This is a genomic window from Kribbella steppae, from assembly GCF_004342025.1.
GTDB lineage: Bacteria > Actinomycetota > Actinomycetes > Propionibacteriales > Kribbellaceae > Kribbella > Kribbella steppae.
Genome location: NZ_SLWN01000019.1, coordinates 111298 through 168352 on the forward strand (window position 1 = coordinate 111298; position 57055 = coordinate 168352).

Genomic DNA, 57055 nt, shown 5'->3' on the forward strand with positions numbered 1-57055 from the left:
GTCGCCGGTATCGGCCTGCTGCACGTCCTGCTCGGCGAGATGGCCCCGAAGTCCTGGGCGATCAGCAACCCCGAGCGGTCCGCCCAGCTGCTCGCCCTACCGTTCCGCGGTTTCACCTTCGTCTTCCGCCCGCTGCTCCTCGTCCTCAACTGGCTCGCCAACCTCTGCGTCCGCGCGCTGAAGGTCACCCCGCAGAACGAGCTGGCCAGCGCCCACGGTCCCGACGAACTCCGTCTGCTGATCGAGTCGTCCCGCCGGCACGGCACCCTCGAAGCGGCCGAACACGATCTGCTCACCGCGATGCTCGCCCTGCAGAACACCACCGTCGTCCAGGTGATGACGCCGATCTCGCAACTCAGCACGGTCCCGGCCACAGCCTCGGCCCGCGAGGTCGAGCTCACCAGCCGCCGCGAAGGCCGCTCCCGCCTGGCAGTCGTCAGCACCGGTACGACGATCTGCGGCATCGTCCACGTCCGTGACGCGGCCCGCGCGACCACGGGCGGCGGTACGACGCTCCGCGCCTCCGACCTGATGACCGCTCCGCTGCAGCTGCCCGCCGACACCCCGGTCGCGACGGCGATCCGGACGATGCGCGATCACCGTTCCCAGTTGGCCGTCGTACAGGCGGATGATCAACCGCTCGGGGTGGTCGCGCTGGAGGATCTGCTGGAGGAGGTGATCGGGGAGTTCGACGACGAGACGGACCCGATCATCAGCGCCGCGCGGGGAGAATCACCGGAGCAGTAGTCTCCGGACGCGACCGGTTGCCGAGGGCAATCAAGTGGACGTGCAGATGCCGTGATCGGAACAGATCACCGAGCGGCCACAGGTGAGTGTCAGTCCTTCGGGCGGTTGGCTACCTTTGAGGCAGTAATCGTCCGGAGGAGGACTGTCGTGCCTGTACGCCGGCTTGGGCTAGTTGTTCACGAGGGGCGTCCGCTGGCCGTGCAGACGGCCGGGACCGTGCGGGAGTGGGCGGACCGGCACGGGATCGGGTGCACCGATATCGACGTCTGGAAGGCGCACGAGGACCGCCGCGGCGGCAGGGACGAGTTGCACCACGCCGGCGACCCGGATCTGGTCGTGACACTGGGCGGTGACGGGACGTTCCTGCGCGGTGCCCGGATCGCGGCCAAGAACAACGCCGCCGTACTCGGGGTGGACCTCGGCAAGGTCGGCTTCCTGACCGAGGTGGCGTGCCGGGACGTGGAGGCTGCGCTCGAGGCGGTGCACCACGGCGGGGCCAGCTTCGAGGAGCGGATGACGCTGACCATGCGCGCGTCCCGTCCGCTGGAGATTCCGGCCGGGATCGAGTCGCTGCTGCGGTACGGGCACGGGCCCGCGCTGCCGCCGCCGGCGGTCCGCCCGGAGAGCACCGAGGGCGACGGCTGGGGTGTCGCGCTGGACGTGACGGCGTTGAACGACGTCGTACTGGAGAAGCTGGCCCGGGATCACCAGGTGGCGCTTGGTGTGTACCTGTCCGGGCGGCTATTGGCGTCGTACTCGGCTGACGCTGTGATCGTGGCGACGCCGACCGGCTCGACGGCGTACAGCTTCGCGGCCGGCGGCCCGATCCTGTCGCCGAACGCCGAGGCGATCGTGTTCACCCCGGTCGCACCGCATATGACCTTCAACCGCTCCGTCGTCGCGGCGCCGGACGAGTCGATCGGGCTGCGCGTGCTACCGCACTCGGGACAGGCCGCGGTCAGCATCGACGGGCAGTTGCGCGGCGTCCTCGACCCCGGCGACTGGATCGGCGTCTACGGAGCGCCCCGCCGGCTGCGCCTGGTTCGATTGCGGCCCGCCGATTTCTACGGCCGGGTGCGCGATCGCTTCCGCCTGACCGACGCGCCCGCAACCGCCCAGGACGGCGAATCCGACGCCTTCTGGCGGCCCACCACCCCGGTCCCGCCGGACCTGGCCCACCTCCGCCTACCTCCACCACCCGACGCCCCGCTTCCGCGGCTACCTGACGACGTCCAGCCTTCCACACCGCCTGACGAGGCACCGCTTCCCCGGCTACCTGACGACGTCCGGCCTGCCCCACCGCCTGACGAGGCCCGGTAAGGTCTCTCCTCATGCGAAACGTGGTGATCCTGGCCGGAGGTTCGGGGACGCGGCTGTGGCCGATGTCGAGGGACGACAGGCCGAAGCAGGTGCTACCGCTGGCAGCCGGGCAGTCGCTGCTGCGGGTGGCGTACAACCGGCTGCGCGGCCTGGTCGAGCCCGAGAACATCTACGTGTGCACGGTCGGTGCGTACACCGAGGTGGTCCGCAAGGAGCTGCCGGAGCTCGGCGAGCACAACATCATCGGTGAGCCCGCCCGCCGCGACACCGCGAATGCGGTCGGCCTGGCCTCCGCAGTGGTGGCCCGCAACGACCCCGACGCCGTGGTGGCCTTTGTCGGGTCGGATCACCTGATCAGCCCGGAGGACGAGTTCCGGGCCGCGATCGAGAGCGGTTTCGACGTGGTCGAGCAGCGGGCCCGGTCGCTGGTGACGTTCGGGATCGAGCCGACGCATCCGCACACCGGCCTCGGGTACATCGAACGCGGCGAGGCCATCGAAGGGACCAGGGCGTTCGTCGTCGACCGCTTCCGCGAGAAGCCGGACCGCGCCACCGCCGAGGAGTACCTGGCCACCGGGCGGTTCTGGTGGAACTCCGGGATGTTCGTCTGGCGCGCCGAAACCGTGCTCAGCGTCCTCGACGAACTGCTGCCCGAGTCCGCCTCACAACTGCGCCAGGTCGCGTCCGTCTGGGACACCCCTTCGCGTGATGCGACGCTGGCGGAGATCTATCCGAACCTGCGCAAGATCAGCGTCGACTACGCGGTCATGGAGCCGGCCTCACAGGGCAAGGTCGACGCCGACGTGGTCGTCGTACCCATGCCGGTGCACTGGCTCGACGTCGGATCCTGGGCCGCCCTGGCCGGCACGTACCACGTCGATGCCCGCGGCAACCGTACCGACGGCACCACCCTGAGCTGCCTGCTCGACTCCCACGACAACATCATCGTCACCGACGACCCCGACCACCTGATCGCCACCGTAGGACTCCGCAGCCACATCATCGTCCACACCCAAGACGTCACCATGGTCTGCCCCCTATCCGACGGCGAACGAGTGAAGGACCTAGTAGCCCAAGTCCAGGAAGACCACGCCGAGCGCTACATCTAACGCCCCCCACCCGAGGCGGCATCCGCCTAACGACACCGCCCGAGGCGGCGTCCGCCAAACGAGACCGCCCGAGGCGGCGTCCGCCTAACGAGACCGCCCGAGGCGGCGTCCGCCTAACGAGACCGCCCGAGGCGGCGTCCGCCTAACGACACCGCCCGAGGCGGCGTCCGCCTAACGACACCGCCCGAGGCGGCGTCCGCCTAACGACACCGCCCGAGGCGGCCTCCGCCTAACGACACCGCCCGAGGCGGCCTCCGCCTAACGACACCGCCCGAGGCGGCGTCCGCCTAACGACACCGCCCGAGGCGGCGTCCGCCAAACGACACCGCGTCTGCCGAACGACACCGTCGCCGGCGGCGACTGCTCCATCGCCGCCTTCGGCGGGTCGCCCAGCCGGCGACCGCGTGCGGGTGATCGGCGAGCGAGCTGTGGATGTTGTGCGTCTGTCGCGCTCCTGGAGGGCCAGTGCAGGGTCGCGTGCTCGAGTAGGACGACTGTGGTGGCGCGCGTTGGGCGGGGACTGTCGTGGCGTGCGGCCCGGGAAGGCGACTGTGGTGGCGCGCGTTGGGCGGGGACTGTCGTGGCGTGCGGCCCGGGAAGGCGACTGTGGTGGCGCGGCTCCGGGCTGCGTGAGTGTGCTGGTCGTGGTGGTGTGCGTCAAGTGCGCCTTCGGCGTCCGCTTCGCGGATCTTCGACACTTGACCCACACCACCACGACCAGGAAGGGCGCAGCTATCCCGGAGCAGCTCACCCAAGTGGTCGCGTGCCCAGAGTGGACGCGGTTGCCCGGTGTAGTCCGCCCGGCCAACGCAAGCCAAACGCGCAGCGCCGAACGGCCAGCCCACGACCTTCGCCCGGAACCCGCGATCCACACCCACGGCCGACCATTTCAGGGGTTAACCCCTCAGGTTGGGGGTTGCCCACCGAGATTCTGAGTGGGCAACCCACAACCTCGGTGGTTAACCCCCGAAATCTCGGCGGGAGCGGCGGGCCAGAGCGGGCGGCGGAGCGGGAGCGGGGGCGGCTCGGCGATCGGCCGGTTGCTCAGCGCGGCTGCGGCGGCTTGGCGGTCGGTTGGTTGTTCGGGGCGGGCTCGTCGATCGCGCGTTCGTCGAGCGGCGTGCGTCGTCGGCGCTCGAGCTCGCGACCCTGGACGGACATCACTCGCGGGTGCGGCTTGTTCCCCGCCGCGGCGGCGGTCCCGCCTGGTGCTCAACGCAAGCAGTCGCGGCCGACCATTTGAGGGGTTAACCCCTCGGGTTGTGGGTTGCCTACTGAGAATCTCGGGGGGCAACCCACAACCTCGGGGGTTAACCACCGAAATTTCGGCGGGGCCGGGCGGGCCGGGGCAGGGCGGAGGCGGGTGAGCCGGGCGGGGCGGGGGCGGGTGAGGCGGGGGCGGGTGAGCCGGGCAGGGCGGGGGCGGGTGGGGGCGCGGTGACTGGCGGCTTGCTCGGGGTGGGGGCGCGGTCGACCCCCGACCACCGGTCGGTCGTGCAAGCGGATGTGGCGGCGTCGCGTGAGACCGAGCGGGGCCGCCGGGTGTGGTGTTCGGCTGTCGCGGTGGTGGTTCGGTGGTGATTGGGTTGGGGGATATGTAGGCGAGGGAGAACGCGGAGGGTTGAACAGGTTGTGGGGGGATGGCACAGGGAATTGCCTGTGCGAGTGCCCCGGTTGTTGTTCAAGCCCGGGCGATTGATCGGCCGGCTCGAGGGTGCAGTTTGTTCGACCGTCACAGGAGGTTGTGTCATGGGCGGGCGGACCGTCGGCGGGGGGCGGTGTGCCCCAGCAGAGTCATGGAATGGCGAACGCCCCCGGCGCCTGGGGCGCTGGGGGCGAACTGGGTGGATGGTGGGCCGGGGGGTTAGCCGCCGTTGGGTTCTTGGGCGTCGGCGGCGGGGTATTTGTCCATGAACTGCTGGAGGGCTTCGCCGCTGACGGAGCCGCAGAACTGGCGGTGGCCGAAGGCGGTGGTGGCGCCGGCGGCGTTGCCGCTCCAGTGGGAGAAGGCGACGTTCTTGCCGTCCGGCCAGGGCTTGCCCTCGGACTCCTTGAAGGGTGCCGCGATGAACTTGCCGGTCGAGCTGTCCGGGAGTTTCGCCTTGGAGATCTTCTCGATCAGGTCGATCTGGTCCTTGGCCAGGGTGTCGCGGTACCACAGGATCGTGTAGCCGTGCTCGAGGTTGTGCACCAGGTTCGGCACCGCGGGCCGGTCGTCGACGGTGTAGAACTTCTTCCCGAACGGCGCCCAGACGGGGTAGTGCGGGCCGGACGACGGCGGCGAGACCGGGTAGGCGATGACCTCACCCTCGGGCTTGTGGTCCTGGGTGCCGGAGGCGGGGTCGTCGATGACCTTGTCGCAGGAGGCGGATCCGACGGCCACGCCGAGTTCGGTGATCGCCTGGTTCCTCGTCCGGGAGTCCTGGATCAGCCGGATCGCCGGGTAGGCGATGATGGCCAACCCGACCACGATCGACGCGACCACGATGAGCAGCGTCCGGTTGCGGTCGGCCTTCGCCTGGTCCCGCTGCATCTTCTCGATCATCTGGCGGCGCGACTGCTTCTGCGACGACGCTTTACCCACAGTGTTGGTCTTCCCGGATCGGGGCGGCCAAGGCGCCGCCGTGCGGATGCAGTGTACGCATCGAGCCTGAGAGGTTGCCTAGAAAACTACTTCGACCGTGAGCCGAACGTGACCGTGGCCTCACTGCCAGGTCCGCTCCGGACATCGACGCCGTACCCCTCCGCATGGAGCAGTACGGCGAGCCGCTCGGCGATCACGCCTACCGCGACGGGTTCGTCCCCGAAGACCGTGACAGCGTTGTCAAGCAGCTCGACGTGAATGTCCTCTACCTCGTCCAGCAGTCCGTCCCACAGCGACGGATCCACCTCGCGCGGCCCGTCCGGAGCCTTGCGCTCCAGTACGGCGGCCCGCGCGGCCTCACGCGTCCCGAGGCTGAACATGTCGAACTCGGCGTCCCGTACCAGCGCCCGCGCGCCCGGACCGTGTTCCCCGACGGGGAGTACGACGTCCTGCAGCCCCCGCAGTACGGCGACCGGCACGCCATCCGCCTTGCCCTTGACCAACTCGCTCGCGCTCGCGATCTCGTCGGCCAGTGCGGGCTCGGTCACTGCGAGGACGTTGCCGTGGCTGTCCGTCGTACCGCGGAGGTCGTCCACCACGCGGACCCCGGCGGCGCCGATGGCCAGGTCGGTCTGGCCGTTTCGCCACGGGCGGCCGAGGGTGTCGGTGATGACGACGCCGACGTTGACGTCGTAACGCTCCTTCAACGCGGTCCGCAAACCTCGTGCGGAGAGATCGGGATCGACCGGGAGCAGCAGGACCGTGCCGGGCGCGGTGTTGGACGTGTCGGTGCCGGCGGCTGCCATCACCAGGCCGTGCCGGGTCTGCACGATGCGGGTCTCGCCGCGCTGGGCGACGACCCGGACGAGCTCGGCGTCGATGGCCTCGTCGCGGGTCCCGGTGGTCAGCCGGCCCTCGGCCTTGCTGACGATCTTCGACGTGACCGAGACGACGTCGCCGTCGCGCAGGTCGGCCTCGTCGCCGATCAGAGCCGCCAGGTCGGCGCCGGCCGCGACCTCGGGCAGGCCCGTGACCGGGTAGATCTCCAGGTGCTTCCTCATCGCCGGACTGCCTCCGCGAGGTTCAGCGCCGCATCGGCCATGGCGGCGGTCTTGGTCTCGTCCGTCATCCACAACGGCACGGCCTGGACGTGAATTCCGGCTCCGGCGATCGAATCCTGCTGGGCGTAGTCCGAGGTGTCGATCAGCCAGCCGTCCAGTACGCCGCCGGACGCGCGCGAGCCGTAGTACCGGGCCACGGCCGAGGCGGTGGAGGCGACACCGACGGTGGCCAGCACCTTGTCGGCCATCCCGCGGACCGGAGCGGAGCCGATGATCGGCGACAGCCCGATGACCGGCGCGGACGTCTCCCGGACCGCCTCGCGGATCCCGGGTACGCCGAGGATGGTGTTGATCGAGACCACCGGGTTCGACGGCGGCAGGATCAGCGCGTCACAGTCCGCGATCGCTTCCAGTACGCCGGGCGCGGGCTTGGCCTTGTCCTGGCCGACCGCGACGATCTGGTGCGCCTGAATCTCGGCGTGCCAGCGGACCCAGTACTCCTGGAAGTGGATCGCCTTGCGCCGGCCGGGCTTGTCCGGGTCGTCGACCACCACGTGCGTCTCGACCCGGTCGTCGCTCATCGGGAGCAGCCGCACCGGCAGCTTCCAGCGCGCGCACAGCGCCTCGGTGACCGCGGTCAGCCCGTAGCCGGCGTCGAGCATCTGGGTACGGACCAGGTGGGTAGCCACGTCCCGGTCGCCGAGACCGAACCAGGTCGGCTCCACGCCGTACGCGGCGAGCTCCTCCTTGATCACCCAGGTCTCGTCCTCCCGGCCCCAGCCGCGCTCGGCCGAGATGCCGCCGCCCAGGGTGTACATCACCGTGTCGAGATCCGGACACACCCGCAGTCCGAACAGGGTGATGTCGTCCGCGGTGTTCCCCACCACGGTGATCTCGGCGTCCGGCTTGGCCTTGAGCAGCCCGCGGAGGAAGGTGGAACCGCCGATGCCACCGGCGAGCACTGTCAATCGCATGGGAAGAGTCTGCACGAGTCGTCAATGCGTCGGACCACCGCACGACTATGCTGCGGTGGGTCATAACCAACCGCACAGCTGTTTGTACGGCCCCCAACATCCCGAGGAGCCCTCGTGGTCACCGACGCAACCAAGAAGCTCAGAGAGCCGGTCGCGTATATCCTGCTCGCTTACGCCGGCCTGATCGCGCTGGCGTCGCTGATTCGCCTGTTCGTCGGCGGTGCCGGTTTCACCGCGGCCGCCGGAGGCGTGCAGGGCACGCTCACTCCGCCCGGACTCACCGCGCTGGTGATCCTTGTCTCGCTGACCGGCTCGGTCTGGCTCGTGAACGAACTCGGCGAACGCACGCCCAACGCGCGGATCGTCACCCTCGCCTCGCTGGTCATCACCGGCGTGGTCCTGCTGCTCGGCCTGATCACGGCGTTCGCCGGGTTCGCCGAGACCAGCACCGCCGGTCTCAAGATCGTCAGCTTCATCTATTCCCTCGGCGGCCTCGCGCTGTACGGCGCTGCCGGGCTCTACATCTTCAAGACCTTCCAGGCCCTGCCTGCGCCGGTTCGCGCGCCGAAGCAGGGTCAGTTCGCCCCGCAGGGTCAGTACGGCGGCCAGCAGCAGTACGGCCAGCAGGCGCCGTACGGGCAGCAGCAGGGCGGCTATGGCCAGCAGCAGGGCCAGTACGGGCAGTACGGCCAGGAGCAGGGCCAGGGCCAGTACGGCGCTTATGGCGCAGCTGCAGCTGGTGGAGCCGCCGCTGGCGCTGCCGGTGGTTACGTCGCGGGGCAGGGCGAGCAGCAGTGGCCGCAGGAGCAGGGCTGGAACCAGGGCGAGCAGCAGAACTGGTCGGCCGGTGAGGCCGAGGCCCAGCAGCAGCCGGCCGGCGGTGAGCAGGCGTGGTCCCCTGAGGGCCAGCACGCAGAGCCGACCCAGGCGTGGAGCGCCGAAGGCCAGCAGCAGTGGTCCGGTCAGGAGCAGGCCCAGCAGTGGCCGCAGGAGCAGCAGCAGTGGGGCGGCGGCGACGCCGGCCAGCAGCAGTGGACCGGTCAGGACTACCCGCAGCAGGAATGGCCGGTGCAGCAGCCGGAGCAGGCCCAGCCGGAGCAGCAGCCAGAGGCCCCGCAGGCCTGGTCCGCCCAGCCGGAGCAGGCGCAGCCGGAAGCCCAGCCGGCCTGGCAGCAGAGCGAGCAGGCCTGGCCGGCCGCCGAGGAGACCCCGGCCGCCGAGCCGGAGGCGCAGCCCCAGGCATCCGAGGCGGCCGACGAAACCCGCGTGGATCCGCGAGTTTCCGAGTCCGACAAGGACGAGGAGGAGCAGCAGCAGGGCCAGGGTCAGCAGGGCTGGTGGTCGCAGCCGTCCTGATCCGGCACCTGCCTGATCACGCCGCCCGGCGCGGCGGACGGTCCGATTCGCCTGCCTGACAAGGCAGCAAGCCCTTACCGAACCTGCGTGGTGAACATTTTTCCACCGGTTCGCGGGGCACCACATGGAAGCGAGAGGCCTGTGTACGCAGGCCTCTCGTTCTTTTGCAGCCGTGTTGCGGATGATGCCAATAGCAGACCACGGCTTGACTTTCGTGGATTGCAGGAATGTAATTTCAACCGTGTCGTTCGTTGGACACTCGGTATCGGGGACCGTTGCAGAGCGCAGGACGGACGAGGTCAGGCATGTGGACCGCAAACCCACATGTACAGGGGAACGAACAGGGTCGAGGAGGTCGTACCGTGACAGAGCTGATGGCGATTGTCGACGGTGAGGCGATCGAGGAGGAGCCGAACTGGCAGGAAAGGGCGCTGTGCGCCCAGACCGACCCAGAGGCTTTCTTCCCGGAGAAGGGCGGATCCACCCGCGAGGCGAAGAAGGTCTGCCTCGGCTGTGACGTGCGGGGCGAGTGCCTCGAGTACGCGCTGCAAAACGACGAGCGCTTCGGGATCTGGGGCGGTCTGTCGGAGCGGGAGCGCCGCAAGCTGAAGAAAAAGGCCGTCTGAGGCCCGGCTGATCGTTCGGTGTGGTGCCCTGCCACCCCGCCGCGATCGGCAAGTAGAGGGACAACTTGAGAAGAATCACCCGCGGAGGCCCCGGCTCGACATTCGTCGCCGGGGCCCGCGGCTGTCCGGGGCCGGAGCTGAGCGGGGTATGGCGGGGAGGGGCTACCGGGGTGAGCGAGGCGTAGCTCAGGGTCGCGGCTGTATGGTGAGTCCTCGCCGCGACCTTGGTCGTGGTTGAAGGCCGTCCCTTCCCCCTCAAAGGTGTCACTGCTCCGCATGGAACAAGAAGCTCCGGCCGGCTGGGAGTTCTTCGACTCCGTCGACTTCCCGACCGACCACACCGACGACCCGATGGGTCGGCCGCGGGTCCGGCACGTCGTCACTGCGGTGGTGGTCGGGCACGAGGGCGCCGCCTGGCTGCCCCGGCTGTCCGAGGCGCTGTGGGCGCTGAACCCACGCCCCGACCGGCTGATCGCGATCGACACCGGCTCCACCGACGAGACGGCCGAGTTGCTCGGCGCGATGCCCGGGGTCGAGCCCGTGGTCAGCGTGTCCGCCCGCACCGGTTTCGGTACGGCGGTCGCCCGCGGGATCGAGGCGGTCGGCTTCGCACCGATCCCGTCGTCCGTCGGCCCGTACGGCGATGACGGTCACATGCCGGTGGTCGAGTGGCTGTGGCTGCTGCACGACGACTGCGCGCCCGCTCCGAAGGCCCTGGAGAAGTTGTTGCTCCAGGCCACTATGTCGCCGGACACCGGGGTCTGGGGCCCGAAGCTGCGGCTGTGGCCGCGGGACCGTGAGCTGCTCGAGGTCGGCGTCACCACCTCACTCGGCGGTCGTCGCGACACCGGGATCGAGAACGGCGAGCTCGACCAGGGCCAGCACGACCAACTGCGGAACGTGCTCTCGGTCAGCTCGGCCGGCATGCTGGTCCGCCGCGACGTCTGGGAGGCGCTGCACGGTTTCGACCCGCGGCTGCCGATGTTCCGCGACGACCTCGACTTCGGCTGGCGCGCCAGCCGCGCGGGCTACAAGGTCGGCGTCGCACCCGACGCGGTCGTCTACCACGCGCAGGCCGCCGCGACCGGTGAGCGCGCGCTGGCCGGCACCCGGCGGCACGCGTACCAGCTCGACCGCTCGCACGCGTACTACACCGTCCTGGCCAACGCACCCGGCAAGCTGCTGCCACTGCTGATCCTGCGCTTCCTGCTCGGCACGATCATGCGCTCGATCTGGTTCCTCATCGGCAAGACGCCGTCCGGTGCTGTCGACGAGTGGACCGCACTGCTCGGCACGTTGCTCGCCGGCGGCTGGACCCAGGCTCGCAAGGACCGCCGCAACATCGATCGAGTCCCGTACGACGACATCAAGGGACTGTTCTCCCGGTCCGTGCACGCCTTGCGGCAAAACTTGGAGGAGACGACCAGCACGATCTCCGAGCGGATCCGCGAAGCGTGGGCGGACGAGCCGGAAGAGCAGGTCGTCACCACCGCACGCCGGGCGAAGTCCACGGCCCGCGTTGCCGTCGATCAGCCTCGTTGGCGCCGGCAACTGATTCGCCGGCCGTTCCTGGTTGCCTGGGTCCTCCTCGCGATCGGTGCGTTCGTCGCGGCCCGCAGCCTGATCGGTGGCGGTGTCCTGCGATCCAACCTGCTGCTGCCGCCGCACGAGACCCTTGGCGCGCTCTGGCATGCAGCGGCTGCTGCACCGCCGGGTGTGACACCTCCTGCTTGGCTTGGGCAGTTCTGGGCCTTCTCCACAGTGATGTTCGGTCCGTCCGGTGCGACGAACCTGCTGCTACTCGGTGCTGTTCCGTTGGCCGGTCTGTCCGCGTGGGCGTTGCTGCGTTCGTTCGTCACCGACCGGGTGGCCCGGGCGTGGGGCGCGACGGCGTACGGGCTTGCTGTCTTTGCGAACGGCGCCGTCACGCAGGGGCGGATCGGGACGTGTGTGGCGGCGATCGTGCTGCCGTTGCTCGGTGCTGCCGTGCACACGATCGCTCGACGGCGTCGCGTGATCATCCAGGGCAGTTGGCGGGCCGCATGGTTCGCAGGGATCTGCCAGGCCGTGCTGTTCGCGTTCACGCCGGCACTGGGTCTGCTGGTCAGCGTCACGCTGGTCATCGGCGGAGTGCTCGGACTGGGGTGGCGCCGACAGGGTCGCCAGCTCGTCTTCTCCGTCGTACTGGGTCTGCTGCTCGTGCTGCCGTGGACGATTCAGTTGGTACTGCACCCGTCGCGAATCGGTCAGGAAGCGGGCGGACCGCCGACTGCGGCCGTTGGTCCGGGTGACAGCCTTCCGCACTTGCTGACCGGTACGCCGATCGGTGCGCCGACGCCTTGGTGGTTCGTCGTACCGCTGATCCTGGTGGCGTTGGTCGCTCTGCTGCGTGAGTCGCGGCAGCGCTACGAACTGCTTGGGTGGTTCGCCGCACTCGCCGGTCTGGCCGCAACACTGGTTGCCAGCCGGCTGGGTGGTGGCAGTGGGCCGCTGATGTTCCTGATGACCGCGGGCTGGATCATCGCGGTAGCTGTCGCCTGGGACTCGGTCGGGAAGTCGACCGAGGTCATCGTGCAGGGTCTGCTCGGGCTCGTGCTGGTGACGACGATCGTGACCGCCGGGTTCTGGATGGTGCGTGGTGCCGACGGGCCGCTGTGGCGTGGCACCGCGCAGGACCTCCCGGCGTACCTGATCTCCGCGCAGGATCCGCCGGAGGACGCATCGATCCTGGTGGTGCGTAAGGACCCCAGTACTCCGATGCGGTACTCGCTGGTGAAGGACGGCGGTCCGCGGATGGGCTCGCTGGAGGCTGCGCCGAAGCCGGAGCAGACCAAGCCGATCACCGATGTGTTGTCGACGCTCGGCGGTGGCGGTACAGGTGAGGAAGGTCGGCAGTTGGCCGGCTTGGCGATCGACTACGTCTACCTGCCCGCACCGGTCGACCCGACGCTCCAGGCGACTCTCGACTCGCTGCCGGGGCTGACCCGGGCCAGTGCGACCGACGGTGACGCGGCCTGGTTGGTCGACAGGTCGGACGCCAAGGGCACTTCGCCGCTCACCGACGTGACCCACACCCTGTGGCGCGTGCTCGGCCTGATCGGCTGGATCATCGCGCTGATCTTCTGCCTGCCGACCGTCCGACGTACCGTCGCGGTCCCGCACGGCACCCACGCGAGGAGGGACCGATGAGGCGACTGCTCGCGGACGCGCGGATCCGGCTCGGTGCCTGTGTGCTGGCGATGGCTGCCGCTGCTGGGCTGGGCATCGTCACGCAGGCCAAGGAGCCGGTGACGAGGGCCGAGGGCGTGGAAGAGCCCGCCCGCGCAGTGGTGAACCGTACGGCGCTGTCCTGCCCGGCCCTGGCCGGTGGTGGCAAGCTGTCGAGTGTGGTCAACGCGGTGGCGCCCGCGCTGCCCGAAGGTACGCCGACCGCCGCGGGAAACGCGACACCGCTGACCATCGCGCCCCTGCCGGAGACGGCCGACCCGACCGGGTCGCTGCTCGTGCGCGGCAAGATCGCGTCGAGCGCTCCGGCCACCAAACCCGCGCCGCTGATGATCCGCGGCGTCGGCCCGCTCGCGGCCGGCACCGTCGGCACCAGTACGACGACCTCGGTCGAAGGCGTGAACCAGGGCATGGCGAGTACGCCGTGCCAGGTGCCCGGCTCGGACTTCTGGTTCGTCGGTGCGTCCGGGGCGAGTGACCGCCGGGACGTGCTGGTGCTGACGAACCTCGACAGCATCAACGCCGAGGTCAACGTCACCGTCTACGCGCGCACCGGTCCGCAGGATCTGCCGCAGGCCCGGGGCATCGTCGTACCGGCGCGGGGGACGGCGGACCTGTACCTCAACCTGATCGCGCGCAACCTGCGTGACATCGCGCTGCACGTGGAGTCCACCGGTGGCCGGGTGGCGCCGGCCCTGCGGTCCAACGCGACCGAGGCAGGCAGCGAGCCGGCCGGCGTGGACTGGCTGAACCCGTCGGCACCGCCGGCGAACAAGGTGTTCGTGCCCGCCGCCGCCCCCGGCGCCGGACTGCGCATCCTGTCGGTGGCGAACCCGACCGACCTTCAGGCGAGCGCCAGCCTGACCGTGCACGGGCCGAACGGTCCGTTCAAGCCGGCCGGTCTGGAGACCGTGCAGATCCCGGCCGGGTCGGTGAAGACCTTCCGGCTCGACCCTGTGCTGCACGGCGATCCCAGCGCCGTCACGGTGACGTCGGACCAGCCGGTGACGGCCTCCATGCGGATGGTGGACGCTACCGGGAGCGACTTCGCGTCGATCGGATCGGCCGAGGCGCTGACCGGGCCGGCGTACCTGGTTCTGCCGGCGCATCAGCAGCCCGCGATGCTGCAGGTGACCGCGCCCGGCAAGACCGGGAGTGTGAAGGTCGAGCTGCGTGACGTGGCCGGGCGGGTGCTGGACACGCGGGCGCTCGACGTGATCGCCGGTGCGACCACTCAGATCCCGCTCAAGGCTCAGCCGCGTCCGACGTACCTGATGGTTGAGCAGACTCGCGGCACGGTGGTGGCCGGTGTCACGTTGATGCCTGCGGCGAAGCCGGATGAGGACGACGTTGCTCAGGTGGCTGCCTGGCCGCTGAACACCTCGCTGGTGTTCCGGGCGCAGCTCGGGGCCGAGCCGGATGTGCGCGCTGCGCTGAGGTAGTCAGCCTTCGGAGGAGTTCGCGCCGGGGTCCTGCAACATTCGCAGATGTCGTCGGCGGGCCACCTCGACCGGCGCGCCCGGAGTGCCGGCGCCCGGCTCCTGCCGTGGCAGCGGCCGGGCCGCTTCGCGGACCGCGTTCGCCAGCGCTTCCAGGTCGTCCGACGACGGTCCGGCCGCGGCCGGGTCCGGAGCCAGCCGGATCACTTCCCAGCCGTTCGGAGCCGTCAGCCGGTCGGCGTGGTCGGCACAGAGGTCGTAGCAGTGCGGTTCGGCGTACGTCGCCAACGGGCCGAGCACACAGGTGGAATCGGCGTACACATACGTGAGCGTCGACACAGCCGGCTTATGACAGGCGGCGCGCGAACAGATCCTGGCGATGCTCACGACCAGACGTTACCCCCACTAGGCTGAGCGCGTGACCGAGGCTCGCCGTCATCGCACGCACATAGACCGCCACGGCCGCGGCATGCTCGGCCCGATCAGCCGGCCGAGCAAGTTCGCGCCGCGCGGACTGCCGCTGCAGCGATCCGCCGCGGCCCAGTTCGACGAGGTGGTCGCGATCGAGGTGACCCGGCTGGAGAAGCGGCTGCCGCAGGTGGTCGCCCGGGTCGAGTTCGCCATCGAGGACGTGCCGAACCTCGACCTCGACGCGGTCGAGATCCCACTCACCCACTCCACCGGCGGTACGTCGCACGAGCCCTACCGGATCGTGGTCTTCCGCCGCCCGATCGAACTGCGGGCCGAGCGGTCCGGCACCAGCCTGGCCTGGCTGGTCCGGTCCGCGCTGGTGCTCGAGCTGGCCGACGTACTGGCACTGTCGCCGGAGCAGATCGACCCCGAGTTCGAGTCCGACGACGATTGAGCTGTGTTGAATTGCCGGGCCTTCGGCGCCGGTGTGGTCATGACACGCCTATGAAACCAGTCGAGCAACTGGTGTTGGATCGTGTTCCGTAGTGTGGGAAGCAGTTTGTGACCTTCGTTGTCATTGCGAGAGGATCGCGAGTGTGAACGATCAAAAACTGCGCGTCGGAGTGGTCGGACTGGGCTTCGCCGGGCGTACGGCGCTGGAGGCGTTCTCCGAGTTGCCGGACGTCGAGGTGGTGGCTCTGGCCGGCCTGGAGAAGGACACGCTGACCAGCCTCGGCGAGAAGCACGGGGTCCCGCACCTGTACGAGAAGTGGGAGGACCTGCTCGAGACGGAGGGCCTGGAAGCGGTCAGCATCGGTACGCCGACCCAGCTGCACGCCCCGATCGCCCTGAAGGCACTGGACAAGGGCCTGCACGTCCTCTGCGAGAAGCCGCTGGCCCGCACGGTCGCCGAGGGCACCGCGATGGTCGAGGCCTCGAAGAAGGCCGGCAAGGTGCTGAAGGTCATCTTCAACCACCGGGAGCGCGGCGACGTCGCCGCCCTGAAGCACCAGATCGACGAGGGCCAGCTGGGCCGGCTCTACTACGCGAAGGCGCACTGGATGCGCCGCAACGGCATCCCCGGGATGGGCGGCTGGTTCACCAACCGCGAGCTGTCCGGCGGCGGTCCGCTGATCGACCTCGGCGTCCACATCCTCGATCTGGCCCTGCATCTGCTGGGCGAGCCGCAGGTCAGCACGGTCAGCGCGAGTACCTTCGCCGAGCTCGGCCCGCGCGGCAAGGGCAGCCGCGACCCGAACGCGAACACGCTCGGGTCCGCGTTCGAGGTGGAGGACCTCGCCACGGCGTACCTGCGGCTCGAGGGCGGCGGTGCGCTGCAGCTGGAGACCAGCTGGGCCACCTACCGAGCCCCCGGCGACAACTTCGGCATCGAGCTGTTCGGTACCGACGGCGGCGCCAAGATCGAGGTCCAGAACTACACCACCGTCGACACGCTGCGGATCTTCACCGATGTCGGCGGCGTACCGGCCGAGGTGAAGCCGGCCACCGGCGCCGGGCTCGGCCACCGCGCGGTGGTGCAGGAGTTCGTCCGGATCGTCCAGAGCGGCGACTGGGCCGCACACAACGGGTCCGAAGCGCTGCTCCGGACCGAGGTCATCGACGCCTGCTACGCCTCGGCGAAGGCGGGACGAGAGGTTGTACTCCATGACTGATCCGATTCGCGTCACCGTCTGGGGCGAGAACGTGCACGACCAGCGCGACGCCTCGGTGCAGAAGGTCTACCCCGACACCATGCACGAGACGATCGCGGCCGCGCTGCGGGCCAAGCTCGGTCAGGACGTGGTCGTCCGGACGGCGTGGCTGCAGCAGCCCGAGCACGGTCTGACCGAGGAGGTCCTGGCCGAGACCGACGTACTCACCTGGTGGGGGCACGCCGCGCACGGTGACGTGGACGACGCGATCGTCGAGCGGGTGCAGCGGCACGTGCTGTCCGGGATGGGCCTGATCGCGCTGCACTCGGCGCACTTCAGCAAGATCTTCATCCGGCTGATGGGCACCACCTGCTCACTCGACTGGCGGTCCGAGAACGACCGCGAGCTGCTCTGGACCGTGGCCGCCGGCCACCCGATCGCCCAGGGCATCCCGCACCCGCTGGTGATCGAGCGCGAGGAGATGTACGGCGAGCTGTTCGACATCCCGCAGCCGGACGAGCTGGTCTTCGTCAGCTCGTTCTCCGGCGGCGAGGTGTTCCGCTCCGGCTGCTGCTACCGCCGCGGCCAGGGCCGGGTCTTCTACTTCCGCCCCGGCGACCAGGAGTACCCGACCTACCACCAGCCGGCCGTGCAGCAGATCATCGCCAACGCGGCCCGCTGGGCGGCGCCGACCAGCCCGCGGCAGCTCCCGGAGGTTCACCACCGCAAGATCCCTGGCTGGTTCGATCAGGGCTGAAATACAGCAATCGCGCCGGGCCGGATAGGGTCCACGCATGGTTGACGTTGCTGCGATCTTCAAGGCCTACGACGTACGTGGGGTCGTCCCGGACCAGCTGGACGAGTCGGTGGCCCGGGCGACCGGGGCGGCCTTCGTCGAGGTCCTGGACGTCCTCGCGTCTCCGGGGGCGGTCGTGGTCGGTTACGACATGCGGCCGTCCAGCCCGGGACTGGCGGCCGCGTTCGCCGAGGGGGTGACCAGCACCGGTGCGGATGTGATCGACATCGGCCTGGCCTCCACCGACCAGCTGTACTTCGCGTCCGGGCGGCTGCAGCTGCCCGGCGCGATGTTCACCGCGAGCCACAACCCGGCGCAGTACAACGGCATCAAGCTGTGCCGCGTGGGTGCCGCACCGGTCGGCTCGGACTCCGGTCTGCGCGAGATCGCCGACCTGGTCGCGAAGGCGCTCACCGAGGGCCTGGCGGACAGCGCCGTACCGGGCAAGGTGACGCACAAGAACCTGCTCACCGCGTACGCCGACCACCTGCACGACCTGGTCGACCTGAGCGGCATCCGCCCACTCAAGGTCGTCGTGGACGCCGGCAACGGGATGGGCGGTCACACCGTCCCGGCCGTGTTCGCCTCCGGACCGGTCGAGATCATCCCGCTGTACTTCGAGCTGGACGGCAGCTTCCCCAACCACGAGGCCAACCCGCTGGACCCGAAGAACCTGGTCGACCTGCAGGCCAAGGTCCGTGAGGTCGGCGCCGATCTCGGCCTGGCCTTCGACGGGGACGCGGACCGCTGCTTCGTGGTGGACGAGAAGGGCGACGCGATCTCGCCGAGTGCGATCACCGGTGCGGTCGCGGTCCGGGAGCTGGCCAAGCACCCCGGCTCGGCCGTCATCCACAACCTGATCACCTCCAAGGCCGTACCCGAGCTGATCACCGAGCACGGCGGGACGCCGGTCCGGGCCCGGGTCGGGCACTCGTACATCAAGCAGAAGATGGCCGAGACCGACGCGGTGTTCGGCGGCGAGCACTCCGCCCACTACTACTTCCGGGACTTCTGGCGGGCCGACACCGGCATGCTGGCCGCACTGCACGTGCTGGCCGCGCTCGGTGAGCAGGACAAGCCCGCCAGTGAGCGGTTCGCCGACTACGAGCGGTACGTCGCGTCCGGCGAGCTGAACAACAAGGTCGACGACGCCGCGGCCACGGTCGCGGCGATCGAAGACACCTACGGCGGCCGGGACGGGATTACCGTTGACCATCTGGACGGTCTGACCGTGTCGGCGGGACAGTGGTGGTTCAACGTTCGCGCGTCGAACACCGAACCGCTGCTGCGGCTGAACGTCGAGGCGGAGGACCGGACCACGATGGAACGCGTCCGTGACGAAGTACTGGCCCTGATCACCGGCGCATCGGTGGAGGAGAACTGAATGGCAGTCAATCTGGACCCGGACCTGCTCAGCATCCTGGTCTGCCCCAAGTGCCGGTCGGAGTTCCGGGTGGACGACGAGGCGAATGAGCTGATCTGCACGAACAGCGCCTGTGCGCTGGCCTACCCGGTCCGCGACGAGATCCCGGTCCTGCTGATCGACGAGGCACGGGACACGAAAGAGGCCGCGGTCGACTGATGAGCGTCTTCGACGACTCGCGGCTGGACGACCCGGCCGCACTACAGGCGGCGGACCACCTGCTCCGGCGCCTGGCGATGGCCGGTGCCCGGGTCCGGGCCGAACTGGAAGCGGCCGAGGAGGCCCTGGGCAAGGTCGAGACCGACGGCTTCCGGCCGCGTGCGGTGCTGGCCGCCGGGCGGGACGCCCGGCTGGTCCGCGCCATCCTGGAGCCGGTCTGTCCCGTCCCGTTCGTCGCCTGGCCGGGCCCTGGACTACCGGGGTGGGCCGGCCCGCTGGACCTGGTGATCATTCTCAGCGGGTCCACAGAGGACTCCGACTCGGTGTCCGCCGCTTCGGAGGCAGAGCGTCGTGGCTGCGGCCTGATGGTGGCTTCCCCGCCGGACTCCCCGGTCGCGCGGGCCTCGGCCGGTTCGCGGCACGCCATCCGGCTGCCGTCCCAGTCCGACGACCAGTTGGCCTCGGCTGTCGCCGTACTGCAGGCGCTGCACCAGATGGAGCTCGGTCCGGAGGTGGACCACAAGGCGGTCGCCGCACTGCTGGACGACGTGGCGATCGAGTGCTCGCCCAACAATGACGTGGCGTCCAACCCGGCGAAGGACCTGGCCCTGATGCTGGCGGACGCGGTGCCGCTGGTGTGGGGTGGCTCTGTCCTGGCCGCCCGGGCTGCACGGCGTGTGGTGGAGGCTCTGCGGCTGGCGAGTGGTCGACCCGCTCTGGCGGCTGACGCCGGGCACCTGCTGCCTGTGCTCAACCAGCCGCCGCGTGACCTGTTCGCCGACCCCTTCGACAAGGCGGAGGAGTTGCGGCCTGGTCTGGTCATCCTCGACGACGGTGTGGACGACCCTGGTGTCGCTGAGCATCGCCGCAAGCTGGAGGCGAAGGCAGAGCGCAACGACGTCCGCGTGCACGTGGTGACGCAGGCTGACGGCACCGACATCGCTCGGTACGCCGCTCTCACGCAACACGGCCGCTACGCCGCGGCGTACCTGGGCATCGGCCTGGGCCGCTACGGTGGGGCGACCGACACCGAGCCCGACGAGCCAGGGAACCCCTCGGAGGACCCAGCGTGGTAGTGCGGCTGCAGAACACCATCCGGGACTACGCCTGGGGCTCGAGGACCGCGATCCCCGAGCTGACCGGGGTGGAGCCGGACGGCCGGCCGCAGGCCGAGATGTGGATGGGTGCGCATGAGGGCGCGCCGTCCGTGCTGCCGTCGGGTGCCTCCCTGTACGACGTGGTGTCCGCCGGGCCGGCCGACGTACTGGGCTCGGAGACCGCTGAGCGTTTCGACGGCCGGTTCCCGTTCCTGGCCAAGCTGCTGGCGGCCGGACAACCGTTGTCGATCCAGGCGCACCCGTCTCGGGAGCAGGCGATCGACGGGTACGCGCGGGACGAGGCCGCCGGGATTCCGCGGGACGCCGGCGAGCGCAACTACAAGGACGCCTGGCCGAAGCCGGAGATCCTGATCGCACTCGGCCCGTTCGACGCGCTGGTCGGATTCCGGCCGCTCGAGGCCACGGTCGCGTTGCTGGACGCGCTGGCCCCGGTCGGGTTCGAGGAGCTCACCGACCTGCTCCGCGACGGCAAGCTCCGGGACGCGTTCACGCAGATCATGAGCAGCGACCGGGACTCGATCCGCCCGCTGGTCGCCGCTCTGGCCGACGCCATCGACCGGTACGCCGGTGAGGCCTTCGCACTGGAGCGGGAGTCGCTGCTGCGGCTGTGCACGGACTTCCCCGACGACCCCGGCGTACTGGCCGCGCTGCTGCTGAACCGGGTCCGGCTGGAGCGGTTCGAGGCCGTCTATCTGCCGGCCGGGAACGTGCACGCCTATCTGCACGGACTCGGGTTCGAGGTGATGGCGAACTCCGACAACGTGTTGCGCGGCGGCCTCACCAGCAAGCACGTCGACGTACCCGAACTGGTCTCGGTGGTCGACTTCGAACCGCTGACCGCTCCGGTGCTGACGGCATCCCCGCTGGGCGACGGCATCTCGTCGTACGAGACCGGTTGTGAGTACTACGCCGTCCACCGGGTGGACCTGGACGACGACGAGCGGACGGTGGCCGGTGAGGGCCCGCGGATCGTCTGCTGTGTGGCCGGAACTGTCGAGGTCGATGCCGGATTGGATGCTGGGGGCACCGAATCCGCTGTGATGTTGTCCGCCGGTCAGTCCGCGTTCGCGGCAGGACCCGAAGGACCCTGTAACCTGCGTGGTTCCGGCACGGCGTTCGTCGTGTCCGCGCGCTGATCACCCCCAACTGTTGACGGAGGACCTGGAGAGATGGCTGGTGGCGGAACCAAGGCGGTCGTCGCGGCATTGCTGGCGAACACCGGGATCGCGATCACCAAGTTCGCCGCCTGGGGCCTGACCCAGTCGGCGTCCATGCTCGCCGAGGCGATCCACTCGGTCGCCGACGCCGGCAACCAGGTACTGCTGCTGGTCGGCGGCAAGCGGGCCCGGCGGGAGGCCGACGAACTGCACCAGTTCGGCTTCGGCCGGGAGCGGTACGTGTACTCGTTCATCGTGGCGATCGTGCTGTTCAGCGTCGGTGGTCTGTTCGCGCTCTACGAGGGCTGGCACAAGATCCACGACCCGCACGGCATCGACAACTGGAAGTGGGTCCCGGTCGCCGTCCTGGTGGCCGCGATCATCATGGAGTCGTTCTCGTTCCGTACCGCGATCGTCGAGGCGAACAAGGTCCGCGGCCCGGTCGGCTGGGCCAAGTTCATCCGCAACGCCCGGTCGCCGGAGCTCCCGGTCATCCTGCTGGAGGACTTCGCCGCCCTCACCGGTCTGGTCCTGGCGCTGATCGGCGTCGTCCTGACCCTTGCCACCGGCAACGGTATCTACGACGGCCTGGGCTCGATGGCGATCGGTGCGCTGCTGGTCTGCGTGGCGATCTTCCTGGCGATCGAGATGAAGTCGCTGCTGCTCGGCGAGTCCGCGACCCGGGAGTCGCAGCAGAAGATCGTCGACGCGATCGAGAACACCCCCGGTGTGCAGCGGCTGATCCACATCAAGACCCTGCACCTCGGCCCGGAGGAGGTCCTGGTGGCCGCGAAGGTCGGCGTCGAGCCGACCGCCGACGCCGCCGTGGTCGCCGAGACCATCAACGCGGCCGAACGCGCCATCCGCGAAGCCGAGCCGATGTCGATCCACGTCTACCTCGAGCCCGACATCTACCTCGAGAACTACACCCCCGATGAGCGCCCCGCGGTCCCCGAGGCCCCCTCCCACTGATCGACCGCCAGCCAAATGGCGGTTAGCGGGGGCGGGGTGGGAGTACGCCGGAGCGGCCGAGCCAGCGGAGGGCGCGTTCGCGGTCGATCTCGGACTGGGTGGGTGGCGTGGTGAGGCGGCCGGTGCGGTATCCGAGGTTGCGGATGTCGGCCGCCACGGACGGTTCGGCCAGGGCCCGGAGTGCGAAGGCCAGCGCGGCCGGCGTCACGTCGTACCGGTGCTCGAGGTCGAGGGCGAGTTTGACCGCGGCCAGGTCGCGTTCGTCGTACTGGCGTTGGGTGTTGTGCCCGGGGCGTGAGCGCGGCAGCAGGCCGAGGGCCTCCCGGTAGCGCAACATGCGCGGGGTGGTCCCCAGGTGGCGAGCGGCCTCGGTGATGCGCATACCGCTAATCTTGACATTTCAGTGTCAGAAACACCTATCAAGCGATCAAACCCAGGGGTTCGGCGCTCTAGGCTCTGGCAGGCAGGAAGCAATCACAGTCTTCAGGGGAGCGGAACCGCATGACGTTCGACTACAAGGTGGCGGACCTCGGCCTGGCCGAGTTCGGGCGCAAGGAGATCCGGCTGGCCGAGCACGAGATGCCCGGCCTGATGGCGATGCGCAACCAGTACGGCGACAGCAAGCCGCTGGCCGGCGCCCGGATCATGGGCTCGCTACACATGACGATCCAGACCGCGGTGCTGATCGAGACGCTGACCGCGCTCGGTGCCGAGGTGCGCTGGGTCTCGTGCAACATCTTCTCCACCCAGGACCACGCCGCTGCCGCGGTCGTCGTCGGGCCGAACGGCACGGCCGACGCCCCCGCCGGTGTCCCCGTCTTCGCCTGGAAGGGGGAGACGCTGGAGGAGTACTGGTGGTGCACCGAGCAGGCGCTGAAGTGGCCCGGCGGTGAGGGCCCGAACATGATCCTCGACGACGGTGGCGACGCCACCATGCTCGTCCACAAGGGCACCGAGTTCGAGAAGGCCGGCGTCGTACCGGACCCGTCGACCGCGGACTCCGAGGAGTACGCCGTCGTCCTGAAGCTGCTGACCCGCACGCTGGGCGAGGACCCGCAGCTGTGGACGACCATCGGTCAGGGCATCAAGGGCGTGACCGAGGAGACCACCACCGGCGTGCACCGGCTGTACGAGATGCACAAGGCCGGGGCACTGCTGTTCCCGGCGATCAACGTGAACGACTCGGTGACCAAGTCGAAGTTCGACAACAAGTACGGCTGCCGGCACTCGCTGATCGACGGCATCAACCGGGCCACCGACGTACTGATCGGCGGCAAGGTCGCGGTCGTCTGCGGGTACGGCGACGTCGGCAAGGGCTGTGCGGAGTCGCTGCGCGGTCAGGGCGCCCGGGTGATCGTCACCGAGATCGACCCGATCTGCGCGCTGCAGGCGGCGATGGACGGCTACCAGGTGACCACTCTGGACGACGTGGTCGGGATCGCCGACATCTTCGTCACCACCACCGGCAACAAGGACGTCATCACCGCGGACCACATGGCGGCGATGAAGCACCAGGCGATCGTCGGCAACATCGGCCACTTCGACAACGAGATCGACATGGCCGGTCTGTACAAGCTGGCCGGTGTCGAGCGGGTCACCATCAAGCCGCAGGTGGACGAGTTCCGCTTCCCCGACGGCCACACGGTGATCATCCTGTCCGAGGGCCGCCTGCTGAACCTGGGCAACGCGACCGGCCACCCGTCGTTCGTGATGTCCAACTCCTTCACCAACCAGGTGCTGGCCCAGATCGAGCTGTTCGTGAAGACGGCCGACTACCCGACCGAGGTGTATGTGCTTCCCAAGCACCTCGACGAGATGGTCGCCCGCCTCCACCTCGACGCCCTCGGCGTCAAGCTCACCGAGCTCACCAAGGAGCAGTCCGCCTACCTCGGCGTCCCGGTAGAAGGCCCGTACAAGTCGGACCACTACCGCTACTGATCCCCCCACAACCAGCGCCCCACCGGTTCGTCCGGTGGGGCGTTTGGTTTTCAGCGGATGGCGGTGAAAAGGTGTCCCAGCGCTTCAGCCATCCGCGCCAATCCACTATCTGCGACATGGTCGCAAGACTAGAACCACTGTCCAGACTCGTTGCTGCCTGGGGCGGCCCAGCCCTGGGGGTTCACGGCGACGGGGCGGTACGGCGCAGCCGGGGCGGGTGCTGGGAATGGCCCAGGCGCACCAGGCATGGCGGGAGTAGGCGGCAGGACGCCGTACGGGCTGGGCGGAACGAACGGGCCGGCCGGGACGCCATACGGGCCGGCTGGAGCGACTGCGACGGCGTAGGGGTTGGGTGGGCCGAAGGGCCCGGTGTTGAGGGCTGGGCGGGCCGTTGCCAGGCGGGTGAGTTCGCGGCGGCGGCGTTCTGCCAGTACGGCGGACAGGTAGGCCGGCGCCACGATCGGCACCGGCGGGGCGGGTGCGGTGACCTGACCGACCCGATAGGCCAGTGCGTCGCCCAGTGCATTCCTGGCGTCGGGGAGCAGTTCGGTGTAGCGGGCGAGGTACTCGCGGGACGCGTTGGCGAGCTCGTCGGACAGCCGGGACAGCTCCAGCGACTGCGCCCATTGCACGAGGTGACCGGGGACGAACAGCGGCGGTGACGCCATCGGCTGGTGCCGCTCGCGGATCACCACGGTGCCGGAGACCATGTCGCCGATCCGCTTGCCCTGCTTGTTCATCAGGCTCGCCACGATCCCGGGGCAGGCCGCGAACCAGGGGGCGAAGTCGACGAAGAACCACATCAGCGTCCGCACCAGCGCGTGCCGGAACCGGATCGAGCTGCCGTCGTCGCGGACGACCTTGAGCCCGAGCACCATCTTGCCGAGCGTGCGGCCGCGGGTCAGCGTCTCCATCACCAGTCGGTACCCGACCATGACGACCAGGACGACGACGAAGATCAGCGCCACCGCGAGCGCCTCACTCGCCTCACCGCCGATCAGGAATCCGGCCAGCAGCGAGATGAGCACTCCGAGTACGACGAGCTGCAGGATCACGTCGATCGCACACGCCAGCGCCCGGGTCGGCATCCGTGCGATCCGCACCTGGAGGACGACCGCTTCGCCCGTGACCAGCTGAGACACTCCGTCGCCCCCCTCCTGCCGAGACACTAGGTCCGGCTAGTCTGCCAGCGCGCAGAGCCAGAGCCGGGAGGAGGGCCACTGTGGATGTCGAGGCGTTCGTATCGGTGCACCAACCGCAGTGGGATCGGCTGGCGTACCTGACCCGCCGACAGCGGCGTCTGACCGGTGCAGAGGCAGAGGAGCTCGTCACCCTCTACCAGCGCGTCGGCACGCACCTGGCCGCGCTCCGAGCCGCCGGCGCGGACCCAGTGTCCATCGGACGGCTCTCCGGCCTCATCGCCGACGCACGTGGTGCCGTGACCGGTGCACAGGCCCCTGTCTGGCGTGACATCTCCAAGTACTTCCTGGTGAGCTTCCCTGCCGCGCTCTACGTGTCCAGACGCTGGTGGCTCACCATCGGCCTGCTGTTCTACCTGGTCGCGGCCTGGGCCGCCTGGCGCATCATCGCGCACCCCGAGGTGGTGGACTCCATCCTCACGTCGGCGCAGGTCCAGGAGTTGGTCGACAAGGAGTTCGCCGCCTACTACTCGGAGAACCCGGCGCAAGACTTCGCGTTCCAGGTGTGGATCAACAACGCCACCATCAGTGCCGTCGTGCTCGCTCTCGGCATCCTGCTGATCCCGACGATCTTCATCCTCTGGGACAACGCACTCAACCTGGGCGTCAACGCCGGCCTGATGATCGGCCACGACCGGGCGGACGTCTTCTTCGGCCTGATCACCCCGCACGGCCTGCTCGAGCTGACCGCGGTCTTCGTCGCGTCCGCGGCCGGTTTGAGGCTCGGGTGGTCCTGGATCGCACCCGGCCCACGCACCCGCATGCAAGCGCTCGCCCAGACCGGCCGCGCCACTGTGGGAATGGCGATCGGCCTGGCCGCGATCCTCCTGGTCACGGGCATCATCGAAGGGTTCGTCACGCCGTCCTCACTGCCGACGGCCGTTCGGGTCGGCATCGGCGTACTGGCTGAGATCGGCTTCATCCTCTACGTGTGGATCCTCGGCCGCCGTGCCGCCCGCGCCGGTGAGTACGGCGACGTCGAAGAGGCCGACCGCGAGGCGACCGCACCCGTTTCCGCCTGAGCACAGTTTGCTCCTGGGCACAGGAGTGAAATGAAGACCGCCCAGGAAGCAAGAACGACTCGTGCGTACGACGTCGCGATCACCGTGGGGCTGATTGCCTACGGCGTCGTGTACCTGCTGATCGCTTGGATCGCCCTGCAACTCGCCTGGGGCGGGTCGTCCCAGGAGGCGTCGCAGCAGGGCGCGCTGCAGGAATTGGCCAGCAAACCGCTCGGCGGCGTACTGCTGTGGATCGTGGCGATCGGCCTGTTCGCGCTGGTGATCTGGCGGGCGCTCGAGTTGGCCTACGGAAACCTGGACACGGAGAAGAAGGTCTCCGCGGTCGGCCGTGCCGTCTTGAACCTGTTCCTGGGCGTCAGCGCGGTGAGGGTCGCCATCGGCTCCGGTGGTTCCAGCAGCGGCGAGCAGCGCACGATGAGCGCCCGGCTGATGGAGAACGGCGCCGGCCGGGCCCTGATCGTCGTGATCGGTCTGGTGATCATCGGGATCGGCGTCCGCCAGATCTACAAGTCGATCACGAAGAAGTTCACCGAGGACCTGGTCGGCGGCGTCTCCGAGATGACCATCCTGCTCGGCCGGATCGGCTACGCCGCCAAGGGTGTCGCGTTCATCGTCGTCGGAGCCCTGTTCGGCTGGGCGGCTATCGGCTACGACCCGGAGAAGGCGGGCGGTCTGGACACCGCGCTGCGCACCATCAAGGACCAGCCGTTCGGCTCGGTGCTGCTCACCGTGCTGGCCCTCGGTATCGCCGTCTTCGGCGTGTACGCGTTCGTGTGGTCCCGCAACGCCAAGCATTGATCAGCCCACCGGCAGGTCCCGTCGCCGCAGGCCGACCAGACCGACAGCACCCAGTACGACGGCGATCGCGACCAATGTGATCACCGGTGCGGCCGAGGTCGAGCCGCCCGGCAACTGGGGCAGATGGCTGAACGGCGAGATGTCCTTGACCCACTCGTCCAACTGCACACCGGCGCTGGTGAACCCGATCAGCATGCAGATCGCCGGTCCGGCCCAGGCGACCGGGGACAGTCGCGGGAACAAGCCGAAGATCGCGATCGTCAGCCCGGCCAGCAACCACACCGCCGGCAGTTGCACCATCGCCGCACCGATCAGTCGAGGCACCTGCCCGCCCACATCGCCGATCGCCGCACCGTACGCCAACCCCGCCGTGACGCCGGATGCCAGCAGAGCCAGCGCCGGACCGAGCAGCCCGAAGGCCAGGTGACTCGCAGCCCACCGCAGTCGGCTGACGGCCGTCGACAACACCGGCTCGGCCCGCCCACTCGTCTCCTCGGCCCGCAGCCGCAGCGTCGCCTGGACGGCGTACGCGGACGCGATCAGGCCGATGATCGTCATCACGCCGGCGAAGAACGAGTCGATCAGCCCGGTCGCACCACCGAGTCGCGCGAACATCTCCTGCACCGCCGGATCGTCGCGCATCAGGTCGCCGACCCCCTCGGCCACACCGCCGAACAGCAAGCCCAGCAAGGCGAATCCGGCCAGCCACGACACCAGCAGTCCGCGATGCAACCGCCACGCCAACCCCAGTGGCGAGGCCAGATCGCCGTCAGCCGGTCCGAGCTTGGCCGGCAAGAGTCCGGCACCGACATCCCGTCGTACCGAGAGATAGAGGGCTGCGGCAACGAGTACGACGGTTGCCGCGAGCACCAATACGGCGAGCCCCCACTGGTTGGCGCCGTACGGGTGGATGCGTTGCGCCCAGGCGATCGGGGAGAGCCACGACAACCACGCGAGCGGACCGTCGGTGTGCGCACTCGTGTCACCGGCCGCCCGCAGTACGTACGCCGCACCGAGAACGCTGATCGCGATGCCGCGAGCTGTCGAGGCGCTCGCGGTCAGCTGCGCGGCGACCGCGCCGACGGCCGCGAAAACCCAGCCCGCACAGAGGAATTCGACGCCGAGAGCAACGGATCCGGCGGCCGGCAGATCCTGGCTTTGCATGCCCAGGGCAAGCAGTACGGCGAGCACCAGATTGGCCGTGAACGTCACCAGCAACGCGGCCGCAAGCCCGGCGTGCCGGCCGACGACACTCGACCCGAGCAACTCGGCGCGGCCGGTCTCCTCCTCGACGCGGGTGTGCCGGATCACCGTGAGCAGGCTGAACAGCCCGATCATCACCGGTACGAATCCGGCCCGCCAGGTGATGAACTCACCAAGGCTGGTGCCGGACAGTTCGCCGTACAGGGTGATGAAACCGGCGTTACTCGCGTACTTCTCCCGCGACTCCGCCGTCGGGAACAGGTCGCCGAACGACTGCACGTAGCTGATCGGGATCAGGACCAGCGGCAGGATCCACAGCGGCAGCAGGATCCGGTCGCGGCGCAGGATCAGCCGGACCAGACCCCCGGTGCCGGCGAGTGTCTTCATCGTGATCCCTCCGGCTCGTACAGCCGCAGGAACAGCTCCTCCAGCGTCGGCGGCTGGCTGACCAGACTCCGTACGCCGATCTCCGTCAGCCGCTTCAGCACCGGATTGATCTCGTCGGTGTCGACGTCGAAGCGCACCTGGCCGTCCTCGACCCGCAGCTCGTGGATGCCTGCGAGCTCGGCCAGCCCGTTCATCGGCCCGACCAGCTCGGCCTTGATCGACGTACGGGTCAGGTGCCGGAGGTCGGACAAGGTGCCGCTCTCGACCGCGCGGCCGGCGCGGATGATGGTGACCCGATCGCAGAGAGCTTCGACCTCGGACAGGATGTGGCTGGACAGCAGGACGGTCCGGCCGTCCCGGTCGCTCACTTCCTGGACGACCTCGCGGAACACCTCTTCCATCAACGGGTCGAGGCCGGAGGTCGGCTCGTCGAGCAGCAGCAGCTCGACGTCGGAGGCGAGCGCGGCGACCAGTGCGACCTTCTGGCGGTTGCCCTTCGAGTACGTCCGCGCCTTCTTCCGCGGGTCGAGGTCGAAGCGCTCGAGCAGCTCGGCCTTGCGCTTCTTGTCGATGCCGCCGCGCATCCGGCCGAGCAGATCGATCGCCTCGCCGCCGGACAGGTTCGGCCACAGCGTCACGTCACCGGGGACGTAGGCCAGCCATTTGTGCAGCTCGGTCGCGTCCGACCACGGGTCGCCGTCGAGCAGGCGCGCGGTCCCCGAGGTCGCCCGGGTGAGGCCGAGCAGGATCCGGATGGTGGTGGTCTTCCCGGCGCCGTTCGGGCCGAGGAAGCCGTGCACCTCACCGGTCCGGATCGTGAGGTCGAGACCGTCCAGGGCACGGGTGGGCCCGAACGTCTTCACCAAGCCTTCGGTACTGATCGCCGACGTCGAGTCAGCCATGGTCAACGCTCCTCTGAGTACTTCTGTAGTTGGTCGAGTTGCTCGGGCGTGACCACCGGGATGGTGAAGACCTCGAGCATGGCCTTGGTCAGCCGGGCGTAGCCGCTGGGACTGGCGATGTCCTCGCCGATCGCCGTCGAGACCTGGTCGCGGAGCACGAAGACGGCCATCTTCATCGCCGCCAGCACCGCGGCGTACGCCCGCCGGTCACTGGGCTCGGTGCCGAGGGTCTTGGTGAACTCCTCGCCCGCGTCGACCATCTCCAGGAACAGGGCGGTCGCGGTCTCCGAGCCGTCCATCATCGAGCGGACCAGGTACGTCTGCAGCGGCATCGTGATCGGGTGCACCGCCGCCACGTCGGTGTGGGCCGCGCCGCCCTGGAAGACGAGCTCCTCGCCGATCTGCAGCATCCGGTCCTTCGCGTACTGGTCGCAGGCCTCGCGCAAGGCCTGCTTCGAGCCGAAGTGGTGCCGGACCAGGCCGGACGAGACGCCCGCCTGGGCCGCGATGTCGCGGATCGAGGCGGCCTCGATCCCGCGCTCGGTGAACAGCTTCATCGCCGCGTCCCGGATCCGGGCCCGGGCGGTCAGATCGTCGGCCGATCGGTCCATGTCACTTCCTCTCGCTACACACAAGAGCAAACTACTACACGATCGTGTAGTCAAGAGGAAAATGATTACGTCCCCGGAAACGTTCCTGTGACAAATTTCCGTATCTCGTTGACAGGAGAGCGCTTGCTGGTGTGGTTTCTTCCCCAAACACACACGGCTGGGCGGAAGGTGCGTGGGGCGGATGAGGAAGGTCTTGGCGGCTCTGGCTGCCATCGGACTGTTGGCATTACCCGGTACGGCGGCGAACGCCGCTGAGCCATCGAAGAAAGTCATCCGGGTCGGCGTCACCCAGGCGGTGGACTCGATGAACCCGTTCCTGGCCGTCCGGCTGGTGTCCGGATCGCTGCAGCGCTGGATGTACGGCTTCCTGACCGTGCCCGACTCCAAGACCCTGCAGCCGAGCCCGGACCTGGCCGAGTCCTGGACGACGTCACCCGACGGTCTGACCTGGACCTTCAAGATCCGCGAGACCAAGTGGTCGGACGGTCAGCCGGTGACCGCGGCCGACGCGGCCTCGACGTTCAACAAGATGATCACCGACGACGCCGCCAAGACCGGCAACGGCCCGGCGGTGGAGAACTTCGCCAGTGTCACCGCGAGCGGCCAGGACCTGACCATCAAGCTGAAGAGCCCGCAGGCGTCGATGCTGGACAACCCGGTGCCGATCATGCCGAAGCACGTCTGGGAGAAGGTCCCGGACATCGGCAAGTACGAGGCCGACGTCTACCCGACGGTGGGCAGCGGTCCGTACATCGCGGTGGAGGCCAAGAAGGACCAATACGTGAAGCTGCAGGCCAACCCGAACTACTGGCGGGGCGCGCCGAAGATCGACGAACTGCAGATGATCTTCTACGACAACCCGGCCGCCGCGATCGTCGGGCTGAAGAAGGGCGACATCGACCTGATCGGCCGGCTCGCGCCGCCGGACTTCGAATCGCTCAAGGGCGACGAGAACATCGTCCAGTGGAACACGGCCGGCCGGCGGGCGTCGTACCTGCAGATCAACCACGGTGCCACCACCAGCGACAACAAGCCGATCGGCGACGGCCACCCGGCGCTGAAGGACCCGCTGGTCCGGCAGGCGCTGCACTACTCGATCGACAAGCAGAAGCTGGTCGACGAGGTGCAGAACGGCCTGGCCCAGCCGGCCGACGGATCGATCATCCCGCCGATGTACAAGGACTTCTTCTGGCAGGCCGACGGCGACAAGAAGGTCACGTACGACGTTGCCAAGGCCAACAAGATCCTGGACGACGCCGGCTATAAGAAGGGTGCCGACGGCATCCGGACGATGCCGGACGGATCGCGGAAGCTGCAGTTCCGGTTCAGCATCCACACCGACACCCCGATCGAGGACAAGCTGGCCGAGTACCTGACCGGCTGGTTCAAGGAGATCGGCATCCAGCTGTCCACCAAGCGGCTCGACTCGAGCAAGTTCAGCGAGGAGACCGGGACGACGGCGTTGTTCGACGTCGCGGTCAGCGGCTGGTCGGTGAACCCGGACCCGGAGGAGGTGCTGGCCACGCACCTGTGCAGCCGGCGACCGACCGCGTCCGGCGAGGGTGGCGGCACCGAGTCGTTCTACTGCGACCCGCAGTACGAGGACCTCTACAAGCAGCAGCAGAAGGAGCTCGACCGGCCGAAGCGGGCCGAGATCATCAAGAAGATGGAGGAGCGGCTCTACACCGACGCACCGGTGATCGCGCTGTACTACCCGAACAACCTCGAGGGCTACCGCAAGGACCGGATCGCCAAGGTCACCCCGATCCCGGAGGACAAGGGCATCCTGTACGGCGGTAGCGGCTACTGGCCGTTCTACACGCTCGAGGCGGTGACCGACGATGCCGCGAGCACGGACGACGGCGGTTCGAGCGCGGGCGTGATCGGTGGAGTCGCGGGTGGCGTCGCCGTACTGGCGATCGCCGGGTTCGTGCTGCTGCGGCGCCGCCAGGGTGCCGCCGACGAGCGCGAATGACGGCAACACCGCCGGTCAGCCGGCCTGCCGTCGAGGTCCTGGAGGAGAGCCCGGCCCGCCATGGTCTGCTGCGCTACGCGGCGACCAAGGTGGGCGGGGCCCTGTTCAGCATCGCGATGGTGATCGTCGCGACGTTCTTCCTGTTCCGGCTGCTGCCGGGTGACCCGGTCCGGGCGCTCGCGCAGGGCCGGAACATGACCCCTGAACAACTCGATCTCGAACGGGCCCGGCTCGGGCTGGACAAGTCGTTGCTGGAGCAGTTCCTGCAGTTCGTCCAGCAGACACTGCGGTTCGACCTCGGGACCTCATACGAGTACAAGCGGCCGGTGCTGGATCTGATCGGGGAGCGGATCGGGGCGACGCTACTGCTCACCGGGACCGCCCTGGTGATCGCGGTCAGCCTCGGCGTCTGGCAAGGTGCGCGGGCGGGCTGGAAGCCGGGCAGCCGCTTCGACAAGTTCTCGACCGCGATCTCGCTGGTGCTGTGGTCGGTGCCGACGTTCTGGCTCGGGCTGCTGCTGCTGATGGCGTTCGCCGCCGGGGTCGGGCCGATCCCCGGGGTCTTCCCGACGCGGGGGATCTCGAGTGTGGACGCGCCCGACGGGATCGCGTATGTGCTGGATGTCGCGAAGCACATGGTGTTGCCCTGTCTGACGATGGTTGCCGTCGTCTACGCGCAGTACCTGCTGGTGATGCGGTCGTCGGTGCTGGACGAGGTCGGGCAGGACTACATCACCACGGCGCGGGCCAAGGGTTTGCGTGACGACGACATCCGCCGCAAGCACGCCGTACCGAATGCACTGCTGCCGACGGTGACGTTGGTGTTCATGCGGATCGGATTCGTGGTCGGGGGTGCGGTGACGGTCGAGGCGATCTTCAGCTGGCCGGGGCTCGGGCAGTTGTTCTACGAGGCGATCCGGGTGCCGGACTTCACCTTGATGCAGGGCACGTTCCTGCTGATCACGGTGTCGGTGATCGCGATGAACACGCTGGCGGACGTGGTCTACCACGTGCTCGATCCACGGGTGAGGTCGGCATGAGCAGTGTCACGTGGACCCGCAGGCAGCGGGCCTTCAAGAGGTTCTGGGCCGAGTTCCGGACGCACCGGGCCGGGATGGTGGGGCTCACCATCCTGGTCATGGCGGTGGTGCTGGCGCTGCTCGCGCCGCTGTTCATCGATGCGGGGGTGACGAACGTCGTCAGCGGGACCAGCGAGAAGATGGCACCGCCGAGTCTCGACAATCCGCTCGGGACCGACGAGTCCGGCCGCTCGGTGCTGGAGATGATCTGGTGGGGTTCGCGGACCTCGCTACTGATCGGGTTCCTCGCGGCCCTCCTGAGCATGGTGATCGGGACCGTGCTCGGGATCGCGGCCGGGCACTTCCGGGGCTGGCTCGGTGCGATCATCCTGCGGATCACCGACTGGTTCCTGGTGCTGCCGTCGCTGGTCACCGCGCTGGTGCTGGCCGCGATTCTCGGCGGCAGTACGGCGACCATCATCGTCGCGATCGGGGTGACGTCCTGGCCGTCGACGGCCCGGTTGATCCGTGCCCAGACGTTGGCTGTGGAAGCACGCCCGTACATCGAACGGTCCCTCGCCCTCGGCGCCGGGCACTGGCACATCACCACCCGGCACGTGCTGCCCAATGTCGCACCGCTGCTATTGGCAAGTACGACGCTCGAGGTGGCGAGTGCGATCGTCACCGAGTCGACGCTCGCGTTCCTCGGGGTGAGTGCGAACAAGACCTCCTGGGGGACGATGTTGCGCGGGTCGTACGACTGGGGTGCGGCCACCGCGGGTGCGTGGTGGTACATCCTCGTGCCGGGTCTGTGCATCGTGATCGTGGTGATGGCGTTCACGTTGTGCGGACGGGCGCTGGAGAGTGTGCTCAATCCCCGGTTGCGGACGAGGACGGCGTGATGGCTCTGCTCGAGTTGGACGACCTGTCCGTCACCTACCGGATCGCGGCCGGCGACGTTCCCGCCGTACGGGGTGTATCGCTGTCGATTGAAGCCGGTGAGGCCGTCGGGCTGGCGGGGGAGTCGGGGTCGGGGAAATCGTCCATCGCGATGGCGTTGCTGCGGCTGCTGCCGCGGTCAGCTCGTCTCGAGGGGCGCGCTTTGCTGAACGGCGAGGATGTCCTGACCATGAACTGGGGACGGTTGCGCGCGGTCCGGTGGTCCGAGGCGTCGATCGTGTTCCAGGGTGCGCAGCACGGGCTCAACCCCGTGCAGCGGATCGGGGACCAGATCGCCGAGCCGTTGCTCGTGCACCGGTTGGCTTCGCCTGCGGAGACTTCGGTGCGAGTGCGGGAGTTGCTGGAGCAGGTCGGGTTGCCGACCTGGCGGGCGCGGAGCTATCCGCACGAGCTCAGTGGTGGCCAACGGCAACGAGTCATGATCGCGATGGCGCTGGCCTGCTCGCCCCGGTTGATCATCGCGGACGAGCCGACCACCGCGCTGGACCTGATGGTGCAGGCGCAGGTGCTGACGCTGATCCGGCAGTTGATCGCCGAGAACGACATCTCGCTGCTGATGATCTCGCACGATCTGTCCGTGCTCGCCGATGTGTGCGACCGGCTGGCCGTGATGTACGCCGGTCGGTTGGTCGAGGCCGGTCCTTCGGCCGGGGACTTCCAGCATCCGTACAGTAAGGCGCTCGCGGCGGCGTTCCCGACCGTGGGCGATCCGAGGTCGCGGTTGGCGCCGCGCGGGCTGGCAGGTGATCCACCGGATCCTCAGCAGTTGCCTGGTGGGTGCTCGTTCCATCCGCGGTGTCCGGTCGCGCTGGAGTCGTGTTCGACAGCTGCCGTCGAGCTGCGCCCGGCGGGTCAGGGTCGTACTGCGGCCTGCGTTCTGGTGGGGGCGGGAACTTGCTAGAGGCAATTGATGTTGCGGTCGAGTTCGCGTCGCGCGGTCGGCGGGCGCGGGCGGTGGACGGCGTCAACCTGTCCGTCGGTGCGGGCGAGATCGTCGCACTGGTCGGCGAATCCGGCTGCGGCAAGACCACCCTCGCCCGGACCTTGCTCGGCCTCGAACGCCCGACGTCCGGTCAGGTCTCGTACGACGGGACGCCGCTGAGCTACACCGGACGTGGCCTGCGTGCGTTCCGCCGGCAGGTCCAGCTGGTGTTGCAGGACCCGATGGGCTCGCTGAATCCACGGCAGACCGTCTACGAGGCGGTTGCCGAGGGCCCGCGGATCCACGGTCTGCCGGATGAGGAGGCGGTGGTCACGTCCGCCTTGTCCCGTGCGGGATTGAGGCCACCAGAGCGGTTCTTCCTGCGGTATCCGCATGAGCTGTCGGGCGGTCAGCGGCAGCGCGTCGTGATCGCCGGCGCGTTGGCGTTGAACCCGAAGGTGCTGATCGCCGACGAACCGGTCGCCTCGCTGGACGCGTCGGTGCGTGGCGAGATCCTCGCGTTGCTGCTGCGGTTGCGCGACGAACTCGGTCTGGCCGCGCTGGTGGTGACGCACGATCTCGGGCTGGCCTGGAACATCGCGGACCGGGTCGCGGTCATGTACCTCGGCCGGATCGTCGAGTCCGGGCCGACGGAGGAGGTGCTGACGAATCCGCAGCACCCGTATACGCAGGCGTTGCTGTCGGTCCTGCCGGAGTCCCCGCAGCGAATCGTGTTGAGCGGTGAGCCGCCTGACCCGACCCGCATCCCCACCGGCTGTCGCTTCCACCCCCGCTGTCAGCTGGTAGCCGCCGGCCAAGGCACCGACGCCTGCTTCTCCGGTCCCCTCTCGATCCTCCCCGCGCAAGCCGACTCCCAAGTCGCCTGCCACCTAGCCCCAGTCCGCACATCCACCTGAGCCCCGCGCCCATCCGCCGTACCTACCCGCCCGCCCCGTCCCCCGACGGCCATTTGAGCGGATAACCCCTGAACTTGCCGGTTCTCCCTCGCGAATACGCGGGGAGAACCGGCAACTCGAGCGGATAACCCCTGAAATTGGTGCGGGAGCTAGACCTCGGGGTCGTCGTCTTCGGGGTCCTCGTCGGCGTCGGCGATGGCCCATTTCAGCTGGAACTCGACCTCTTCCTCGCTGTCGCCGCGCTCGTGCTCGACGCTGATCCGGGCGTTCTTGGGGACGGTGAACCGCTCGCCGGCGATCTGGATCCGGAACGGCTTGCCGGCCTCCAGCGCGTCCGCCAGTCGCCGCAGCTTGGCCGCGAAGTCGGCGACCGAGTAGTCCTTCTCGACATCTCTTTCACTCATGCGGCCCATGCAATCAGGCGAAAGGTCCTTCTACCTGTTGACAATAGTTAACGAGAAGTAGAACTATTGCGGCATGGTGGAAGATCAGGTCGATCGGTTCTTCGAAGTCCTGGCTGATCCGACCCGGCGTCAGGTCGTGCGACTGCTCGGCGAAGGCCCGCAGCGCGCCGGTCAGTTGGCCGCCGCGACCGGTTCGTCGTCACCCGCGATGAGCCGGCACCTGCGGATCCTACTGTCGGCCGGGCTGGTCGCCGACGAGCGCGGGCCCGACGACGCGCGGGTGCGGATCTTCCGGCTGAACCCCGAGCCCGTGGTCGCCGTCCAGGCCTGGCTGGATCAGGTGCAGGCCCACTGGCGAGACCAGTTGGGCTCGTTCAAACGACACGTCGAGCAGAAGGAGTCATCGTGACCAAGGAGCCCTTACCGCGATCGGCCACCGTGTCCGTCGAGGTCGCCGTCGATCCACCGACCGCGTTCCGCATCTTCACCGACGAGATCGACCTGTGGTGGGTGCGCAGCCCGATCAACTTCTGGGACTCCGCCCGGGCGATCGAGGTGCGGATCGAGCCGGGTGTCGGCGGCCGCATTCTGGAGGTCTACCGGAAGGTCCCCGAGGACGCCCTCGAGCGCGGGGTGATCACCGCCTGGGAACCCGGCGAACTGCTCGAGTACCGCAGCTCGGTCGACGACACCGAGACCCGGATCACGTTCGACCCGGTCGGCGACGGCACTCGCGTGACCGTCGTTGAATCTCTGGTCGACGGTGGCACCAGGGCCGACTACTCTTGGCAGAACGTCCTGCGCTGGTTCCCCGCCTGGATCGGCCGCCGCGAGACCGCGCCGCGCACCCCGCGTGAGCTCGACCGGCTCGCGATCGCCTTGTACTACGAGGATCCGGCCGCCGCGGCCCGCTGGCTGCACACCGTCTTCGGCCTCGACTCCTGGGACAAGATCCCGGTCGAGGGCGAGTCCCCGTCCTGGATCGAGTTGCACGTCGGCTCGGCGGCGATCCTGCTCTTCAAGCGGACCGAGAAGGGAACGGCCGCGGTGGACCACGGCGTCTGGGTGTACGTCGACGACCTCGACGCCCACTTCGCCGATGCCCGGGCCAACGGCGCCAAGATCCTCTCGGAGATCCACCAGTACGGCTACCGGAGCTACGACGCCGAGGACCTCGAAGGCCACCGATGGACCTTCGCCCAGGCCCGCCCGACGATGATGTGAGCCGGTGGATCACGCCACCTCATTGACCGGCGGCCGGATCACGAAGGGTGTCGTCCGCATCGGCGACACGGTCAGGCGGCCGGTCTCGCCGAAATCTCCTTTCACCGCAGAGCTTCTGCGACTGTTCGAGGAGCGAGGGTTCGACAGTGTCCCTCGCTACCTCGGTCAGGACGACGAGGGCCGGGACATCCTCACCTACCTGGACGGCTGGGTTCCGGCCAGGTACGGGCGTTGGACCGATGAGCAGGTCGCCGCGGTCGGCCGGCTGCTGCGCGCGTTCCACGACGCGACCCGCGGCAGCCGGCTCGCCGGCCATCACGACGTGGTCTGCCACCACGATCCCGGCCCAACCAATGTCATCTTCCGCGACGGCGTGCCCGCCGCCCTGATCGACTTCGACTTCGCCGAGCCGGGCGATGTGCTGGAGGATCTCGGGTACGCCTCCTGGACCTGGTGCGTCGCGTCGAAGGTGCCACTCGAAACCCAACCAACACAGGTGAAAGTCCTCGTCGACGCCTACGGCCTCACCGGCGCGCAACGCCACGCCGTCGTAGACGCCATCCTCGAACGCCAGCTCCGCAACGTCCGCTTCTGGACCGAAGCGACCGTCGAGGTGACCGACCAACAACGAGCCGAACGCATCGCCTGGTCCCGCCGCGAGCACGCCTTTACCTCCACAAACCGCGACGCCTTCGAACGGGTGCTTAGAGGCGGCCGGCCTTCTTGAGGGTTAGGTAGGTGTCGGCCAGAGCGGGGGCTATGTGGTCGGGGTCTTCGTCGACGACGGTGACGCCGGCTCGGGTGAGGATGGCGGTGACGCGTTCGCGGTCGAGGCGGGTGCGGGCGGCGGAGGCGGCGCCGTACACCTCGATCAGGTCAGAGCGGGTGGACTCGAGTTCGGTGAGGCGTGGGTCGGCGACGGAGGCCAGCACAATCACGTGGCGGCGCAGCAGCGGGCCGATCACCGGGAGCAGGGACTCCTCGATCACTGCCGGGTCCAGGCCGGTCAGCAGGACGACGAGGGATCGCTGGCCGAGACGTTCGAGCACCTGCGACACGACCACGCGGAAGTCCGTCTGCACCAGTTCGGCCTCGACGTTCGCCAGCGCGTTCACGAACGACGGCAGCACGTCCTCCGGCGCGGGACGTCGTACGTCGGCACGTACCGCGGAATCGCAAGCCAGCAAGGAGACCCGGTCACCGGCGCGGGTTGCCAGCGCGGCCAGCAGCAGGGCCGCGTCCATCGCGTGGTCGAGGCGCGGAGCGTCGCCGACCCGGCCCGCGGACATCCGGCCGGAGTCGATCACGATGGCGACCTGGCGATCGCGCTCGGGCCGCCAGGTCCGCAGTACGACGTTGCCGCGCCGGGCCGTGGCACGCCAGTCGATGCTCCGTACGTCGTCACCCGGCACGTAGTCGCGCAGTGAGTCGAACTCGGTGCCCTGACCCCTGACCATCAAGGCGGTCCGGCCGTCCAGCTCCCGCAACCGGGCCAGCCGCGACGGCAGGTGCTTACGGCTCTTGAACGGCGGCAACGCCCGCACAGTCCACGGCACCTGATGTGACCCCTGGCGGCCGGCGAAGCCGAGCGGACCGATCGACCTGATCGTCACGCGATCCGCCTGCCGGTCACCCCGCCGCGTAGGCAGCAGATGTGTCGTCAGCCGTCGTCGCTCACCCTGTGGCAGGTCCAGCTTGTGCGGCGGATCCTGTACGCCGGCCGACGGCGGCCACGCGTCACGCAGCAACCCCTTGACCCGTCGACCCGGATTCGCAACCAGCAAATGAACTACAGCCGGTTCACCGAGTCGTACGGCGTTGTCGCCCTCACGACTGAGCTGGAGCCGCCGTGGCGAGCCGGCCAGCAGTATGTCGACCAGGCACACCACCAACACGACCGCAACGACCACGCCGACTCCGCTCCAGCTCGGCATGAGCAGAGCAACGAAGACGACGCCGGCGGCGGCCAGCAGACCGGCCCGGCCAGTGAGCACCATCAGCGTGGTACCGGCACCGTGGCCAGCACGCTCTCGAGGACGGCGTCCGCACTCACACCCTCGAGCTCGGCCTCCGGACGCACCTGCACTCGGTGCCGAAGGCAAGGACGCGCCATCGCCTTCACATCGTCCGGAATGACGTAGTCACGCCCGGACAGCCACGCCCAGGCTCTGGCCACGGCCAGCAGCGCAGTAGCCCCTCGCGGCGACACACCGAGCTGCAACGACGGCGACTGCCGCGTCGCCCGGCAGAGGTCCACGACATAGGCCAACACGTCCTCGCGGACGGCAACCCGTCGTACGGCGGCCTGCCCGGCCAGCAGGTCCTCCGGCCCAGCCACCGGCCGCAGACCCGCCGCGGCGAGATCCCGCGGGTCGAAGCCCTGCGCATGCCGAGCCAGTACGGCGATCTCCGCATCGCGCGGCGGGATGTCGAGAGTGACCTTGAGCAGGAACCGGTCGAGCTGGGCCTCCGGCAACGGGTACGTGCCCTCGTACTCGATCGGGTTCTGCGTCGCGGCGACTACGAACGGCGCCGGCAGCATGCGCGGCTCGCCGTCCACGGTGACCTGCCGCTCCTCCATCGCCTCCAGCAGCGCCGCCTGGGTCTTCGGCGGTGTCCGGTTGATCTCGTCGGCCAGCAGGATGTTGGTGAAGACAGGGCCCGGCCGGAACTCGAACTCGCTGCTCTTGGCGTCGTACACCAGCGAGCCGGTGACGTCACCGGGCATCAGGTCCGGGGTGAACTGGACCCGCTTGGTGTCCAGCCGCATCGCCATCGACAACGCCCGCACCATCAGCGTCTTCGCCGTACCGGGGACGCCTTCGAGCAGCACGTGGCCGCGGCAGAGCAGGGCGAGTACCAGCGCCGTCACCGCAGTGTCCTGACCGACCACCGCCTTGCCGATCTCGGTCCGCAGCGCGACCAGCGCCTGCCTGGCCTGGTCGGCGGTGACCTCGGTAGTCGTCACGGGTGTCGTACCTCCTGCGTCAGTACGTCGAGTTCATGGGACAAGGACATCAGGGCGGCGTCGCTGAGGGGTGGAAGGCCGTAGAGGAGTTCGTACAGCATGGCCGGGTCCCGACCGGTGTGTGCGGCAACAGTCGCGACCACCGCGGACGGCTCGGCCCGCCGCGGGATGCCGTGCGCTTTGTGGAGCTTGCCGAGAGCGGACTCACGTAGAGCGGCCGCGGCACGGTCCCGGGCGCGTGAGCGGCGGTAGAGGCGCGCTCTGCCCTCTGTGGTCTCCGCAGCGCGCACGATGACCGGCAGCCGCTCGGCAACCACCGGACCGAGCCGACGACCTCGCCAGAGCGCTACTACGAGTACGGCGAACGCCAGTGCCCAGGCGATGTAGCGGACATCCGGAGGAATCAGCGGCGGAGCGTCCTCGTCTGGCTCGTCGTAGCCGGTGGACTCCCACTGCGGCAGGTACCAGGTCAGGTCCTGGTGGGTGCCGATCAGATTGAGTGCCAGGGCGGCGTTGCCGTCGTCGGCGATCTGGTCGTTGGTGAACGAGCGCTGCGAGCCCACGACGTCGACGATCCGGCCGTCGGTCTCCAACCGGATCACCGTGTTCGTAATGCCGTCTCCATAGCAGGCCTGGGCCGTGGAGGGCGCCGAGTAGGTAGAGCCGCTGACAGTCACAGTGCCGGCCTTTACCGCGGCCGGCAGGTCGCAGTCGGGATCACGGCTGCTGGAGGACAGGATCTGGCCGGTGTCATCGACACCGGGCGCGAGAGCTTCGAGCGCGCGGGAACCAGGGCGGATGAGGATGATGTGGCTCCAGCCCGCGTCAGCGATCCGCTGCCAGTCAGAGCGATCCAGCTGGCCCATCGGACCGATCAGCAAAGTCTTGCCGTCTCCTGGTTCGACTGCGTCGTCCAGCAGTTCAGTGCCGTGCACGGTGACGCCGTGGTTCTCCAGCAGCGCCGCCAGCGCCCGTGCACCACCCTGCTCGGTGGAGTCCGGGCTGAACGGTCCAGAGGTCCGTGCCGCGGTGGCGATCATGATGACGATCGCCACCAGCACGATGACCCCGGTGACGAGCATCGGTGTCCTCAGCACACGCCAACTCTCGCCGGCACTCCGCCCGACCGAAGTGCTCATCCGCGTCCTCGCTTCGCTCCGGGCGCGGATGAGGTACGAGATGCGCTGTGCCTGATGGTGAACTCGCTCCGTTCCTTCACGCGCGCACCAGCACCCGCGCAGTCCGGGCTGCGCCATCAGCTGTGACCACCGCGGCGTACCGCTCTGGTGTCCCGGGACGGTTGCCGTAGACAACCTCAGTGAACGCCAGTGCAGCCGGCTGTAGCGGACCCCGGAGCTCCGGCACCGCCCGTCCAGCGTCCGCCACTACCTCGTACGCCGTCCGGCCGGCCCGCTCGTCCAGGATCGTCCGCTCGGTCAACTCGGCGACACAGGCGCGGAACCGGCTGCGAATAGCGTGCGCGTAGTCACCGGCCGCGGCCTCCTGCTCCGCCTGGGCGCGGTACTCGGCCGCACTACGCGGTCTCGCGGTGTCGAAGACGACCTGCTTCTCCCGGTGGCTCGTGCGGAGCACACCGGCTCGCCAGAGCACCACGACGACGATGAGCACGATCAGTCCGATCAGCATGAACAGACCGGCGTGGCCGCTCGGTGACGACCCGGTCAGGCTGTCCAGCAGGTCGGCGACCCACTCCAGCACCTTGCCGATCGCCCGCTCGATGAGCGAGTCGCCGGACTGCCGGTACGCCGTCTTGGACAGCTCCTTGGCCGCCTCGGCAGCCGCTTCGTCCCGGCCGATGTCGACCGGCGGCTCCAGGATGATCATGCGGTGCCTCCGGGGCGCAGTACGGGCCGCATCCACAGGTCGAGGCCTTCACGTCGTACCCGGAGATCCAGGTAGATCAGGGCCTGGACGGCGGACATGAAGGCCAGACTGGCGATCAGGGTGATCGCGGTCGCCAGCCCAGCGGCCACACCAAGCACGATCGCGGCCACCGTCGCACTGCTGCTGTGGCTGCTGTCGGCCCACGTGCCGACCGTCATCACCAGTGTGGTGACCCCGTACTGCAGGGCGTAGCTGACGATGTTCACCACCAGTCCCGCGAACAGCAGGATGCCGAACACGCGCCAGAACTTGCCCTTCACCAGCTGCCAGGACCGCTTCAGCGCACCCCAGATCCCCACCCTGACAGGGATGTGGAGGCCGATGTCCGGCGCGTGCCTGCCCTCCATCAGGACAACGGTCCCGGCCAGCAACAGGCGGATGCCGAAGATCAGCACCAGCACCGCACCGACCAGCATCATCACGATGGCCACCGCACCGGCCACGTCGGACGAGACCGCCGACTCGGCCCCCGAGTCGATGCCGACCACTGCCAGCCCCCAGCCACCGATGAGGATGATGAACGACAGCGACTGCACCAGCCCGACCGCGCACAGCGCGGGCAAAGCCGGCCGGATCAGCCGCAGCAGCTCCCGCGGCCCGACCCGACGCGCCAGCTGACTCCGAACGGCGGCCAGCGCGATGATCCCGGCCAGCATGCTCGACACCACGCTGAACAGCACCAGTTGGACGCCGTACGTGAGCAGGAGCGCCGCACCGGCCTGCTGGAACGGGTCGTCGGCCCCGAAGAACCCACCGATCCCACCTGGTACGGCGACCTCCGTCAGCACGGCCTGGACGGCGAGCAGGGCGATGGCGGCGAGCACCGGAAGGCCCAGCATGATCGTCTTGTTCTCGGAGATGGTCCGGGCCGCGTTGTCGAGCAGGTCGGCAGGCAGCCAGGGGCGCAGCGGCTCCGCCGCCGGGTCCTCGTGCAGACCGATGTCGTCCACTGGCACCTCCCCTCGTTGAACCGCCGGCCAGTCTGAGCCGTGTAGTCCATAAGTTGTGTCCGGCACGGGCTGTGCACCATGATCACAGCCCAACTCGGGGTCACACGGCGATCCGGCGTGTGCACTACCCGGGGAATGGGACACTATCCGTAGTGCGTACGGTCAGCATCCGCTGGGCGCACAACGATCGGACGGCAAGGAGCAGGGCGTGGCAGACGGTAACCGGACGATGAGGGGTCGCGTTCTCATCGTCGACGACGACACAGCGTTGTCGGAGATGCTCAGCATCGTGCTGCGCAACGAGGGCTACGACACCTATCTGTGCGCAACCGGTGACAAAGCGGTGCCGGCGTTCCGGGAGTTCAAGCCGGATCTCCTGCTGCTCGACCTGATGCTGCCCGGGATGGACGGGATCGACGTCTGCCGGGCGATCCGGGCCGAGTCCGGCGTACCGATCGTGATGCTGACGGCCAAGAGCGACACCGTCGACGTGGTGCTGGGCCTGGAGTCCGGCGCGGACGACTACGTGGTGAAGCCGTTCAAGCCGAAGGAGCTGGTGGCCCGGATCCGGGCCCGGCTGCGCCGGATGGACGAGCCCGGGCCGGAGTCGCTGACCATCGGCGACCTGACCATCGATGTGGCCGGGCACTCGGTGAAGCGGGCCGGTGAGACGATCCAGCTGACCCCGCTGGAGTTCGACCTGCTGGTCTGCCTGGCCTCCAAGCCCTGGCAGGTGTTCACCCGCGAGGTGCTGCTGGAGCAGGTCTGGGGCTACCGGCACGCGGCCGACACCCGGCTGGTCAACGTGCACGTCCAGCGACTGCGCTCCAAGATCGAGAAGGATCCCGAGCACCCGGAGATCGTGGTCACGGTCCGCGGTGTCGGCTACAAGGCGGGTGCGGACTGATCGAGTACGGACGCGACCAAGAGTCGCAGGCGGCCGCCGACGCCCCGGCCGCGCCGGTCGGGCCGGAGCAGCAGCCGGCCCCGCCCGAGCAGGAGACGGCGGAGACCCGCGGGACGGAGCTGGAGCTCACCGCCGCCGTGGCGGACTGGCCTGCCTACCCGCAGCCGCTGTGGCGGACGCACCCGAAGCACTGGCCGGACATCTGGCGCCGGTCCATCCAGGCCCGGATCGTCACCGGCACCCTGCTGATGTCGACCGTCGTCCTGCTCCTGGTCGGCTGGGTGATGATGAGCCAGGTCACCGACGGCGTGCTCGAGTCCCGCCGGAGCAGCGCACAGTCGGAGGCCGTCGCCCAGCTGGCCTCGCTGTCCAACACCATCGACGCCGCCGACCCGAACATCATCAACCAGCAGCTGTCCGAGCTCGTCCTCGGCTCCAATCGCCCCGGCCTGTACGACGTCCTGCTGGTGCCGGCCGACACGTCCACCACCAACGCGATCCGCTACACCGGTCTGGTCGACAGCGACTCGATCCCGACCGAGCTGGCGTCCTCGGTGATGAGCGACGACACCAAGCTCTGGGACACCTACACGGTGATCCACTACCGCGACGGTCCCAGCGTCCCCGGTCTGGTGGTCGGATCCCAGCTGCGGGTCCCGACCGCACCCACCGAGCGGTACGCGGTCTACTTCCTCTTCCCGCTCACCCCGCAGCAGGAGACGCTCGACGTCGTCCAGCGCGCGCTGGTCACCGCGGGTCTACTGCTGGTCGTCCTGCTCGGTGCGGTCGCCTGGCTGGTCACCCGTCAGGTGGTCACCCCGGTCCGGATGGCGCGGCGGATCGCTGAGCGGCTGGCGGCCGGCAAGCTCGAGGAGCGGATGCAGGTCCGCGGCACCGACGACCTGGCCCGGCTGGCGGTCTCCTTCAACAAGATGGCCGGCAACCTGCAACGGCAGATCCGTCGGCTGGAGGAGCTGTCCCGGCTGCAACGCCGATTCGTCTCCGACGTCTCGCACGAGCTGCGCACGCCGCTGACCACGGTCCGGATGGCCGCCGACCTGCTGCACGAGAGCCGGGACCAGTTCGACCCGATCAGCCGGCGCTCGGTCGAGCTGCTGCAGAACGAGCTCAACCGGTTCGAGGAACTGCTCGCCGACCTGCTCGAGATCAGCAGGTTCGACGCGGGCGCGGCCGCCCTCGACCTGGAGGACGTCGATCTGCGCGACATCGTCAACCGGGTGCTGGAGAACCACGAGACCCTGCTGCAGCGCAAGGGCTGTGAGGTCCAGCTCAACATGCCGGAGCCGTGCCGGGCCCAGGTGGACGCGCGCCGGATCGAGCGGATCCTGCGCAACCTGATCGGCAACGCGATCGAGCACAGCGAGGGCCTACCGATCCGGATCAGTACGGCGTACGACGACGACGCGGCGGCCGTCGCGGTCCGCGACCACGGCATCGGCTTCCGGGCCGAGGAGGCCGAGATGGTGTTCAGCCGGTTCTGGCGAGCCGATCCGGCCCGGGCCAGGACCACCGGCGGCACCGGACTCGGCCTGTCCATCGCGCTGGAGGACGCCCGGCTGCACGGCGGCCGGCTGGATGCCTGGGGCTCGCCCGGCGACGGCGCCTACTTCCGGCTCACGCTGCCGCGACGGCCGGACGTCACGCTGTCCGGCTCGCCGCTGCCGGCCCGTCCGGCGGACGCCAGCCGCGTGGTGACGGAGAAGTCCCTGGTCGACGTCGGAGCGCCGTACCAGAAACTGACCGGTGGTGAGGAACGGTGAGGCGGAAGCTGTTCGCGGCGGTCCTGGTGGTCCTGCTGCTGGTCACCGGCTGTGCGACGGTGCCGACCAAGGGCACGATCCGCAGCGGCAGCCGGGAGGGCCTGGCACCGGACTTCGGCGGTGTCGGCGTGGAGGCGAAGCCGCCACGGGACAACACCCCGCCGCTGGCGCTGGTGAACGGGTTCCTCGAGGCGATGTCGGACTCGCGGGCCTTCGACGTGGCCCGGGAGTACATGACCCCGGAGGCGGCGGCGGCCTGGAAGCCGGAGACGCAGACGGTGGTGTACGAGCAGAAGCGTGACGCCGTCACCAGCCTCGGCACCGACCAGGTCCAGCTGAAGGCGCGCAAGATCGCGACCATCGACGAACGGGGGTCGTGGAACCCCGCGAAGGTCGACGAGCCGGTCTCGTTCGTGTTCAAGCTGATCAAGCTCGAAGGCCAGTGGCGGGTCGCGTCGGTGCCGCCGGGCGTGTACCTGGGCAGCAACCAGCTGGACCCGAAGCTTGCCCCGCGCAATCTCTACTTCTTCACGCCGGGCCGGGACATGCTGGTCCCCGACCCGGTCTACCTGCCGGTCAACCTCTCGGCCGGGCAGGCCGCCACCCAGCTGGTCCAGGAGCTGCTCAAGGGCCCGACCAGCCGGCTCGGCAACGGCGTGTACTCGCTGGCGCCACCGGGGACCGGGGTCCAAGTGTCCGTACCGGTCGAGTTCGGCGTGGCGACAGTCGCGCTGAACGACGCGGTCTCCCCGCTGCAGGACACCGAACGCCGGTTGCTCGCAGCCCAGATCGTCTGGACCCTCAACCAGATCAACCTGCGGGTCAAGATCACCGTCCGCGGTGCGCCGCTGCTGCCCGACGATCCGGACGTGCTGCCGTTCTCCAACTTCACCCAGTACGACCCGTCCGTCCCCAACGGCGCCATGACCGACCTGTACGGCGTCCGCGACGGCAAGGTGCAGCGGATCGAAGGGCTGGACGGGGCGTCCGACATCGCGGCGCGACCGCTGAAGAACAGCATGCTGACCGACTACCCGGCCAAGTCGTTCGCGGTGAACCTGCGCGGGGACTCCGGTGCGATCGTCACCACCTACGAGGGTGAGGACGTGGTGGCCACCTCCTGGCTGGACTCCACCGACAAGTCCGACCCGCTCAGGACCATCCCGACCCAGGGCCGGGTGCTGCGGCCGAGTTACGACAACCACGACAATCTCTGGATCCTGGACCGGGCGGACAGCGCCAAACCGCGACTGCGGGTCCGCGACCGCGACGGCAAGGCCGCCGAGGTGGCGACCAGCTTCCACGGTGACGCACCGCTGGTGCTGCGGATGGCACCGGACGGTGTCCGCGCGCTGCTGGTGATGCGGTCGAAGACCACCGGCGACAACTACGTGCAGACCGGGACGATCCAGTCCGTCACCGGCGGCCGGTTGGTGCTCGGGCAGCTCCGCCAGCTCCAGTTGCCGCTCCGCGACATCACCGACGCAGCCTGGAACAAACAAGGCCTCCTGATCGCCGGTACGTCGACCTCCGTCGCCAACGCGCCCTCCGTCGCCAACGCGCCCTGGCTGGTCAACACCGACGGCTCCCGGCTGCAACTGCTTCCCGGCGCTCCGTCCGGGTTCGCGACCGGACTGCTGGCCTCGAACCTGAACAAGGACACCCTTCCGGTGATCAGGGACGTCCAGGGCCACCTGCACTGGCAGACCCGCGACCTCACCTGGGTGAACATGGACGACGACGGGGCACCCATCGACCCGACCTACCCGGGATGAGTTGTCCACAGGGCGGGTGAAGTCTGGTTGCGGGCGGCGGGAATGTCGCGGATCGTTGAGCGGTGCCGGTCCGGGACGCGTTCGTGGATCTCGTGCTGGGTGGACGATGTGCCGGGTGCGAGCGGCCGGGTGTCACTCTCTGTGATGGTTGCCGAGAGCTACTCACCTCGGTGACTCCGTTCCGTGCCTGGCCGGAGCCACGGCCGGCCGGACTACCCCCGCCCACCGCGAGTGCGCCGTACGCGGATGAGCTTCGGAAGCTGATCGTCGCGCACAAGGAGGAAGCCCGGTACGCGCTGGCGCGTCCACTCGGAGCAGTCCTGGCCGCCGCTGTCCGCACCGCTCTCGGCGAGCGCCGAGCCGTCTGGTTGTGTCCCGTTCCGTCCGCACGATCGACCGTCAGGCAGCGCGGGCACGACCCGTTGCGCCGGATCACGCGCGCCGCCGCACGCACCCTGCAGCGGCAGGGGATCGACGCCCGGACGGCTGCTGCGTTGCGAGTCGTACGGCGTCCTGACGACCAGGCCGGGTTGTCCGCTGAGCGCCGTACCGCCAACCTGGTAGGGGCTTTCGCGGCTCGTTCGCGCTGGGCTGAAAGACTGACGGATCAGCCGGTCCTGGTGGTCGACGACGTGATCACCACCGGTTCCACGCTCGCCGAAGCGTGCCGGGCCTTGGAATCCGGGGGGATTCCGGTGCTCGGCTGTGCGGTGCTGGCCGCGACCCGCCGGCACAAGCCGTCTGGTTCATGAGAACTTCCCTACCGGTTTTCGCCGAAGCCGACTAGCGTTGGCCTATGACACCCGCTAGGGCTTGTCGGGCAGGGATGTGGTGCAGGTCCGGATCAGCCGGAATCCTCACCACGGAGTCCGACCGGCTCGAAGGCGGGTGTTCTCGTTTCGGGCGCCCCAACCGCAACCGATACAGCGAGTGACGGGGGTCCGGAGACGTAACAAGAAGTCGCCGATCGATGGAGGTTTCCGTGGACGTCGTTGTCAAGGGTCATCACTGCGAGGTCAGTGACCGCTTCCGGCAGTACGTCGAGGAAAAACTCGAACGGATCGAGAAGGTCGATCACCGGGTACTGCGATGCGAAGTAGAAGTCAGCCAGGAGAAGAACCCGCGACAGCACGATCGGGCGATGCGTGTCGAGCTCACCATGTACACCAAGGGACCGGTGGTCCGCGCCGAAGCAACCGGCGAGACCAAGCAGGCGGCGTTCGACGTCTGCCTGGACCGGCTGCGGGCGCAGGTCCGCAAGGCGGCGGATCGCCGCCGGGTGCACCGCGGTGAGCGGACGCCGGAGGGCCTACGGCACGTGAACGCGAAGCAGCCGCTCAACGGCACCACACCAGTAGTGGAGGAAACAGTCGCCGAGGACGAGGTGGCGACGTACAAGTTCGGATCCCTCACGGTCACCGGCGACGGTCCTCTGGTGATGCGCGAGAAGACCCACACCGCCAAGCCGATGTCCCTGGACCAGGCGCTCTACGAGCTCGAACTGGTCGGACACGACTTCTACCTGTTCGTCGACGCCGACGAGAACCAGCCCAGTGTCGTGTACCGCCGTCGCGGTTACGACTACGGCGTGATCCGTCTGGCCGTCTGACGTTTTCTTTGGTCGTGTGAGGCCGACCGCCGAATCTCGGGAGGAGCACAAAGAACAGGGGCCGGGCTGTGAGCCCGGCCCCTTCTCTGTCCCTGCGAAGGTTCGTCCCTCAGCGCTGCGAGCCTGCGCTGAGGATGCGGCTAACCGTCGATCTGGGCCTGGAGTGCACTCGCGTACGTCGCTACCTCGGCGTAGACACCCGGGTTGCCGGCGTCGGCGCAGCCCACGCCCCAGGAGACGACACCGAACAGGCGGCCGTTGAGGACGAGCGGTCCGCCGGAGTCGCCCTGGCAGGAGTCCTTGCCGCCTTCCTCGTACCCGGCGCAGATCTCGCCGTCGGCGGTGTACCCCTCGCTCGCGTACGCCTGCTCGCAGTACGCGTCACCCAGGACCGGGACGTCGACTTTCTGGAAGGTGTTCGCCGGACCGGTGCCCTCGGTCTCACCCCAGCCGTAAACGACCGATGCCGCTCCGGCCGCGTCCGCCGCCTTGTCGGTCTCCAGCGCCAGCGTCGGTACGCCGTCGAACGGCGTGGTCAGCGTCATCACCGCGACGTCGTGTCCAGCTGCCTGCCCGTACTGCGGGTCGACCCAGATGCTGCTGATCTTCGACTCCTTGCCGGTGGACGTGTCACTCAGCACGTCCCGGCCCTGGATCGCGGTGTAGGTGGACGCCGCCTCCTGCGAGCAGTGCGCCGCGGTGACGATCTTGTTCGCCGCGACCAGCGTCGCGCCGCACCACTCACCGGTCGGGTCGGGCGAGCCGGTGTTCGACAGCTGGATCGCCCAGGGCGTGTCGGCGGTGTGGGCGATGTCGCCGCCGACGATCCGGGTCTTGGGTCCGTCGGGTGTCTGCGCGGCCGTTGCGGAGCCCGCCAAAGCCACCGCACCGAGGGACGCCACGATGAGCACACCGGCCGCCAGGGCGGCACGGATCAACTGCAATCTTCCTGTCATGCCTCACTCCAGGTTGATAGGGGCCACACGGGCGGCGTGGCCTCTTTGGAGGGTCTCCCGAACACCGTGTGTAGCGCACCTCCCACTTGCGGTAACTCCCGAGTTATGGCCTCGGCGCGCATTACAGTGCGGCCGTGCACCCTCAGCCCTCGGCGCAGGCCCGAACCGACTGGAAGACGGTGTTCCAGAAGCTGGGTGGCGCGGTGATCCCGCGCGTGGTCAACCTCAACGAGGCACCGGCCGGGGTGCTGTCGGCTCTGCCCGGACTGAACTTCCGGATCGCGGCTGCCATCGTGGCGAGCCGGGTCCAGGCCGGCCGCTTCCGGTCCGTCGAGGAGTTGTGGTCCCGTGGGCTCCTGCCTGTCCCGCCGGGTCCGGAGCTGCTCGAACGGCTCGTGGTGACCGCCGTGCAGGATCGGCGCTGAATAATGTCGGAGGCGCCCGGCAGAATTCGTGACGTGACCACACAGGTGTTGTCGACGGCTCAGGCGCGGCGCGTCGCGCTGGCGGCGCAAGGCTTCATGGACCCGCGACCGAAGGGTGTGCCCGACGCCCGGGCACTGTCGCGTGTGCTCGGCCGCATCGGCCTGATCCAGATCGACTCGGTGAACGTGCTGAGCCGGGCCCAGTATCTGCCGCTCTACTCCCGCCTGGGTCCGTACCCGCGCGACCTGCTCGACCGCGCCGCCGGGAAGGCACCACGCCGCCTGGTCGAGTACTGGGCCCACGAGGCCTCCCTGATCCCGGTCGAGACGCACGCGCTGATGCGCTGGCGGATGGCCCGCGCGACCACCGAGGCGTGGGGCGGCCCGCGCTCGATCGCCAAGGAGCGTCCGGATCTGCTCAAGCAGGTGCTCGCCGACGTCCGCAACCACGGCCCGCTGACCGCTCGCCAGATCGACGACGACGTTGAGCGGTCGAAGGAGAACTGGGGCTGGAACTGGTCGGATGTGAAACGAGCTCTCGAGTTCCTCTTCTTCGCCGGTGAAATCACGGTGGCCCGCCGCAACCAGCAGTTCGAGCGGATGTACGACGTACCGGAGCGGGTGCTGCCCAGCGCCGTACTGGAGACTCCGACGCCGTCCGTGGCGGAGGCGCATCGGGGGCTGGTGTCGATCGCGGCGAAGGCGCACGGGGTGGCGACCGCGCAGTGCCTGAGGGACTACTTCCGGACCGAGCCGGCGCAGACCGTGCAGGCGATCCAGGAGCTGGTCGAGGACGGCGAGCTGATCCCGGTCGGGATCGACGGGTGGAAGCGGCCGGCCTATCTGCACCGGGACGCGCGGCTGCCGCGGCGGGTGAACACGCGGGCGCTGGTCAGCCCGTTCGACTCGCTGGTCTTCGAGCGGACCCGGACCGAGGTGCTGTTCGACTTCCGGTACCGGATCGAGATCTACGTCCCGGCGGAGAAACGCATCCACGGGTACTACGTGCTGCCCTTCCTGCTCGGGGACCGCCTGGTCGCCCGGGTGGACCTGAAGTCGGACCGGGCCGCCGGGGTCCTGCTGGTCCAGTCGGCCCACGCCGAGCCGAAGGCGCCGGTCGAGGCCGCGGACGAGCTGGCCGCCGAGCTGGTCCAGCTGGCCGGGTTCCTGGGGCTGGACCAGGTCCGGGTAGTCGGCGGCGGTGATCTCTCACCTGCGCTGAGTGACGCCCTGCGCGGTTCCTGACCGGTCAGACGGAACTTTTCTCAGCGCTGGATCGTGGGTCGGATAGGCCCCGCGGCACGCATAGGGGCGTGGCTTGGCACACCTTGCCCCGTACCATGGGTGACGCGCGCCCGCCCAGGGGTGGATCGTGCCCTGTCGGCGTCGGCCGCATCAAAGGCTTCAGCAGCAAGGAGAGAACTCCCCACCATGAAGGTGATCGACAAGGTCCTGCGGATCGGCGAGGGCAAGATCCTGCGCCAGCTCCAGGGCATCGCGAAGATGGTCAACTCGATCGAGGACGACTTCGTCGGCATGTCCGACGAGGAGTTGCGCGGTCAGACCGCGGAGTTCAAGCAGCGGTACGAGAACGGGGAGTCGCTCGACGCGCTGCTGCCGGAGGCGTTCGCGGTCGTCCGGGAGGCGGCCAAGCGGACCCTGCACCAGCGGCACTACGACGTCCAGATCATGGGCGGCGCCGCGCTGCACCTGGGCAACATCGCCGAGATGAAGACCGGTGAGGGCAAGACCCTGGTCGGGACGCTGCCGACGTACCTGAACGCGCTGTCCGGCAAGGGCGTGCACGTGGTCACGGTGAACGACTACCTGGCCAAGTTCCAGGCCGAGTGGATGGGCCGGGTGTACCACTTCCTCGGCCTCGACTACGGCGTGATCCTGCCGGAGATGTCGCCGGCCGAGCGCCGGGTCGCGTACAGCAAGGACATCACCTACGGCACGAACAACGAGTTCGGCTTCGACTACCTGCGCGACAACATGGCGCAGAGCATCGAGGACTGCGTCCAGCGCGAGCACAACTACGCGATCGTGGACGAGGTGGACTCGATCCTGGTCGACGAGGCCCGGACCCCGCTGATCATCTCCGGCCCGGCCGAGGACTCGCAGCGCTGGTACGTCGAGATGGCGAAGATCGCGAACTCGCTGAAGCCGCGGGTCGCCGACGACAAGGTGCCGGAGGAGCAGCGTCCGGTGGCCGACTACGAGGTGGACGAGAAGAAGCGCACCGTCGCCATCCTCGAGCGCGGGATCGAGAAGGTCGAGGACCGGCTCGGGATCGACAACCTGTACGAGTCGGCCAACACCCCGCTGATCAGCTACCTGAACAACGCGCTGAAGGCCAAGGACCTGTTCCGCAAGGACAAGGACTACGTGGTCGTCGACAACGAGGTGCTGATCGTCGACGAGCACACCGGCCGGACGCTGCACGGCCGCCGCTACAACGAGGGACTCCACCAGGCGATCGAGGCCAAGGAAGGCGTCGAGATCAAGGAGGAGTACCAGACCCTGGCGACCATCACGCTGCAGAACTACTTCCGCCTCTACGAGAAGCTGGCCGGCATGACCGGTACGGCGATGACGGAGGCGGCCGAGTTCCAGAAGATCTACGGTCTGGGCGTCGTCCCGATCCCGACCAACAAGCCGATGATCCGCGCCGACGAGCGCGACCTGATCTTCCGCACCGAGGACGCCAAGTTCGACGCGGTGGTCAAGGACATCGTCGAGGTGCACAGCACCGGTCAGCCGATCCTGGTCGGCACCACCAGCGTGGAAAAGTCCGAGCGGCTGTCCGCCCAGCTGCGCAAGGAGAACATCGCGCACGAGGTGCTGAACGCGAAGCAGCACGCGCGGGAGGCGGCGATCGTGGCCGAGGCCGGCCGCAAGGGCGCGGTCACGGTGGCCACCAACATGGCCGGCCGCGGTACCGACATCATCCTCGGTGGTAACCCCGAGCACCTGGCCGACAAGGACCTGCGCGCCCGCGGTATCGACCCGGCCGAGTCGCCGGAGGAGTACGAGGCGCAGTACCCGTCGGTCCTGGAGCAGTTCGAGAAGCAGGTGAAGGACGAGCAGGAGGAGGTCACCGAGGCCGGTGGCCTGTACGTGCTCGGCACCGAGCGGCACGAGTCCCGCCGGATCGACAACCAGTTGCGCGGCCGGTCGGGCCGGCAGGGCGACCCGGGTAAGTCCCGGTTCTACCTGTCTCTGGAGGACGACCTGATGCGGCTGTTCAAGCGCGAGATGGTCGACTGGGCGATGTCGCGGAACAACGACGACAGCCAGCCGCTGGAGAACAAGGTCGTCACCAAGGCGATCGCGTCGGCACAGTCCCAGGTCGAGGCGCAGAACTTCGAGACCCGGAAGAACATCCTCAAGTACGACGACGTGATGAACCGGCAGCGGCACGTCGTGTACGACGAGCGCCGCCGCGTCCTCGAGGGCGCCGATCTGCGCGACCAGGTCGAGGACATGCTCGAGGAGACCGTCACCGGCTACGTGCAGGGTGCGACCGCGGACGGGTTTGCCGAGGACTGGGACCTGGACGCCCTGTTCACCGCGACGAAGACGCTGTACTCGACCGAGCTGACCGAGGAGCAGCTGATCGAGGAGGCCGGCGGCGACAAGGCCGGCCTGACCCAGGACTTCCTGGTCGAGGCGTTCAACGCCGACGCCAAGGCGGCGTACGCCCGGCGCGAGGAGCACCTCGGCACCGAGGCGATGCGTGAGCTGGAGCGCCGGGTGGTGCTCAGCGTGCTGGACCGCAAGTGGCGCGAGCACCTGTACGAGATGGACTACCTGCGCGAGGGCATCGGCCTGCGCGCGATGGCACAGCGCGACCCGCTGGTCGAGTACCAGCGCGAGGGCTACGACATGTTCGCCGCGATGATGGAGTCGATCAAGGAGGAGTCGGTCGCGTTCATCTTCAACGTCGAGGTCGACGTCGAGGCGATGCGGGCCGAGATGGAGCTCGCCGCCGAGGCCGAGGCGGCCGACTCCGACGAGGGCGTCGTGGGCCGCCGGGTCGAGGACATCCTCACGCCGGGTGCGCCGGTGGCGGAGTTCCCGGGCCGGCTCCAGGACGAGGGTCGGCCGCAGGACACGCCGCGTCCGCGGGACACCCCGCGGCTGCGCGCCAAGGGCCTGACCGGTGACAGTCGCCCGCAGCGGCTGTCGTACTCGGCGCCGACGATCGACGGCGACGACGAGGTCGCGGTCCGCCAGGACGGGGGGACCGACGACGGCCTGCAGTACGCCGGTACGCCGCGCAACGTGGCCTGCCCGTGTGGCTCCGGCAAGAAGTACAAGCGCTGCCACGGCGACCCGCAGTCGGACGTCTACAAGTTCTGAGCCACTCCACCAACGGCCGGCCCGCTCGCGGGGCCGGCCGTTGTGTGTGTCTGCCCGCCTGTGATGCCCTTGATCCATGTGGCTGACGGAGAAGTTCGGGTTGTCCGTTCCGGTGGTGGGTGCACCGATGGCGAATGTGAGCGGAGGCAGGCTGACCGCCGCGATCTCGGCGGCCGGCGGACTGGGGATGCTCGGCGCCGGCTCCGGCGTCAGCGCTGACTGGATCCGCACCGAGGGTGCGGTCGCCGCGGAGAGCGGCAAGCCGTACGGCGTCGGCCTGATGGCCTGGTCGGTCAAGGACCGCCCCGAGCACCTCGAGGCCGTCCTCGAGCTGAAGCCGGCCCTCGTCTCGCTCAGCTTCGGCGACTATGCGCCGTACGTCGCGACGCTGCAGAAGGAAGGCATCGTCGTCGCCATGCAGGCCGGCACGGTCGCCGATGCGCGGGAGGCGATCGACGTCGGTGTGGACGTGATCGTCGCGCGTGGCGCCGAAGCCGGTGGACATGGCCGCAACGCGGTCGCCACCCTCCCGTTGCTGCAGGCGATCCTCGATCTCACCGAGATCCCGGTCTTCGCGGCCGGTGGTATCTCGGGTCCGCGCGGGCTGGCCGCCGTACTGGCTGCGGGAGCAGCGGGTGCCTGGATCGGTACGGCGTTCCTCACCTGCACCGAGGCATTGACGCCCGAGCCGGTCCGGCAGCGGGTGATCGAGGCCGACGAGACCGACACCGTGTACGGCACGGTCTTCGACGCCGCCTCGCGGGCCGGCTGGCCGGACGAGTTCGGCGGCCGTGCGCTCCGGAACGCCTTCTTCGACACCTGGGAAGGCCGCGAGGAAGAGCTCAAGACCAAGGACGGCGCGCACGCCGATTACGTTGAAGGTGTCCGTGCCGCCGACCCGGCCCGCATCTCGATCTACGCAGGCCAGGGCGTCGGCGCCCTGACCAACCAACCCACCGCCGCCGAGGTCGTCGACTCCTTCGCCACCTACCGCACCTACCTCCAGGCGGCCCTGTAGACGGGCTTGCTCTTCAGAGCCGTGCATGGGACGCTACCACCATAAGCCCCTAACGGTGGAATCAAGATGCGAACCACACTGGCCATGGTTGCCGCCGAGGTCGGAGTGTCCAAGGCCACGGTCTCGAAGGTCTTGAACGGACGCCCCGACGTCGGCGCGGACACGCGCGTCCGAGTCGAGCGAGCGCTCGCCAACCACGGCTATGTCCCGGTACGGCGGGCGCCGAAGCGAAAGCGGGTCCGGACGGTCAGCCTCGTCTGCGACGACCTGCTCTCGCCGTACACGTCGGAGCTCATGCGGGGAATCGTCTCCGCCGCGACCGAGGCGGAGGTGGACGTAGTGGTCGCGGCCTTGGAGTCTTGGCGCAGAAGGGGTTCTGGAGGTGCCGGGATCCTCGTCGCTGCCTGTGAGGTCAGCGAGAAGCAGGCGAAGGCGCTGGACCGAGCGGGACAGCCGGTGGTGGCGATCGACGCCCTGAAACTCCCGTCGGCCGAGGTGGTCACCGTCGGCTCGACCAACGCGACCGGAGCGATCGAAGCGACCGAGTACCTCCTCCGGCTGGGACACGAGCGCATCGGGTTCGTCGGCGGGCCGGAGACCTCGTCCTGTGGACAAGCCCGCATGCACGGATACCTCGCGGCGATGAGCCAGGCAGGACTCCGCGTCGCCCCCGAGCTCGTCTCACACGGCACTTTCGTCACCGCCACCGGTGTCAGCGAGGGCCGGCGGCTGCTCGCGTTGGAGCAGCCGCCGACCGCCGTCTTCGCCGCCAACGACGCGATCGCC

52 protein-coding genes (2 of these 52 running past the window's edge) are annotated in these 57055 nt (G+C 68.9%); 36 read left to right on the forward strand and 16 right to left on the reverse strand.

Annotation, left to right across the window (positions count from 1 at the left end):
* From EV652_RS39115 to EV652_RS39125, 3 genes are all read left to right on the forward strand, one after another.
* Positions 1-747, forward strand: the 3' portion of a protein-coding gene (locus EV652_RS39115) for a hemolysin family protein (RefSeq protein ID WP_132215123.1). The gene continues 324 nt to the left of window position 1, outside the view; 747 of the gene's 1071 nt are visible here — the last part of the coding sequence; the start codon falls outside the window, past its left edge; its stop codon occupies positions 745-747.
* Positions 748-894: 147 nt separating this feature from the next.
* The gene (locus EV652_RS39120; protein WP_132215125.1) at positions 895-2067 is read left to right on the forward strand and encodes an NAD(+)/NADH kinase; all 1173 of its coding nucleotides are present in this window, start codon (positions 895-897) and stop codon (positions 2065-2067) included.
* Between the two features lie 11 nt (positions 2068-2078).
* The gene (locus EV652_RS39125; RefSeq protein WP_132215127.1) at positions 2079-3176 is read left to right on the forward strand and encodes a mannose-1-phosphate guanylyltransferase; all 1098 of its coding nucleotides are present in this window, start codon (positions 2079-2081) and stop codon (positions 3174-3176) included.
* Between the two features lie 1864 nt (positions 3177-5040).
* On the opposite strand, the gene EV652_RS39130 is transcribed toward EV652_RS39125, so the two are convergent.
* The 3 genes from EV652_RS39130 to cofD all read right to left on the reverse strand — a co-directional run bounded on the left by EV652_RS39130 (position 5041) and on the right by cofD (position 7795).
* The gene (locus tag EV652_RS39130; protein ID WP_242002277.1) at positions 5041-5721 is read right to left on the reverse strand and encodes a thioredoxin-like domain-containing protein; all 681 of its coding nucleotides are present in this window, start codon (positions 5719-5721) and stop codon (positions 5041-5043) included.
* A gap of 125 nt (positions 5722-5846) precedes the next feature.
* Positions 5847-6821: a coenzyme F420-0:L-glutamate ligase gene (locus EV652_RS39135; RefSeq protein ID WP_132215131.1), complete on the reverse strand. Its 975-nt coding sequence runs from the start codon at positions 6819-6821 to the stop codon at positions 5847-5849.
* Positions 6818-7795: a 2-phospho-L-lactate transferase gene (gene cofD, locus EV652_RS39140; protein ID WP_132215133.1), complete on the reverse strand. Its 978-nt coding sequence runs from the start codon at positions 7793-7795 to the stop codon at positions 6818-6820. The genes EV652_RS39135 and cofD overlap by 4 nt, the downstream gene beginning before the upstream one ends.
* Before the next feature lie 114 nt (positions 7796-7909).
* On the opposite strand from cofD, the gene EV652_RS39145 reads away from it, so the two are divergent.
* The 4 genes from EV652_RS39145 to EV652_RS39160 all read left to right on the forward strand — a co-directional run bounded on the left by EV652_RS39145 (position 7910) and on the right by EV652_RS39160 (position 14444).
* Complete coding sequence (locus EV652_RS39145; protein ID WP_132215135.1) at positions 7910-9151, forward strand: hypothetical protein; 1242 nt, start codon at positions 7910-7912, stop codon at positions 9149-9151.
* Positions 9152-9525: 374 nt separating this feature from the next.
* Positions 9526-9777, forward strand: coding sequence for a WhiB family transcriptional regulator (locus EV652_RS39150; RefSeq protein ID WP_020389877.1), 252 nt, complete (start codon positions 9526-9528; stop codon positions 9775-9777).
* A 276-nt stretch (positions 9778-10053) separates the two neighbouring features.
* Entirely contained in the window at positions 10054-12966 is a 2913-nt protein-coding gene (locus tag EV652_RS39155) for a glycosyltransferase family 2 protein (RefSeq protein ID WP_132215137.1), read from the forward strand.
* Positions 12963-14444: a DUF5719 family protein gene (locus EV652_RS39160; RefSeq protein ID WP_132215139.1), complete on the forward strand. Its 1482-nt coding sequence runs from the start codon at positions 12963-12965 to the stop codon at positions 14442-14444. Before EV652_RS39155 ends, EV652_RS39160 begins: the two co-directional genes overlap by 4 nt.
* On the opposite strand, the gene EV652_RS39165 is transcribed toward EV652_RS39160, so the two are convergent.
* Complete coding sequence (locus tag EV652_RS39165) at positions 14445-14828, reverse strand: DUF3499 domain-containing protein (protein ID WP_132215141.1); 384 nt, start codon at positions 14826-14828, stop codon at positions 14445-14447.
* A gap of 31 nt (positions 14829-14859) precedes the next feature.
* Between EV652_RS39165 and EV652_RS39170 the strand changes: the two genes are divergently transcribed.
* From EV652_RS39170 to EV652_RS39205, 8 genes are all read left to right on the forward strand, one after another.
* The gene (locus tag EV652_RS39170) at positions 14860-15306 is read left to right on the forward strand and encodes a metallopeptidase family protein (RefSeq protein ID WP_242002278.1); all 447 of its coding nucleotides are present in this window, start codon (positions 14860-14862) and stop codon (positions 15304-15306) included.
* Positions 15307-15448: 142 nt separating this feature from the next.
* Entirely contained in the window at positions 15449-16525 is a 1077-nt protein-coding gene (locus EV652_RS39175) for a Gfo/Idh/MocA family protein (protein ID WP_132215142.1), read from the forward strand.
* Positions 16518-17261: a ThuA domain-containing protein gene (locus EV652_RS39180; RefSeq protein ID WP_132215144.1), complete on the forward strand. Its 744-nt coding sequence runs from the start codon at positions 16518-16520 to the stop codon at positions 17259-17261. Before EV652_RS39175 ends, EV652_RS39180 begins: the two co-directional genes overlap by 8 nt.
* A 37-nt stretch (positions 17262-17298) precedes the next feature.
* On the forward strand, positions 17299-18684 hold the full coding sequence (locus tag EV652_RS39185) for a phosphomannomutase/phosphoglucomutase (protein WP_132215146.1): 1386 nt from the start codon (positions 17299-17301) through the stop codon (positions 18682-18684).
* Positions 18685-18882 (forward strand): Trm112 family protein, encoded by a 198-nt coding sequence (locus EV652_RS39190; protein ID WP_132215148.1) that lies wholly within the window; start codon positions 18685-18687, stop codon positions 18880-18882.
* Entirely contained in the window at positions 18882-19958 is a 1077-nt protein-coding gene (locus EV652_RS39195) for an SIS domain-containing protein (RefSeq protein WP_132215150.1), read from the forward strand. Before EV652_RS39190 ends, EV652_RS39195 begins: the two co-directional genes overlap by 1 nt.
* Positions 19952-21136, forward strand: a complete 1185-nt coding sequence (gene manA, locus EV652_RS39200) for a mannose-6-phosphate isomerase, class I (protein ID WP_132215152.1) — start codon at positions 19952-19954, stop codon at positions 21134-21136. The genes EV652_RS39195 and manA overlap by 7 nt, the downstream gene beginning before the upstream one ends.
* Before the next feature lie 33 nt (positions 21137-21169).
* Positions 21170-22129 carry a cation diffusion facilitator family transporter gene (locus tag EV652_RS39205; protein WP_132215154.1) on the forward strand — a complete coding sequence of 320 codons (960 nt, stop codon included), beginning with the start codon at positions 21170-21172 and terminating at the stop codon, positions 22127-22129.
* A gap of 22 nt (positions 22130-22151) precedes the next feature.
* Here the strand turns inward: EV652_RS39205 and EV652_RS39210 are convergent, their stop codons facing one another.
* Positions 22152-22511, reverse strand: a complete 360-nt coding sequence (locus EV652_RS39210; protein WP_132215156.1) for a MerR family transcriptional regulator — start codon at positions 22509-22511, stop codon at positions 22152-22154.
* A 119-nt stretch (positions 22512-22630) separates the two neighbouring features.
* On the opposite strand from EV652_RS39210, the gene ahcY reads away from it, so the two are divergent.
* Positions 22631-24067: an adenosylhomocysteinase gene (gene ahcY / locus EV652_RS39215; RefSeq protein ID WP_132215158.1), complete on the forward strand. Its 1437-nt coding sequence runs from the start codon at positions 22631-22633 to the stop codon at positions 24065-24067.
* Between the two features lie 128 nt (positions 24068-24195).
* Here ahcY and EV652_RS39220 read toward each other — a convergent pair whose 3' ends face one another.
* Complete coding sequence (locus EV652_RS39220; RefSeq protein WP_242002279.1) at positions 24196-25209, reverse strand: RDD family protein; 1014 nt, start codon at positions 25207-25209, stop codon at positions 24196-24198.
* 80 nt (positions 25210-25289) lie between these two features.
* Here EV652_RS39220 and EV652_RS39225 point away from each other — a divergent pair, with 80 nt between their 5' ends.
* Positions 25290-26288 (forward strand): stage II sporulation protein M, encoded by a 999-nt coding sequence (locus EV652_RS39225; protein ID WP_132215160.1) that lies wholly within the window; start codon positions 25290-25292, stop codon positions 26286-26288.
* A 30-nt stretch (positions 26289-26318) separates the two neighbouring features.
* Positions 26319-27086, forward strand: coding sequence for a DUF1206 domain-containing protein (locus tag EV652_RS39230; protein WP_132215162.1), 768 nt, complete (start codon positions 26319-26321; stop codon positions 27084-27086).
* Here EV652_RS39230 and EV652_RS39235 read toward each other — a convergent pair whose 3' ends face one another.
* From EV652_RS39235 to EV652_RS39245, 3 genes are read right to left on the reverse strand one after another with little or no spacing between them, the layout of a single operon-like run.
* Positions 27087-28676, reverse strand: coding sequence for an ABC transporter permease (locus tag EV652_RS39235; RefSeq protein WP_132215164.1), 1590 nt, complete (start codon positions 28674-28676; stop codon positions 27087-27089).
* Positions 28673-29578, reverse strand: coding sequence for an ABC transporter ATP-binding protein (locus EV652_RS39240; RefSeq protein ID WP_132215166.1), 906 nt, complete (start codon positions 29576-29578; stop codon positions 28673-28675). Before EV652_RS39240 ends, EV652_RS39235 begins: the two co-directional genes overlap by 4 nt.
* 2 nt (positions 29579-29580) lie before the next feature.
* Positions 29581-30189 carry a TetR/AcrR family transcriptional regulator gene (locus tag EV652_RS39245; RefSeq protein ID WP_132215168.1) on the reverse strand — a complete coding sequence of 203 codons (609 nt, stop codon included), beginning with the start codon at positions 30187-30189 and terminating at the stop codon, positions 29581-29583.
* Positions 30190-30370: 181 nt separating this feature from the next.
* Here EV652_RS39245 and EV652_RS39250 point away from each other — a divergent pair, with 181 nt between their 5' ends.
* The 5 genes from EV652_RS39250 to EV652_RS39270 are packed head-to-tail and all read left to right on the forward strand — an operon-like array spanning position 30371 to position 35982.
* Complete coding sequence (locus EV652_RS39250; protein WP_132215169.1) at positions 30371-32164, forward strand: ABC transporter substrate-binding protein; 1794 nt, start codon at positions 30371-30373, stop codon at positions 32162-32164.
* Positions 32161-33204 (forward strand): ABC transporter permease, encoded by a 1044-nt coding sequence (locus tag EV652_RS39255; RefSeq protein WP_132215171.1) that lies wholly within the window; start codon positions 32161-32163, stop codon positions 33202-33204. The genes EV652_RS39250 and EV652_RS39255 overlap by 4 nt, the downstream gene beginning before the upstream one ends.
* Positions 33201-34085 carry an ABC transporter permease gene (locus EV652_RS39260; RefSeq protein WP_132215173.1) on the forward strand — a complete coding sequence of 295 codons (885 nt, stop codon included), beginning with the start codon at positions 33201-33203 and terminating at the stop codon, positions 34083-34085. Before EV652_RS39255 ends, EV652_RS39260 begins: the two co-directional genes overlap by 4 nt.
* Positions 34085-35044 (forward strand): ABC transporter ATP-binding protein, encoded by a 960-nt coding sequence (locus EV652_RS39265; RefSeq protein WP_132215175.1) that lies wholly within the window; start codon positions 34085-34087, stop codon positions 35042-35044. Before EV652_RS39260 ends, EV652_RS39265 begins: the two co-directional genes overlap by 1 nt.
* Positions 35038-35982: an ABC transporter ATP-binding protein gene (locus EV652_RS39270; RefSeq protein WP_132215177.1), complete on the forward strand. Its 945-nt coding sequence runs from the start codon at positions 35038-35040 to the stop codon at positions 35980-35982. Before EV652_RS39265 ends, EV652_RS39270 begins: the two co-directional genes overlap by 7 nt.
* A gap of 149 nt (positions 35983-36131) precedes the next feature.
* On the opposite strand, the gene EV652_RS39275 is transcribed toward EV652_RS39270, so the two are convergent.
* Positions 36132-36386: an amphi-Trp domain-containing protein gene (locus EV652_RS39275; protein ID WP_199238652.1), complete on the reverse strand. Its 255-nt coding sequence runs from the start codon at positions 36384-36386 to the stop codon at positions 36132-36134.
* A gap of 73 nt (positions 36387-36459) precedes the next feature.
* Here EV652_RS39275 and EV652_RS39280 point away from each other — a divergent pair, with 73 nt between their 5' ends.
* Genes EV652_RS39280 through EV652_RS39290 form a run of 3 tightly spaced genes read left to right on the forward strand, consistent with a single transcriptional unit; the run spans position 36460 to position 38337 of the window.
* Positions 36460-36795, forward strand: a complete 336-nt coding sequence (locus tag EV652_RS39280; protein WP_132215181.1) for an ArsR/SmtB family transcription factor — start codon at positions 36460-36462, stop codon at positions 36793-36795.
* Complete coding sequence (locus EV652_RS39285; protein WP_132215183.1) at positions 36792-37610, forward strand: VOC family protein; 819 nt, start codon at positions 36792-36794, stop codon at positions 37608-37610. Before EV652_RS39280 ends, EV652_RS39285 begins: the two co-directional genes overlap by 4 nt.
* Before the next feature lie 4 nt (positions 37611-37614).
* A complete protein-coding gene (locus EV652_RS39290; RefSeq protein ID WP_132215185.1) occupies positions 37615-38337 on the forward strand; it encodes a phosphotransferase in 723 nt (240 codons plus the stop codon).
* Here EV652_RS39290 and EV652_RS39295 read toward each other — a convergent pair.
* The 5 genes from EV652_RS39295 to EV652_RS39315 all read right to left on the reverse strand — a co-directional run bounded on the left by EV652_RS39295 (position 38315) and on the right by EV652_RS39315 (position 43433).
* The gene (locus EV652_RS39295) at positions 38315-39607 is read right to left on the reverse strand and encodes a DUF58 domain-containing protein (RefSeq protein ID WP_132215187.1); all 1293 of its coding nucleotides are present in this window, start codon (positions 39605-39607) and stop codon (positions 38315-38317) included. The genes EV652_RS39290 and EV652_RS39295 overlap by 23 nt on opposite strands.
* Entirely contained in the window at positions 39607-40578 is a 972-nt protein-coding gene (locus tag EV652_RS39300) for an AAA family ATPase (RefSeq protein WP_132215189.1), read from the reverse strand. The genes EV652_RS39295 and EV652_RS39300 overlap by 1 nt, the downstream gene beginning before the upstream one ends.
* Complete coding sequence (locus EV652_RS39305; RefSeq protein WP_132215191.1) at positions 40575-41717, reverse strand: DUF4350 domain-containing protein; 1143 nt, start codon at positions 41715-41717, stop codon at positions 40575-40577. Before EV652_RS39305 ends, EV652_RS39300 begins: the two co-directional genes overlap by 4 nt.
* A gap of 76 nt (positions 41718-41793) precedes the next feature.
* Complete coding sequence (locus tag EV652_RS39310) at positions 41794-42423, reverse strand: DUF4129 domain-containing protein (RefSeq protein WP_132215193.1); 630 nt, start codon at positions 42421-42423, stop codon at positions 41794-41796.
* A complete protein-coding gene (locus EV652_RS39315; RefSeq protein ID WP_132215195.1) occupies positions 42420-43433 on the reverse strand; it encodes a hypothetical protein in 1014 nt (337 codons plus the stop codon). Before EV652_RS39315 ends, EV652_RS39310 begins: the two co-directional genes overlap by 4 nt.
* 229 nt (positions 43434-43662) lie before the next feature.
* On the opposite strand from EV652_RS39315, the gene mtrA reads away from it, so the two are divergent.
* The 5 genes from mtrA (at position 43663) to hpf (ending at position 49505) form a co-directional block, all read left to right on the forward strand.
* Positions 43663-44340 (forward strand): MtrAB system response regulator MtrA, encoded by a 678-nt coding sequence (mtrA, locus tag EV652_RS39320; protein ID WP_131345780.1) that lies wholly within the window; start codon positions 43663-43665, stop codon positions 44338-44340.
* 137 nt (positions 44341-44477) lie between these two features.
* Positions 44478-46121 (forward strand): MtrAB system histidine kinase MtrB, encoded by a 1644-nt coding sequence (gene mtrB, locus EV652_RS39325; RefSeq protein WP_242002280.1) that lies wholly within the window; start codon positions 44478-44480, stop codon positions 46119-46121.
* Positions 46118-47896: an LpqB family beta-propeller domain-containing protein gene (locus EV652_RS39330; RefSeq protein ID WP_132215197.1), complete on the forward strand. Its 1779-nt coding sequence runs from the start codon at positions 46118-46120 to the stop codon at positions 47894-47896. Before mtrB ends, EV652_RS39330 begins: the two co-directional genes overlap by 4 nt.
* A 170-nt stretch (positions 47897-48066) precedes the next feature.
* Entirely contained in the window at positions 48067-48648 is a 582-nt protein-coding gene (locus EV652_RS39335; protein WP_242002281.1) for a ComF family protein, read from the forward strand.
* A gap of 230 nt (positions 48649-48878) precedes the next feature.
* Entirely contained in the window at positions 48879-49505 is a 627-nt protein-coding gene (gene hpf, locus EV652_RS39340; RefSeq protein ID WP_132215201.1) for a ribosome hibernation-promoting factor, HPF/YfiA family, read from the forward strand.
* Between the two features lie 140 nt (positions 49506-49645).
* Here the strand turns inward: hpf and EV652_RS39345 are convergent, their stop codons facing one another.
* Entirely contained in the window at positions 49646-50461 is an 816-nt protein-coding gene (locus EV652_RS39345; RefSeq protein ID WP_132215203.1) for a S1 family peptidase, read from the reverse strand.
* 134 nt (positions 50462-50595) lie between these two features.
* Between EV652_RS39345 and EV652_RS39350 the strand changes: the two genes are divergently transcribed.
* From EV652_RS39350 to EV652_RS39370, 5 genes are all read left to right on the forward strand, one after another.
* Entirely contained in the window at positions 50596-50886 is a 291-nt protein-coding gene (locus tag EV652_RS39350; RefSeq protein WP_132215205.1) for a helix-hairpin-helix domain-containing protein, read from the forward strand.
* A 96-nt stretch (positions 50887-50982) separates the two neighbouring features.
* Positions 50983-52131: a winged helix-turn-helix domain-containing protein gene (locus tag EV652_RS39355; protein WP_439649124.1), complete on the forward strand. Its 1149-nt coding sequence runs from the start codon at positions 50983-50985 to the stop codon at positions 52129-52131.
* Between the two features lie 186 nt (positions 52132-52317).
* Entirely contained in the window at positions 52318-55251 is a 2934-nt protein-coding gene (gene secA / locus EV652_RS39360; protein ID WP_132215209.1) for a preprotein translocase subunit SecA, read from the forward strand.
* A gap of 76 nt (positions 55252-55327) precedes the next feature.
* Positions 55328-56269, forward strand: a complete 942-nt coding sequence (locus EV652_RS39365; protein WP_132215211.1) for an NAD(P)H-dependent flavin oxidoreductase — start codon at positions 55328-55330, stop codon at positions 56267-56269.
* A gap of 66 nt (positions 56270-56335) precedes the next feature.
* On the forward strand, positions 56336-57055 hold the 5' portion of the coding sequence (locus EV652_RS39370) for a LacI family DNA-binding transcriptional regulator (RefSeq protein ID WP_199238653.1). The gene runs 276 nt beyond the window's last position; only the first 720 of its 996 coding nucleotides appear in the window; the start codon lies at positions 56336-56338; the stop codon falls past the right edge of the window.

Bases quoted from the DNA above. Each gene is read 5' to 3' on its own strand.
- EV652_RS39250 (WP_132215169.1), top strand. From the start codon at position 30,371: ATGAGGAAGGTCTTGGCGGCTCTGGCTGCCATCGGACTGTTGGCATTA.
- EV652_RS39235 (WP_132215164.1), bottom strand. From the start codon at position 28,676: ATGAAGACACTCGCCGGCACCGGGGGTCTGGTCCGGCTGATCCTGCGC.
- EV652_RS39195 (WP_132215150.1), top strand. From the start codon at position 18,882: ATGAGCGTCTTCGACGACTCGCGGCTGGACGACCCGGCCGCACTACAG.
- EV652_RS39205 (WP_132215154.1), top strand. From the start codon at position 21,170: ATGGCTGGTGGCGGAACCAAGGCGGTCGTCGCGGCATTGCTGGCGAAC.
- EV652_RS39265 (WP_132215175.1), top strand. From the start codon at position 34,085: ATGGCTCTGCTCGAGTTGGACGACCTGTCCGTCACCTACCGGATCGCG.
- EV652_RS39245 (WP_132215168.1), bottom strand. From the start codon at position 30,189: ATGGACCGATCGGCCGACGATCTGACCGCCCGGGCCCGGATCCGGGAC.
- EV652_RS39155 (WP_132215137.1), top strand. From the start codon at position 10,054: ATGGAACAAGAAGCTCCGGCCGGCTGGGAGTTCTTCGACTCCGTCGAC.
- EV652_RS39135 (WP_132215131.1), bottom strand. From the start codon at position 6,821: ATGAGGAAGCACCTGGAGATCTACCCGGTCACGGGCCTGCCCGAGGTC.
- EV652_RS39260 (WP_132215173.1), top strand. From the start codon at position 33,201: ATGAGCAGTGTCACGTGGACCCGCAGGCAGCGGGCCTTCAAGAGGTTC.
- cofD (WP_132215133.1), bottom strand. From the start codon at position 7,795: ATGCGATTGACAGTGCTCGCCGGTGGCATCGGCGGTTCCACCTTCCTC.
- EV652_RS39185 (WP_132215146.1), top strand. From the start codon at position 17,299: ATGGTTGACGTTGCTGCGATCTTCAAGGCCTACGACGTACGTGGGGTC.
- EV652_RS39310 (WP_132215193.1), bottom strand. From the start codon at position 42,423: ATGATCATCCTGGAGCCGCCGGTCGACATCGGCCGGGACGAAGCGGCT.
- EV652_RS39255 (WP_132215171.1), top strand. From the start codon at position 32,161: ATGACGGCAACACCGCCGGTCAGCCGGCCTGCCGTCGAGGTCCTGGAG.
- EV652_RS39355 (WP_439649124.1), top strand. From the start codon at position 50,983: ATGGACCCGCGACCGAAGGGTGTGCCCGACGCCCGGGCACTGTCGCGT.
- EV652_RS39210 (WP_132215156.1), bottom strand. From the start codon at position 22,511: ATGCGCATCACCGAGGCCGCTCGCCACCTGGGGACCACCCCGCGCATG.
- EV652_RS39230 (WP_132215162.1), top strand. From the start codon at position 26,319: ATGAAGACCGCCCAGGAAGCAAGAACGACTCGTGCGTACGACGTCGCG.
- EV652_RS39190 (WP_132215148.1), top strand. From the start codon at position 18,685: ATGGCAGTCAATCTGGACCCGGACCTGCTCAGCATCCTGGTCTGCCCC.
- EV652_RS39130 (WP_242002277.1), bottom strand. From the start codon at position 5,721: ATGATCGAGAAGATGCAGCGGGACCAGGCGAAGGCCGACCGCAACCGG.
- EV652_RS39160 (WP_132215139.1), top strand. From the start codon at position 12,963: ATGAGGCGACTGCTCGCGGACGCGCGGATCCGGCTCGGTGCCTGTGTG.
- EV652_RS39150 (WP_020389877.1), top strand. From the start codon at position 9,526: ATGGCGATTGTCGACGGTGAGGCGATCGAGGAGGAGCCGAACTGGCAG.
- EV652_RS39365 (WP_132215211.1), top strand. From the start codon at position 55,328: ATGTGGCTGACGGAGAAGTTCGGGTTGTCCGTTCCGGTGGTGGGTGCA.
- EV652_RS39240 (WP_132215166.1), bottom strand. From the start codon at position 29,578: ATGGCTGACTCGACGTCGGCGATCAGTACCGAAGGCTTGGTGAAGACG.
- EV652_RS39275 (WP_199238652.1), bottom strand. From the start codon at position 36,386: ATGAGTGAAAGAGATGTCGAGAAGGACTACTCGGTCGCCGACTTCGCG.
- mtrA (WP_131345780.1), top strand. From the start codon at position 43,663: ATGAGGGGTCGCGTTCTCATCGTCGACGACGACACAGCGTTGTCGGAG.
- secA (WP_132215209.1), top strand. From the start codon at position 52,318: ATGAAGGTGATCGACAAGGTCCTGCGGATCGGCGAGGGCAAGATCCTG.
- EV652_RS39125 (WP_132215127.1), top strand. From the start codon at position 2,079: ATGCGAAACGTGGTGATCCTGGCCGGAGGTTCGGGGACGCGGCTGTGG.
- EV652_RS39305 (WP_132215191.1), bottom strand. From the start codon at position 41,717: ATGAGCACTTCGGTCGGGCGGAGTGCCGGCGAGAGTTGGCGTGTGCTG.
- EV652_RS39295 (WP_132215187.1), bottom strand. From the start codon at position 39,607: ATGGTGCTCACTGGCCGGGCCGGTCTGCTGGCCGCCGCCGGCGTCGTC.
- ahcY (WP_132215158.1), top strand. From the start codon at position 22,631: ATGACGTTCGACTACAAGGTGGCGGACCTCGGCCTGGCCGAGTTCGGG.
- EV652_RS39280 (WP_132215181.1), top strand. From the start codon at position 36,460: ATGGTGGAAGATCAGGTCGATCGGTTCTTCGAAGTCCTGGCTGATCCG.
- EV652_RS39345 (WP_132215203.1), bottom strand. From the start codon at position 50,461: ATGACAGGAAGATTGCAGTTGATCCGTGCCGCCCTGGCGGCCGGTGTG.
- EV652_RS39180 (WP_132215144.1), top strand. From the start codon at position 16,518: ATGACTGATCCGATTCGCGTCACCGTCTGGGGCGAGAACGTGCACGAC.